General features: G+C 38.4%; 56 protein-coding genes and 1 rRNA gene (1 of these 57 running past the window's edge). 31 read left to right on the forward strand and 26 right to left on the reverse strand.

All coding sequences use genetic code 11. The features are described from left to right. Nucleotides 1–136: 136 nt before the first annotated feature. Both rrf and J536_RS15080 read left to right on the forward strand, forming a co-directional pair. A 5S ribosomal RNA gene (gene rrf, locus J536_RS15075) occupies nt 137–251 on the forward strand. Between the two features lie 151 nt (nt 252–402). Further along, a complete protein-coding gene (locus tag J536_RS15080) occupies nt 403–714 on the forward strand; it encodes an ankyrin repeat domain-containing protein (RefSeq protein ID WP_032057283.1) in 312 nt (103 codons plus the stop codon). A gap of 43 nt (nt 715–757) precedes the next feature. Here the strand turns inward: J536_RS15080 and J536_RS15085 are convergent, their stop codons facing one another. From J536_RS15085 to ribF, 5 genes are all read right to left on the reverse strand, one after another. After that, a complete protein-coding gene (locus J536_RS15085; protein ID WP_009387643.1) occupies nt 758–1,300 on the reverse strand; it encodes an NADPH-dependent FMN reductase in 543 nt (180 codons plus the stop codon). A gap of 136 nt (nt 1,301–1,436) precedes the next feature. Then, on the reverse strand, nt 1,437–1,919 hold the full coding sequence (locus J536_RS15090) for an FKBP-type peptidyl-prolyl cis-trans isomerase (protein WP_014208021.1): 483 nt from the start codon (nt 1,917–1,919) through the stop codon (nt 1,437–1,439). Between the two features lies 1 nt (nt 1,920). Next, nucleotides 1,921–2,451, reverse strand: coding sequence for a signal peptidase II (lspA, locus tag J536_RS15095; protein ID WP_005804840.1), 531 nt, complete (start codon nt 2,449–2,451; stop codon nt 1,921–1,923). Then, nucleotides 2,444–5,281, reverse strand: coding sequence for an isoleucine--tRNA ligase (gene ileS / locus J536_RS15100; protein WP_014208022.1), 2,838 nt, complete (start codon nt 5,279–5,281; stop codon nt 2,444–2,446). Before ileS ends, lspA begins: the two co-directional genes overlap by 8 nt. Before the next feature lie 61 nt (nt 5,282–5,342). Then, a complete protein-coding gene (gene ribF, locus J536_RS15105) occupies nt 5,343–6,344 on the reverse strand; it encodes a bifunctional riboflavin kinase/FAD synthetase (protein ID WP_032012561.1) in 1,002 nt (333 codons plus the stop codon). A gap of 207 nt (nt 6,345–6,551) precedes the next feature. Here ribF and J536_RS15110 point away from each other — a divergent pair, with 207 nt between their 5' ends. Together J536_RS15110 and J536_RS15115 are read left to right on the forward strand one after the other, a co-directional pair. Continuing rightward, complete coding sequence (locus tag J536_RS15110) at nt 6,552–7,685, forward strand: TDT family transporter (protein ID WP_032012562.1); 1,134 nt, start codon at nt 6,552–6,554, stop codon at nt 7,683–7,685. An 80-nt stretch (nt 7,686–7,765) separates the two neighbouring features. Continuing rightward, nucleotides 7,766–8,332, forward strand: a complete 567-nt coding sequence (locus J536_RS15115; protein ID WP_002120771.1) for a 5'-methylthioadenosine/S-adenosylhomocysteine nucleosidase — start codon at nt 7,766–7,768, stop codon at nt 8,330–8,332. A 34-nt stretch (nt 8,333–8,366) separates the two neighbouring features. Here J536_RS15115 and J536_RS15120 read toward each other — a convergent pair whose 3' ends face one another. The 12 genes from J536_RS15120 to ubiG form a co-directional block, all read right to left on the reverse strand. Beyond that, nucleotides 8,367–8,987 carry a TetR/AcrR family transcriptional regulator gene (locus J536_RS15120; RefSeq protein ID WP_005071782.1) on the reverse strand — a complete coding sequence of 207 codons (621 nt, stop codon included), beginning with the start codon at nt 8,985–8,987 and terminating at the stop codon, nt 8,367–8,369. 259 nt (nt 8,988–9,246) lie between these two features. Continuing rightward, nucleotides 9,247–10,047 carry an ABC transporter ATP-binding protein gene (locus J536_RS15125; protein WP_032012563.1) on the reverse strand — a complete coding sequence of 267 codons (801 nt, stop codon included), beginning with the start codon at nt 10,045–10,047 and terminating at the stop codon, nt 9,247–9,249. Nucleotides 10,048–10,060: 13 nt separating this feature from the next. Continuing rightward, the gene (gene ssuC / locus J536_RS15130; RefSeq protein WP_002120785.1) at nt 10,061–10,858 is read right to left on the reverse strand and encodes an aliphatic sulfonate ABC transporter permease SsuC; all 798 of its coding nucleotides are present in this window, start codon (nt 10,856–10,858) and stop codon (nt 10,061–10,063) included. Further along, nucleotides 10,855–12,030, reverse strand: coding sequence for an FMNH2-dependent alkanesulfonate monooxygenase (gene ssuD, locus J536_RS15135; protein WP_014208027.1), 1,176 nt, complete (start codon nt 12,028–12,030; stop codon nt 10,855–10,857). The genes ssuC and ssuD overlap by 4 nt, the downstream gene beginning before the upstream one ends. Before the next feature lie 26 nt (nt 12,031–12,056). Further along, a complete protein-coding gene (locus J536_RS15140) occupies nt 12,057–13,040 on the reverse strand; it encodes a sulfonate ABC transporter substrate-binding protein (RefSeq protein ID WP_032012564.1) in 984 nt (327 codons plus the stop codon). Nucleotides 13,041–13,112: 72 nt separating this feature from the next. Further along, on the reverse strand, nt 13,113–14,081 hold the full coding sequence (locus J536_RS15145) for a sulfonate ABC transporter substrate-binding protein (protein ID WP_032063257.1): 969 nt from the start codon (nt 14,079–14,081) through the stop codon (nt 13,113–13,115). Between the two features lie 335 nt (nt 14,082–14,416). After that, nucleotides 14,417–15,772, reverse strand: coding sequence for an amino-acid N-acetyltransferase (gene argA / locus J536_RS15150; protein ID WP_016802669.1), 1,356 nt, complete (start codon nt 15,770–15,772; stop codon nt 14,417–14,419). Between the two features lie 120 nt (nt 15,773–15,892). Further along, entirely contained in the window at nt 15,893–16,222 is a 330-nt protein-coding gene (locus tag J536_RS15155) for an RcnB family protein (RefSeq protein ID WP_002120775.1), read from the reverse strand. A gap of 212 nt (nt 16,223–16,434) precedes the next feature. Continuing rightward, nucleotides 16,435–16,848: an RcnB family protein gene (locus J536_RS15160; protein WP_005071792.1), complete on the reverse strand. Its 414-nt coding sequence runs from the start codon at nt 16,846–16,848 to the stop codon at nt 16,435–16,437. Between the two features lie 216 nt (nt 16,849–17,064). Continuing rightward, on the reverse strand, nt 17,065–17,811 hold the full coding sequence (locus J536_RS15165) for a YciK family oxidoreductase (RefSeq protein WP_002120710.1): 747 nt from the start codon (nt 17,809–17,811) through the stop codon (nt 17,065–17,067). Nucleotides 17,812–17,879: 68 nt separating this feature from the next. Continuing rightward, nucleotides 17,880–18,581, reverse strand: coding sequence for an HAD family hydrolase (locus tag J536_RS15170; RefSeq protein WP_080777078.1), 702 nt, complete (start codon nt 18,579–18,581; stop codon nt 17,880–17,882). Continuing rightward, nucleotides 18,578–19,291, reverse strand: coding sequence for a bifunctional 2-polyprenyl-6-hydroxyphenol methylase/3-demethylubiquinol 3-O-methyltransferase UbiG (ubiG, locus tag J536_RS15175; RefSeq protein ID WP_005804826.1), 714 nt, complete (start codon nt 19,289–19,291; stop codon nt 18,578–18,580). The genes J536_RS15170 and ubiG overlap by 4 nt, the downstream gene beginning before the upstream one ends. Before the next feature lie 180 nt (nt 19,292–19,471). Between ubiG and J536_RS15180 the strand changes: the two genes are divergently transcribed. Continuing rightward, entirely contained in the window at nt 19,472–20,089 is a 618-nt protein-coding gene (locus J536_RS15180; RefSeq protein WP_005804825.1) for a thiol:disulfide interchange protein DsbA/DsbL, read from the forward strand. A 91-nt stretch (nt 20,090–20,180) separates the two neighbouring features. On the opposite strand, the gene J536_RS15185 is transcribed toward J536_RS15180, so the two are convergent. Together J536_RS15185 and J536_RS15190 are read right to left on the reverse strand one after the other, a co-directional pair. Then, nucleotides 20,181–20,828, reverse strand: a complete 648-nt coding sequence (locus tag J536_RS15185; RefSeq protein ID WP_032012571.1) for a TetR/AcrR family transcriptional regulator — start codon at nt 20,826–20,828, stop codon at nt 20,181–20,183. A 137-nt stretch (nt 20,829–20,965) separates the two neighbouring features. Then, nucleotides 20,966–21,604 carry a TetR family transcriptional regulator gene (locus J536_RS15190; RefSeq protein WP_032012572.1) on the reverse strand — a complete coding sequence of 213 codons (639 nt, stop codon included), beginning with the start codon at nt 21,602–21,604 and terminating at the stop codon, nt 20,966–20,968. A 173-nt stretch (nt 21,605–21,777) separates the two neighbouring features. Here J536_RS15190 and J536_RS15195 point away from each other — a divergent pair, with 173 nt between their 5' ends. The 6 genes from J536_RS15195 (at nt 21,778) to J536_RS25220 (ending at nt 27,939) form a co-directional block, all read left to right on the forward strand. Further along, on the forward strand, nt 21,778–22,803 hold the full coding sequence (locus J536_RS15195) for a ferredoxin reductase (protein WP_032012574.1): 1,026 nt from the start codon (nt 21,778–21,780) through the stop codon (nt 22,801–22,803). 30 nt (nt 22,804–22,833) lie between these two features. Then, the gene (locus J536_RS15200; RefSeq protein ID WP_080683667.1) at nt 22,834–23,976 is read left to right on the forward strand and encodes a fatty acid desaturase family protein; all 1,143 of its coding nucleotides are present in this window, start codon (nt 22,834–22,836) and stop codon (nt 23,974–23,976) included. Nucleotides 23,977–24,135: 159 nt separating this feature from the next. Beyond that, the gene (gene rph / locus J536_RS15205; protein ID WP_002120794.1) at nt 24,136–24,852 is read left to right on the forward strand and encodes a ribonuclease PH; all 717 of its coding nucleotides are present in this window, start codon (nt 24,136–24,138) and stop codon (nt 24,850–24,852) included. A gap of 133 nt (nt 24,853–24,985) precedes the next feature. Next, nucleotides 24,986–25,120 (forward strand): hypothetical protein, encoded by a 135-nt coding sequence (locus J536_RS26425; RefSeq protein ID WP_265596801.1) that lies wholly within the window; start codon nt 24,986–24,988, stop codon nt 25,118–25,120. Nucleotides 25,121–25,140: 20 nt separating this feature from the next. Beyond that, nucleotides 25,141–27,309, forward strand: a complete 2,169-nt coding sequence (locus tag J536_RS15210) for a phosphocholine-specific phospholipase C (RefSeq protein WP_032012575.1) — start codon at nt 25,141–25,143, stop codon at nt 27,307–27,309. 462 nt (nt 27,310–27,771) lie between these two features. Further along, nucleotides 27,772–27,939: a hypothetical protein gene (locus J536_RS25220; RefSeq protein ID WP_000938938.1), complete on the forward strand. Its 168-nt coding sequence runs from the start codon at nt 27,772–27,774 to the stop codon at nt 27,937–27,939. Here J536_RS25220 and nadC read toward each other — a convergent pair. Beyond that, nucleotides 27,936–28,781, reverse strand: coding sequence for a carboxylating nicotinate-nucleotide diphosphorylase (gene nadC, locus J536_RS15220; protein WP_032005758.1), 846 nt, complete (start codon nt 28,779–28,781; stop codon nt 27,936–27,938). The genes J536_RS25220 and nadC overlap by 4 nt on opposite strands. Before the next feature lie 171 nt (nt 28,782–28,952). Between nadC and ampD the strand changes: the two genes are divergently transcribed. Together ampD and murJ are read left to right on the forward strand one after the other, a co-directional pair. After that, a complete protein-coding gene (ampD, locus tag J536_RS15225; RefSeq protein WP_016802679.1) occupies nt 28,953–29,522 on the forward strand; it encodes a 1,6-anhydro-N-acetylmuramyl-L-alanine amidase AmpD in 570 nt (189 codons plus the stop codon). Between the two features lie 72 nt (nt 29,523–29,594). After that, entirely contained in the window at nt 29,595–31,145 is a 1,551-nt protein-coding gene (gene murJ, locus J536_RS15230; RefSeq protein ID WP_005804817.1) for a murein biosynthesis integral membrane protein MurJ, read from the forward strand. A gap of 48 nt (nt 31,146–31,193) precedes the next feature. Here murJ and J536_RS15235 read toward each other — a convergent pair whose 3' ends face one another. The 5 genes from J536_RS15235 to J536_RS15255 form a co-directional block, all read right to left on the reverse strand. Then, nucleotides 31,194–31,889: an FKBP-type peptidyl-prolyl cis-trans isomerase gene (locus J536_RS15235; protein ID WP_017400304.1), complete on the reverse strand. Its 696-nt coding sequence runs from the start codon at nt 31,887–31,889 to the stop codon at nt 31,194–31,196. 49 nt (nt 31,890–31,938) lie between these two features. Beyond that, nucleotides 31,939–32,664, reverse strand: a complete 726-nt coding sequence (locus tag J536_RS15240; RefSeq protein WP_009387700.1) for an FKBP-type peptidyl-prolyl cis-trans isomerase — start codon at nt 32,662–32,664, stop codon at nt 31,939–31,941. A 191-nt stretch (nt 32,665–32,855) separates the two neighbouring features. Beyond that, complete coding sequence (locus J536_RS15245; protein ID WP_032014915.1) at nt 32,856–35,042, reverse strand: polysaccharide biosynthesis tyrosine autokinase; 2,187 nt, start codon at nt 35,040–35,042, stop codon at nt 32,856–32,858. Nucleotides 35,043–35,061: 19 nt separating this feature from the next. Next, on the reverse strand, nt 35,062–35,490 hold the full coding sequence (locus J536_RS15250) for a low molecular weight protein-tyrosine-phosphatase (protein ID WP_032014912.1): 429 nt from the start codon (nt 35,488–35,490) through the stop codon (nt 35,062–35,064). 4 nt (nt 35,491–35,494) lie between these two features. Then, nucleotides 35,495–36,595 (reverse strand): polysaccharide biosynthesis/export family protein, encoded by a 1,101-nt coding sequence (locus J536_RS15255; protein WP_002120808.1) that lies wholly within the window; start codon nt 36,593–36,595, stop codon nt 35,495–35,497. Between the two features lie 354 nt (nt 36,596–36,949). Here J536_RS15255 and tviB point away from each other — a divergent pair, with 354 nt between their 5' ends. The 17 genes from tviB (at nt 36,950) to pgi (ending at nt 54,252) form a co-directional block, all read left to right on the forward strand. After that, complete coding sequence (tviB, locus tag J536_RS15260; protein ID WP_032014911.1) at nt 36,950–38,224, forward strand: Vi polysaccharide biosynthesis UDP-N-acetylglucosamine C-6 dehydrogenase TviB; 1,275 nt, start codon at nt 36,950–36,952, stop codon at nt 38,222–38,224. Nucleotides 38,225–38,253: 29 nt separating this feature from the next. After that, nucleotides 38,254–39,114, forward strand: a complete 861-nt coding sequence (locus J536_RS15265; protein ID WP_032014910.1) for a glycosyltransferase family 2 protein — start codon at nt 38,254–38,256, stop codon at nt 39,112–39,114. Between the two features lie 10 nt (nt 39,115–39,124). Next, complete coding sequence (locus tag J536_RS15270; RefSeq protein ID WP_032063258.1) at nt 39,125–40,060, forward strand: glycosyltransferase family 2 protein; 936 nt, start codon at nt 39,125–39,127, stop codon at nt 40,058–40,060. Next, the gene (locus J536_RS15275; protein ID WP_002120719.1) at nt 40,057–41,304 is read left to right on the forward strand and encodes an oligosaccharide flippase family protein; all 1,248 of its coding nucleotides are present in this window, start codon (nt 40,057–40,059) and stop codon (nt 41,302–41,304) included. Before J536_RS15270 ends, J536_RS15275 begins: the two co-directional genes overlap by 4 nt. A 16-nt stretch (nt 41,305–41,320) precedes the next feature. Continuing rightward, nucleotides 41,321–42,484 (forward strand): nucleotide sugar dehydrogenase, encoded by a 1,164-nt coding sequence (locus tag J536_RS15280; protein WP_016802684.1) that lies wholly within the window; start codon nt 41,321–41,323, stop codon nt 42,482–42,484. A gap of 18 nt (nt 42,485–42,502) precedes the next feature. Continuing rightward, nucleotides 42,503–43,570 carry a dTDP-glucose 4,6-dehydratase gene (gene rfbB, locus J536_RS15285; protein WP_016802685.1) on the forward strand — a complete coding sequence of 356 codons (1,068 nt, stop codon included), beginning with the start codon at nt 42,503–42,505 and terminating at the stop codon, nt 43,568–43,570. Between the two features lie 2 nt (nt 43,571–43,572). Beyond that, nucleotides 43,573–44,466, forward strand: a complete 894-nt coding sequence (rfbD, locus tag J536_RS15290) for a dTDP-4-dehydrorhamnose reductase (RefSeq protein WP_017400310.1) — start codon at nt 43,573–43,575, stop codon at nt 44,464–44,466. Beyond that, nucleotides 44,463–45,353, forward strand: coding sequence for a glucose-1-phosphate thymidylyltransferase RfbA (gene rfbA / locus J536_RS15295; protein ID WP_016802687.1), 891 nt, complete (start codon nt 44,463–44,465; stop codon nt 45,351–45,353). The genes rfbD and rfbA overlap by 4 nt, the downstream gene beginning before the upstream one ends. Further along, complete coding sequence (rfbC, locus tag J536_RS15300; protein ID WP_002120810.1) at nt 45,343–45,894, forward strand: dTDP-4-dehydrorhamnose 3,5-epimerase; 552 nt, start codon at nt 45,343–45,345, stop codon at nt 45,892–45,894. The genes rfbA and rfbC overlap by 11 nt, the downstream gene beginning before the upstream one ends. Before the next feature lie 7 nt (nt 45,895–45,901). Further along, nucleotides 45,902–46,984 (forward strand): glycosyltransferase, encoded by a 1,083-nt coding sequence (locus tag J536_RS15305; RefSeq protein WP_032063260.1) that lies wholly within the window; start codon nt 45,902–45,904, stop codon nt 46,982–46,984. Nucleotides 46,985–47,080: 96 nt separating this feature from the next. Next, a complete protein-coding gene (locus tag J536_RS15310) occupies nt 47,081–48,064 on the forward strand; it encodes an EpsG family protein (protein ID WP_002120745.1) in 984 nt (327 codons plus the stop codon). Next, on the forward strand, nt 48,057–48,959 hold the full coding sequence (locus J536_RS15315) for a glycosyltransferase family 2 protein (RefSeq protein ID WP_032063262.1): 903 nt from the start codon (nt 48,057–48,059) through the stop codon (nt 48,957–48,959). Before J536_RS15310 ends, J536_RS15315 begins: the two co-directional genes overlap by 8 nt. Continuing rightward, nucleotides 48,952–49,755, forward strand: a complete 804-nt coding sequence (locus J536_RS15320; protein WP_002120717.1) for a glycosyltransferase — start codon at nt 48,952–48,954, stop codon at nt 49,753–49,755. Before J536_RS15315 ends, J536_RS15320 begins: the two co-directional genes overlap by 8 nt. Nucleotides 49,756–49,791: 36 nt before the next feature. Beyond that, the gene (locus tag J536_RS15325) at nt 49,792–50,394 is read left to right on the forward strand and encodes a sugar transferase (protein WP_002120766.1); all 603 of its coding nucleotides are present in this window, start codon (nt 49,792–49,794) and stop codon (nt 50,392–50,394) included. Between the two features lie 29 nt (nt 50,395–50,423). After that, the gene (galU, locus tag J536_RS15330; protein ID WP_032063264.1) at nt 50,424–51,299 is read left to right on the forward strand and encodes a UTP--glucose-1-phosphate uridylyltransferase GalU; all 876 of its coding nucleotides are present in this window, start codon (nt 50,424–50,426) and stop codon (nt 51,297–51,299) included. Nucleotides 51,300–51,316: 17 nt separating this feature from the next. Continuing rightward, on the forward strand, nt 51,317–52,579 hold the full coding sequence (locus J536_RS15335) for a nucleotide sugar dehydrogenase (protein WP_002120822.1): 1,263 nt from the start codon (nt 51,317–51,319) through the stop codon (nt 52,577–52,579). Continuing rightward, nucleotides 52,576–54,252, forward strand: a complete 1,677-nt coding sequence (gene pgi / locus J536_RS15340; protein WP_005071823.1) for a glucose-6-phosphate isomerase — start codon at nt 52,576–52,578, stop codon at nt 54,250–54,252. Before J536_RS15335 ends, pgi begins: the two co-directional genes overlap by 4 nt. Before the next feature lie 243 nt (nt 54,253–54,495). Here pgi and J536_RS15345 read toward each other — a convergent pair whose 3' ends face one another. After that, nucleotides 54,496–55,866, reverse strand: coding sequence for a phosphomannomutase/phosphoglucomutase (locus J536_RS15345; RefSeq protein ID WP_032063265.1), 1,371 nt, complete (start codon nt 55,864–55,866; stop codon nt 54,496–54,498). Between the two features lie 374 nt (nt 55,867–56,240). On the opposite strand from J536_RS15345, the gene lldP reads away from it, so the two are divergent. Next, nucleotides 56,241–57,671, forward strand: the 5' portion of a protein-coding gene (lldP, locus tag J536_RS15350; RefSeq protein ID WP_170814181.1) for an L-lactate permease. 237 nt of this gene lie beyond the right edge of the window; 1,431 of the gene's 1,668 nt are visible here — the first part of the coding sequence; the start codon lies at nt 56,241–56,243; its stop codon lies beyond the right edge, outside the window.

The raw sequence follows: 57,671 nt of genomic DNA on the forward strand, positions 1-57,671 counted from the left end.
AAAGCAACTTGATTTAGTTATACTACTAGCTAAAATGAACAAATAAAGTAAGATTCAATCAGCCCATCTGTAAAGATTTGGAAAACGCAACGTATCACACAGTGAATAAAACGAAGCAAGTATCCATACCAGTTGTGCTGGCGACCATAGCAAGAGTGAACCACCTGATCCCTTCCCGAACTCAGAAGTGAAACCTCTTAGCGCTGATGGTAGTGTGGGGTTACCCATGTGAGAGTAAGTCATCGCCAGCTCATTATTCTAAACACCCCCGTTCTAATGAATGGGGGTGTTTTTTTATTGGGGGAATTTAATTTTTAATAAAAGATAGGTCCAAAATTAGATTTGTATTCTTGCTATATTCTATGAATATAATGATGAACTCTATTATTTTTGGGTACGTCCATGAAAATCAATTCTTTCTCTCCAATACCTGAAGATGATGAAGAGCTATCTTTACCTGTATTGATTTATTGGGCATCTCTAGGTGATATCGATCAAGTAAAAGAACTACTAATAGAGGGAGAAGATCCTAATCAGATAGATGATGAGGGATATAGTGCTCTACAAGCAGCTGCTGAAAATGATCATTTAGAGATAGTTCAACTCTTAATTGAAAAAGGTGCGCATGTCGCTTACAAAAGTGAATACACAGCATTAGAGCTTGCAGAAATGGCTGGTAATACTGATGTAGTGGAGTATTTAAAGAGTTTATAAAATTAAAGGCCTCTTTTGTTTAGAAAAGAGGCCTTTTGTTCAATTAAGACAAATGATATTTCTGTAGTTTCTCAACAATGGATTGAAGACCTTTTACTTCAAACTCATTAGCTTCGAATTTTTCATCTTTATTACGTTTAAATATATCTCTTATCTCTATTACAGCATTCGGGTCAATAATGCTTAAACTTGAGGTGACTTGACGTATTTGACTAATAGAACGAGAGCCATTTGTTGAACCATAGCCAATAAATGCAGCAGGTTTACCACCCCACTCCTTGCCGACATAATCAAGTGCATTTTTTAAAGCTGGGCTGTAACCATGGTTGTATTCTGGGCTAATAAAGATAAATGCGTCTGCTTGAGCAATTTTGTCTGCCCATTCTTGTTGTTTAGGTTGATCATAAATCCCGGTAGCAGGTGGGTGAGAGCCTGAAAATAACGGTAAATTCCACTCTTTTAAATCAATTACTTCTGTCTGAAAATCTTCTAGATTAAATGATGGAATTGTGGATTCTAGCCAATTGGCAACTTTAATTGCTGTACGTCCTTCACGAACACTTCCTACGATAATATAGACCAGCATGTATTTTTCCTAAGTATTTTTATCTTTATAACTTAATTCATTATATAGGTAGGAGAGAATATAGAATTTGTAAGGATTCTTATGTCACTAATAAAAATTGAATCATAAAAAAGCCCTCATTTAGAGGGCTTTTTATTTACATTAGCTTAATGCCTTGTTGGCCTTCAGGAGTAACCTTAAATATTTCTACTTCAAAGGTAATATTTTTCCCAGCTAATGGGTGATTAAAATCAATTTCTGTAATGTCATCATTAACTGATTTTACTACACCGAATAAGGTGGTTTTTGCCTTATCTTCAAATTCGATCATGTGACCAGGAATAGGGCGTTGTTCAAACTTAACTGTATCGAAAGTTTGAACATTTTCTGGATTCCACGGACCAAAAGCCTCTTCTGGTGGAAGGTGTACTGTACGGCGGTCACCTGCACGTAAACCGAATAATGCTTTTTCGAAACCTGGTAAAAGGTTTCCGTCACCAATAGTTAGACTAACTGGCTCTTCACGGCTACGTGTATTGTCAATTTCTACACCATTTTCGATAGCTACAGAAAAGTGTAGGTCGACTTTAGAGCCTTCTTGAATACGAATTTCTTCGTTAGGTTGAATAATTTCGGTCATATTATGCATCCGAATTTTGGTTACGTTGCTTCTCAAGGAAGAATGTATCAATGAGTAGCAAAATCGTACCTAGAGTGATGGCACTGTCCGCAATATTAAAAGCTGGAAAGTGATGATTTTGGTAATAAACATGAATGAAATCGACCACATAACCTAGGGTAATACGGTCAATTAAATTACCTAAAGCTCCACCTAAAATTAAAGCGATGGCTACAGGTAGCACCACCATTTTTTTAGGCATACGCATTAACCAAAATACAAAAAGTACTGAAACTAAGCCCGCCAGTGATGTGAAGAAATAGCGCTGCCATCCTCCTGCATCAGATAAAAAGCTAAAAGCTGCACCATAGTTATGCAATAGTGTCCAGTTTAAAAATGGAAGTACAGGTACAGGATCTGCGTAGTTCAGATGTGTACTTGCAATCCATTTTGTCCATTGATCCAATACAATGGCAAGGACAGAAAGTCCAAGCCAAATCAGATTATGTGGATAAAACTGGAATAAGCCTTTTTTAGCTTGTGAATTAGGCATATTTTCTCACTTCGCCACGACCAGTGACGTTCACAATACAACGACCACATAAACCAGGATGATCGGCATGTGTATTTACATCTGGAAGGACGTGCCAGCAACGTGCACATTTTTCACCTTCAGCTGCAGATATTTGTACACGTAAGCCTTCCATTTCAGTTGCTTCACCTTGCTCAGCAAATGGATGTACTACTACTTGCGAAGTAATAAGAACAAAACGGAGTTCATCAGCCAGTTGGTTTAAAACTGTTTGTAATGATTCACTTGCCCAAAGTTCAACTTTGGCTGAAAGATTACTGCCGACAAGTTTAGCGTTACGCGCTGCTTCAATCTGTTTATTTACTGCAGATTTTACGCTAATCAATGTTTGCCAATCTTCTTCAGAAAGCAAGTTTGCTTTTGATGAAACAGGCAAGTCATACCATTCTGAAGTAAATACATACTTTTCGGTTTGTTCTGGAATCAATGGCCAAGCTTCTTGAGCGGTAAAGCTTAGGATTGGGCTCATCCACCGGATAAATGCTTGAACAATATGATAAAGCGCTGTTTGTGCAGAACGACGTGCCTGAGAATCTGCTTTAGTGGTGTATTGACGGTCTTTGATAATATCTAGGTAGAAACCACCTAAGTCATTAATACAGAAGCTTGTTAACGCACTACATACCACATGGAAGTTCATTTCTTCATAGGCAGTGATAATGGTTTGTTGTACTTCATTCGCACGTTGTAAGATGTATTGATCTAGAGCGATAAGGTCATCTACGTCCAGAGCATCAGTACTTGGTTTGAAACCATTTAGGTTCGCAAGCAAGAAGCGTAGAGTATTACGAATACGGCGATAGCTATCACTTACACGGCTAAAGATTTCTTTCGATGCTGCGATTTCATAACGGTAGTCGCTAGACGCTACATATAGTCGTAAACCATCTGCACCAAGCTGTTTGATGATTTCTTCAAGCGGGATATAGTTGCCTAAAGATTTCGACAATTTACGACCGTTTTCGTCCACTGTAAAACCATGAGTTAACAAGGCTTTATATGGCGCACGATTGTGAATTGCCATAGATGTTAATAAAGAAGATTGGAACCAGCCACGGTGTTGGTCTGAACCCTCTAAATATAAGTCAGCAGGGCTTTCTAATTCATCACGTTGCTCAAGTACAGCGTAATGCGTTGTACCAGAGTCGAACCATACATCGAGTGTATCGCGAACAGCGTTATATTGTTCAGCATCTTCACCGATGAAGTCTTTTGCTTCACGTTTGAACCATGCTTCGATGCCTTCTTCTTCGATCAGTTGAGCAACTTCTTCGATGAGTTCAGGTGTACGCGGGTGTAATTCGTTCGTATCTTTATGAACGAAGAATGGAATTGGAACACCCCAAGTACGTTGACGTGAAATACACCAGTCCGGACGACCTTCGATCATTGATTCAATACGGTTCTTACCCCAGTTCGGTACAAACTCGATATCATTTTCAATGGCATTAAGCGCACCTTCACGTAACCCTTTTTGATCCATGCTAATGAACCATTGTGGTGTAGCACGGAAAATAATAGGAGTCTTATGGCGCCAGCAGTGTGGGTAGCTGTGTTTAATTGGTTGATGAGCCCATAAACGGCCTACAGCGCCCAAAGCTTCAATAATCTTTGGATTGGCTTTATAGATGTGCTCACCAGCATAGATTGGAGCAGTTGGGAGATAAACACCGTTACCACCCACTGGGTTATCTACTTTAAGGTTGTATTGAAGACCTACTTTATAGTCGTCCGCACCGTGGCCAGGCGCTGTATGTACGGCACCTGTACCGCTTGTTGCGATAACATGTTCACCTAAAATAACCGGAACTTGACGATCAGTAAGTAGAGGATGCTGTAGGGTAAGGTTTTCAAGAGCCGAACCAGTAAAATCAGCTAAAACAACTGGGTTTTCAAGCTTGTAACGCTCAATCGCTGAAGCAACTAGATCTTTAGCAAGAATAAAGTTTTGCTTACCACGCTCAGTTGTCACTTGCACCAATTGATATTCAATTTCGGCATGCAACGCAACGGCTTGGTTAGCTGGTAATGTCCATGGTGTAGTGGTCCAGATCACGATATCTGTTGGATCTTGAACTTCTACGTTTAAACGGGCACTTAAATCTTTGAGATCGACAACGCCAAAACCAACGTCAATTGCGTCTGATTTTTTATCTTCGTATTCAACTTCTGCTTCAGCAAGAGCTGAACCGCAGTCCATACACCAGTTCACTGGCTTTAAGCCTGGCTGGATATGGCCATTTTTCTGGATGAGACCTAGAGCACGAACGATATCGGCTTCTTGTTTGTAATTCATGGTGAGATAAGGATTATCCCAATCACCTAAAATACCAAGACGTTTAAAGTCAGTACGCTGTAAATCAATTTGTTTTAGCGCGTATTCACGGCAAAGTTTACGGAAAGTTGCTGCGTCAACTTTTTCGCCCACTTTACCTACTTTCTCTTCGACTTTTAGTTCGATTGGCAAGCCATGACAGTCCCAACCTGGAACATACGGTGCATCAAAACCTGAAAGCGTACGGCTTTTTACAATAACGTCTTTGAGTACTTTATTGACTGCGTGACCTAAGTGAATTGTACCGTTCGCATATGGAGGGCCATCATGCAAAATATATTTTTTCTTGCCAATACGCGATGCACGAATCTGCTGATAAATGTTGTCGGTATACCACTCTTCTAACCATTTCACTTCACGTACTGCCAAATTTGCTTTCATTGCAAATTGAGTATCCGGCAGGTTTAGCGTGGCTTTGTAGTCCACTGCATTCTCAGGAGTTTGCTTATCGCTCATGCAAGTTTTCTTCCAGTTTAATCAGCTTGGGAGCTGACATGTTTTACAATCAAAATTCGAATTAAAAAGGAAATTGTGTCGTGTCGTTACGGTATTGTCGTAACTGTTGCACGTCATTATCAATTCCAGCCTTAAGTGCTTCAAGCGAAGGGTAGTTCAATTCACCATGAAGATAGTGAAGAAAAGTCACCCGCATAAATAAGCCATACAGATTAGCAGAAACATCAGGGAAATGTACTTCTAATCTCCATTCTGGATGTTCTTGCTGAATGGCGGGACGTGTACCGACATGACCTGCGCCATAGAGGCTGTTTTCATGATATCCGGCAATTCCTGGTTTCTCTGGTGTTTCTTGGCGCACTTTTTCAGTGAGAGAAGTTGTTTCGCAAATGACTTCAACGCCATAAATACCGTTTAAACAAGGTTTGTGGCGGTTGAGACGAACATTAATGGTTGGAAAATCAAGAGTTCGTCCAATTTGGTCGCCATATTGGACACGTCCAGTAATACTGTACGGACGGCCTAATAATTTAGCTGCTAAAGCAAGATTACCCACTTGAAGTACTTGGCGAATACGGGTTGAACTGACGCGTTCACCTTCAAGTTCAATGGTATGTAAATTTGTGACTTGGAAGCCATAATCTTTTAAAAATTCACTGTTGCCTTGGCGGTCTTTACCGAAATGAAAGTCATCCCCTAAAACTAATGATTGGGCATTTAATTTATTTTTTAATAAATCTGCGAAGGCAGATGCGCTCATGCTACGAAAATGTTCATCAAATTTAGCAACCGCAATATAGTCAACGCCAAGCTCGGCTAGGTATTCAACTTTTTCCCGTAGTGAATTAATACGAGGAGGGGCATCGTAGCCTTTAAAGAACTCAAGAGGTTGTGGCTCAAAAATCATAACCAATGTTTTTAAGCCTTGTGCTGCAGCAATTTTTTTGAGTTGAGCAATCATCGCTTGGTGACCTAAATGGACACCATCAAAATTACCAATAGTTACCGCTGTTTGAGGTAACTGAAAATTGGGCGATAACGCATTAAGACGAAGCAGTTTCATGAACTTAAAATATGGCTATTTTTGCAAGGGCTATATATTGCCATAATCTCACAGATTCGTCTTGTTGTTGTGTTTTTACTCAGTTATTTTTCAACATGAATATTTGTATATTTAAAATACTGATGAATTAAATAAAAATAAATCAATTTTTCTTATTAATGGTTTGCTCTACTATATCTTTATCCACTCTTTGATTAGAGAACTAAGATGAAAAAACCCTTTTACCAATTAAATCATAGCAAAGATGTTATACGGCATTTTACTCCAAATTGGTTTACAGCGACTATGGGTACTGGCGTGGTGAGTATGATTTTAATCCAGCTGCCATTTGCTCAATCTTTTTTATTCACGTTAGCAACTTGGTTATGGCAATTTAATATTGTCTTATTCAGCGTTTTTTCAGTTCTTTATTTATTGCGGTGGTTTCTTTTCCCTCATGAGGCGAAGCAAATTTTTAATCATCCAAATATGAGCTTGTTTTTAGGCGCTATTCCGATGGGGCTCGCTACCATACTAAATGGCTTTTTAAGCTTTGGTATCGGGCTTTACGGTGAAGTCGCAATCCATATCGCCCAAGCTTTATGGTACATCGATGTCTTTTTAGCGCTAGCAATTGCGTGGATTGTACCATTTTGCATGTTTAGCCGTCAGAACCATCAGCTACATACGATGACTGCAATCTGGCTTTTACCTGTGGTTGCTTGTGAAGTAGCGGCAAGTTCTGCCGGCATGTTGGTTGCACATTTACCAGCAGATGTACACAGCTTTCATTTATTAATGGCTGGCTATGTACTTTGGGGAATCTCTGTTTTACCAGCATTCGCTATTCTGACAATTTTAATGCTGCGTATGGCTTTGCATCAGCTACCTGAAAAAGAAGTCGCCATTTCTAGCTGGCTCTCTTTAGGCCCGATTGGTACAGGTGCATTAGGTTTATTGTTACTAGGGCAGCAGGCACAAAGAGTGGCGCCAAATGTAGGATTTGAACAATTTGCTAATGTCTTTCAAGCTTTAGGAGTTGTAGGTAGTCTCGTGCTTTTAGGTTTTGGGTTATGGTGGCTTGGTCTTGCGATTTTAACAACGCTCCGTCACGCAAAGACAGGTATTCCATTTAACTTGGGCTGGTGGGGCTTAACCTTTCCATTAGGTGTATTTATTCTAGCACTATTTAATTTAGGACATCAGGTTGAAATTGTATTCTTACAATACGTTGCTGTCGCATTGAGTATTCTGTTATTGACGATGTGGGGCGTTGTAATGAAGAAAACGCTAGCAGGAGCATATAGTGGTCAACTGTTTTTTTCTCCATGCTTAATCGCTTTACAACAAAAAGTGCAGTAATGATGAAAAGGTGCAAAAAGCTTTTGCACCTGATTTATACTTATTTTCTAACTTATTTAATTTTGATTTGAGCTTTTTGAATGAACACTGATATTGCTTTAATTATGGCGCTTCCTAATGAATCTAAGGGTTTATTTGAACAAGCAGGTGTTGAAGTCCATTACAGTGGTATTGGTAAGATTAATGCTGCCTTTAAAGCATTTGAAGTTATTCAAAAAACAGGCTGTAAAACTCTAATTAACTTAGGTACAGCGGGAAGCTCTGCATTTAATCGACATGATTTAGTCGAAGTAAAAACTTTTGTACAACGGGATATGGATGTTTCACCCCTAGGTTTTGAAGTAGGTGTAACGCCGTTAGATGATCATTTGGCGGCAGAGATTCATCTTCAACCACATTTTATTGATTTGCCAAAAGCAGTATGTGGAACAGGTGATTCATTTGAAACAGGTCAGCCAAAAGTAGCTTGTGATGTGGTTGATATGGAAGGCTATGCTTTAGCTAAAGTGTGCCATAAGTTAGGTGTACGATTAATCTCGGTGAAGTATATTACTGATGGGGCAGATGACACTGCGCATCTGGATTGGGAAGAAAATTTATTGTTAGGGGCCCAGAAACTCCTAGCACTTTATCAAAATCATTTCTAAAAAAAGATCGGCAAATTTGCCGATCTTTTTTATTTTAGCGAGGTAATACGCCGTATAGCATCATATGTACCGTATGCTCAATCGAACGCTGGAACATACTGCGGTTACGAAGCGTTTTACCAGTCACCATTTCCATTTGAGTTGCAAAATCTGCATAGTTTTGCGTAAGGCCCCAAATATTTAAGATTAATAATTCTGGGTCGATATCTGGGGAAATCTTTCCTTCTTCTTGCCAAGTCTGAATGACTTTAGCTTTGCGTTTAAATAGCTTTTTCAAAGGCCCTTTCAGTATAGGCAAAATATGTGGAGCGCCTTGAATAATTTCTAGTGCAAACAATCTAGATGCTTTCGGTTGGCTACGAGACAGTTCGATTTTTTGAATTAAATAGTGAGATAAGGCTTCGGCTGGTTCTAATTCAGCTTCTAAAGTTTGTAAGGGGGCCAACCATTTTTGTAAAACGGTTGTGAGCACTTCTACATATAAAGACTCTTTATTTTCATAGTAATAGAAAATATTCGACTTATGCATGTCGGCGAGTTGGGCAATTTCATCCAGACTTGCGCCACTAAACCCATAGACTGAAAATACGTCAAGGGCGGCAGCAAGAAGCTGATTGCGCTTTTGGGTACTCTTTTTTTGTTCCATCTGCTGCATAATTAAAAAAATAATATTCCCATTGTAAGGGAAATTGTTTGATTTGTGCACAGGTGTCTTGCTTTTTTAATCAAAAAACGGCTACTTATTTGTGTAATAGATATACTATTGTGCAAAAAATAGAGAGATTCACTAGTTTATTGTTATTCTTAAAAATATTTTTTTATTTTCGCCCTAAAAAAGAGCAATAAAACAGCAGTTTTATTGCTCGTAAATTGGGCAATTTTCGGTTGAACAGTTCTCATTACTCATCACAACCTTAAGTTGCCAAAACCGCATCGAGTACTTGTTGCTCAAGTTGAGCAAAAGTAATACTTTTTTTACGCGGGCGCGGCAAATTAACTTGGAAACTGTGAGCAATCTGGCCCTTATCTAATAAGATAATACGGTCAGCTAATTGCACTGCTTCACTTACATCGTGTGTGACCAAAATTGCAGTAAAGCCTTGCTCCTTCCACAAGCGCTCAATCAAGCTTTGCATCTCAAGCCGAGTTAGAGCATCTAATGCACCCAAAGGTTCGTCTAGCAACAATATGCGTGGAGTATGTGATAGTGCACGGGCTAGAGCAGTGCGCTGACGTTGACCACCTGAGAGCTGGGAAGGCCATTGTCCCGCTTTTTCTTTTAAACCTACTTTTTCTAATAATTCTTCTGCCAAAGCATGTTGTGATTTTGGTAGCCCAAGTTGAACATTTTGAAGAATATTTCTCCAAGGAAGTAAACGAGGATCTTGGAACATTACTCGAATATCATCGTTCGTAATGCCTTCACGTAAATGTCGGGCAGATTTAAATTTGATTTCCCCAAAGCTGGCTTTTTCAAGTTGAGCAATTAAACGGAGTAACGTACTTTTGCCACAACCACTTCGGCCAACAATTGCTAAAAACTCACCCGGCTGGATGTGTAGGTCAAGATCTTCGAGGACCTTTACCTCACCATAAAATTTATAAAGTTGCTCAATCAGAATCTCTGCTCCTAATACAGGTTCTTGAGATTCTGTTGGTTCTTCCGGAATGAGCTGCACTTCATTCTGATTAATATTTAAATTCAGATTTGTCATGTTCTAAGCTCCCTTATTTCTGATATCCAGAGTGCCAACGTAGTAAATAGCGTTCCAAAAGCTGTGCTAAAACATCTGCCAGTTTGCCTAGTAAGGCGTACAGAAGAATACCGACCAGAACTACATCCGTTTGTAAAAACTCACGTGCATTCATGGTCATATAACCAATACCTGCTTGAGCTGAAATGGTTTCAGCAACAATAAGCAATACCCAAACCAAACCTAAAGCAAAGCGTAAACCCACTAAAATAGAAGGCATCGCACCCGGCAAAATAATTTCTTTGTAAAGCTGCCAACGTGAAAGTCCGTAGCTTTTACCCATCTCAATCAATTGAGGGTCAACTGACCGAATACCGTGATAGGTGTTGATATAGATAGGGAAGAAAACACCTACGGCGACTAAAAATAATTTCGCTGTTTCATCAATCCCGAACCACAAGATGACAAGTGGGATAAGTGCTAAGGCTGGGATGTTACGAATCATTTGTAAGGTCGTGTCGAGCAGGGTAGAGGCGAAACGCGAAGACCCGTTGAGTAGACCTAATAACAAACCTAAACCGCCGCCTATCAGAAGGCCAAGCAGTGCACGACCAGCACTGACTTTAACGTGCTGCCAGAGTTCGCCACTCACCAGTAGATGCCAAAAAGCGGAAACTACAGCAGTAGGTGCGGGTAAAATACGGCTTTCTAAAAGACCCGAACTTGAGGCAATTTGCCAAACAACCAATAGAAGAATAGGGAAAATCCAAGGCAGCAAACGCTGCCCGATTTGTTTTGTTCCACGTGAAACAACACTTTCAGCTTTGCTCATGCAGGCTCCTTGACGGAACTATTTAGCTTCTTCTCGTCTGGAACATAATTGTTGGCAATAATTTCACCGAATGGACCGGTTAAATTTGGCTGAGCAAGTTTAGCGCGAGTTTCAATTGGTAATAACGGGAATACTAACTCTGCAAAACGAATTGATTCTTCAAGGTGTGGATAGCCTGAGAAAATGAAAGTATCAATACCTAAATCAGCATATTCCTGAATACGGGCAGCAACGGTTTCAGGATCGCCTACAAGTGCTGTACCTGCACCACCACGAACTAAACCAATACCAGCCCAAAGGTTTGGAGATACTTCTAGTTTGTCTCGATTACCGCCGTGGAGAGCCGCCATACGTTGTTGGCCTACAGAGTCCATTTGTGCAAATTTTTTCTGTGCGGCAGCAATAGTCGCATCATCAAGATATTGGATAAGCTCGTTCGCTGCTGCCCAAGCTTGTTCGTTGGTTTCACGAACAATCACATGTAAGCGAATGCCATAAGTTAATTTGCGGCCTTTAGCCTCAGCTTTAGCACGAACATGTTCGATCTTTTGTTTAACTGCCTCTGGTGGTTCACCCCACGTAAGGTAAGTATCGACTTGCTCAGCTGCAAGATCGACAGCGACGTCTGAAGAACCACCAAACCAAAGTGGTGGATAAGGCTTTTGAACAGGTGGGTAAAGTAGTTTTGCATCATCCACTTGTAAACGTTCACCGTGGAATGTAAAAGCTTCACCCGTATGTGAGCGTGTCAAAATCTCACGCCAGATTTTTACGTATTCATTGGCAGTTTGATAACGTGTTGAGTGATCTTCATATAAACCATCTCCGCGTAATTCAGCCTCATCACCACCAGTCACTAAGTTGAGTAATACACGACCATTCGACAAACGGTCAAACGTTGCAGCCATACGAGCAGCTAAAGCTGGTGTGGTTACCCCTGGTCGTAATGCAACTAAAAATTTAAGGTGTTGAGTTGCATCAATTAGGCTAGCCGCCGTAATCCAAGGATCTTCACATGAACGACCTGTTGGAATAAGTACACCTTCGTAACCTAAATTATCTACTGCCACAGCAATTTGCTTCATATAGGCATGGTCAACCTGACGAGCGCCTTTACTTGTACCTAAATAGCGACTATCACCATGGGTAGGAATAAACCAGAAAATTTTCATGTGCATTACCTATATATCTATTGAAATTACTTGGCGCCCCAAACAGCTTGTTTAATGCTGATTGGTTTAGGGATGATGCCTTGTTGAGTAAAGATGTCTGCGAGTTGCTGTTGCTCAGCAATCACTTTGCTGCTGAGTGGAGCTGCTGATGAAGGACGAGGACGGCGTTTAATAAATAAGTCACTGGTTGCAGGCTTAAGCCCTGTGCTTTGGCCAATCGCACCAGCCGTTTCTGCTTGATGACTTTGAACCCATTTGTCAGCTTGATTGATTTGTTTGATGAGCCCGGAAACAGCTTTAGGATGTTGTTTAACAAAATTTGGAGCTGCTAAATAAAATGTATAGTTCGGACTTAAGCCTTTACCTGATGCAAGAACACGAGCTTGATCTTCTAGTTGTGCTGAAGCGAAGTAAGGATCCCAAATTGCCCATGCATCAACGGCACCTTTTTGAAATGCTGCGCGAGCATCGGCAGGGGTAAGCCAGATGGGGGTAATATCGCTCCAGTTTAGGCCTGCTTTACGTACAGCTTGCACAAGTAAGTAATGTGAGCTCGAACCTTTTTGCAGTGCAATGCGTTTACCTTTAAGGTCTTTCAGCTGTTTGAGCTGTGAGTTTTTTGGAACTAAAATTGCCGATGCCAAGGGCTTAGCCGCTTCATAAGCAATATAATATAAAGGCTTGCCAGCCGCTTGAGCATAGACAGGAGGTGTATCTCCAGTAACGCCTACATCAAGCGAACCGACAGCTAAAGCTTCTAAAATTTGTGGACCAGCAGGGAACTCATTCCAAGTAATTTTTGCATTTGGGAATTCTTGCTCAAATAGCTTTTGCTGTTTGGCAATTGCAAAGTTAATCGAGCTTTTTTGAAAACCAATACGAAGTTCTTTTACAGTAGGGTCTATTGCCCAAGCTGGCGCTGCGATTGTTAAGCCTAATACAGTGACTGCACTGAGGCGCTTAATTAATTGTGTCCACTGACTCTTAATAAATAATGACTGATGTTGCATATTGATATCCTTGTTCCCCTTGAGGTCAGGCACAGCATTTATATGATTATTTAAGCCGTGCCCAAGCTGGGTTTATTTCAGTTTTAAAATGGCGTCTTGAATGGTGAGTTTGTTTGGAATGAGCTTTTGCGCATAAAAAGCATCAGCCACATATTGTTGTTCTTGTGCCACCTTGTCAGAGATTGGCTGAACTCCAAAACCCATACGTGAAATGGAAGTTTTGAGTACATCAAACTCAAGTGCGGTAGGTTTTTCGAGTAATTTTGCAGCTTCATCCTGATGTGAACTTACCCACTCAGTGGTCTGGTTAAGTGTCTGTACAACAGTGTTGAGTACTTTCGGATTATTTTCTGCAAATTTACGGTCAGCTAAATAAAACTGATGATTACTCACCAAGTTTTCACCTGTTGCTAAAACTCGGGCCTGAATTTGATGTTCAGCCGCTGCAAAGAAAGGGTCCCAAATCACCCATGCATCTACAGCACCTTTTTCAAAGGCAGCACGAGCGTCTGATGGCGGTAAATAAACTGGTTGAATATCACTTAAGCTTAAGTTGTTGGCTTCTAAAACTTTTAACAATAGGTAATGAACATTCGAGCCTTTGTTAAGAGCAACACGTTTGCCTTTTAAATCTTTAATAGATTGGATTGGAGAGTCTTTTTGTACCAATAGTGCTTCAGCTTTTGGCGCAGCAGGTTGGTTTGCGACATAGACTAAATTTGGATTGGCAGCCTGAGCAAAGATCGGTGGTGCTTCACCTGCTTCACCGAGTGAAACACTTCCTACGTTTAAGCCTTCAAGCAATTGAGGGCCAGCAGGGAACTCAACCCATTTCACTTGCACGCCTTGTTCTTTTAATGCTTTTTCTAAGTCACCACGAGCCTTTAGAATAGGAAGAATCCCATATTTTTGATAGCCGATATTTAAGGTTGTGGTGGCTTGTTCCTCTTTTTTGGCACAACCACTTAACATCATCACTCCTGCAAGGCTGGCCGCGATGACTGAATATTTTGCCCATGAAGTGGTGTTGAAAAGTGCCATGAGATTTCGTACTCCCCGAAAGAGAAAAAGAAAAAAAATAATTGGATGAGCAGATACCCTAAATTGATTTTTATTTCAGAAAAAATAAGTATTCGGTCTTTATTTATGCAAAAAAAAGCTAAACACAATAGGCTATAAACTTATGCGAAAAAATGATTTATCTAATAGAAATATATTTAATGCATTGTTATTAAGTTAATGTAAATAAAATAAAAAATATTAAAACCTTAAAAAATTTAGATTTAAAAAAGTACAACCATAAATTAATCGTGTTTACGGTTGTACTTTTTGAACTAAGCTTATCTGAAATAAGAATATCTTAAAATTAGCAAAGGCTAAGGAAGCAGTTTCTTAAAGACTAAAGAATTCCTTTGATAGTTATAGAGTGCCTGACGAGCATTTGGTAAGTCATCAACACTCACCTGATGGAAACCGTGTTCTAAGAACCAGTGAGCGGTTCGAGTCGTTAAAACAAATAATTGACGAATACCTTGTTCTTTTGCCTTTTCTTCAAGGAATTGCAAAATCTGGCTGCCACGGTTCGATTTACGATAACTTGGGTGTACTGCGACGCAGGCAATTTCTGCTGAACGTGTTTCATTAAATTCGGTTGGAATTGGATAAAGTGCAGCACACGCTAGAATCGTACCATCGCGCTCAATAACAGCGAACTGGCTAATCTCTTGCTCTAAACGTTCACGCGAACGATAAACTAAGATACCTTCTTCTTCTAATGGACGTAATAAATTCATTAAACCGCCCACATCTTGAATGTTGGCCATGCGAACTTCTTCATAATGCGCATCGGTAATCATGGTACCGATACCATCTCGAGTAAATAACTCTTCGAGAAGGGCGCCATCATAGGCATAAGAAATAAGATGAACGCGGTGTACGCCTGATAAAGATGCTTTTTTTGCCTGTTGCAAATGCAAGGTGAGTGTTGGGCTAATGGTTTGGTATTGTTGAATATAGTAGTCCAGTTGATGTGGGCTTAATTCACGTAATATTTGCTCATCTTCATTCAGCAATCCTTGTTGCTCACCTAGAAAAATGAGTTTATCTGCTTTTAAGTAAGTTGCTGTTTTAGTTGCAACTTCTTCAGCTCTTAAGTTAAAAACCTCACCTGTAGTGGAGTAACCCGTTGGCCCTAGCAGTACAATATTATGATTATCGAGGTGTCGATCAATCGCATCTGTATCGATAGAGCGAACTTCACCTGTAAGCTGGAAATCCATGCCATCACGAATGCCATAAGGTTTAGCAGTCACAAAATTACCTGATACCACATCTATGCGAGCGCCGTACATTGGCGAGTTTGCTAAGCCCATAGAAAGCAATGCTTCGATTTCTAGGCGGATAGAACCTACAGCACTCATGACACAGCTTAAAGATTCGCGTGTGGTAATACGGCTGTTGTCATAAAAAGGAGTTTCGATTCCTTTTTCTTTAAGGTTTTGATTAATTTGCGGACGTGCTCCGTACACGAGAATTAAGCGAATACCAAGAGAGTGCAATAAAGCAATGTCGTGAATAATATGTTCAAAATTAGGATGACGGACTGCTTCACCACCAAACATCAATACAAATGTTTTATCGCGGTGAGCATTAATGTAGGGCGCTGAGTGTCGAAACCAGTGTACATAATGCTGGGTGTTATTATGTGACTTACTTACAGGCTTACTTGACATACCGATCTCGAATCAACAGCAAAAAGATATAAAGATGATTCTAAACAAAAAAGATTAAAGCCGCATGTTTTAGATAAAAAAACACCCAAATTGAAATTTGGGTGCTTAAAAAGTTTTAAATTAGTAAACCACTCTAATGATTTTATGACTTTGTTCATTCACCAGTACATAATTACCATTCACTTTATACCATTTTTGGTAACGACCTGGTTTCGTTAATTTTTGATGTTGACGATAGTCGATCACGTAACGTGAATGTCGATACTCATGCGGTACCACCTGACCTACTCGCCACGCATTGCGATGATCATCTTTTTTAATCACTTTAACTGTTTTTACTTCATGGTTTTGGTAATTGCCATGATGATTATGATCGTTTGGTGCTGCCATGGCTGTTGTTGCAACTAAACCACTAAGAGAAAGAACAATCGCTGTTGTTAATTTTTTCATTGTAAACCTCGAATGATGAGCTGAATTTCAATAACTAAAGATTAGTGAACAATTGCAGATAAATCGTGGAGGCCAAGAAGAATAAATGTGAAAACTCTCTATGAAATAAGAAGAAATTAAGAAAATTCATCATTTAAGAATATAAAAAATAAAAAAGGATAAAACCGAGAGGCTTTATCCTTTTTATTCAGCGATAGCGAGGGTCTATCGCCTTAAAAACCACGAATACTCACAATGCTATTAGAATCTGTGTCGACTAAAATATAGTCATTGTTGATTTTATACCACTGCTGATTACGGCCTGGTTTTGGCAAGTTACTGTCTTTATAGTCGACTTTATAGCCATTACCACGATAGTGCTGTGGCATAACATAGCCAGGCTGCCAGCGATGTTGTTTTAAGCGTTCAAAGCCACGCTCTTCGCGCATACGGCGTTCGTCACGGATACGATCATCATCATGATCACGTCCAAATCCTGGCCCACGATCATTCCACTCACCACGTGGACCTCCACCTTTAGGACCTTTGGGGCCATGGCCTCGGTCAAAAGGAGGATCAGCAAAGCTCGCCATACTGGTGGTTAGTACGGTTATGCAAAGGGCTAAGATGGTGAACAACTTTTTCATGATGCATCCTCGTTTACATCTGATGTCTCTCATGTTGAATACTCTACGCGCAAAATGCAGAGAAACTGTGAAGATCATTTAATGGTTCAATTAAAATTACGGATAGATCAAGGGTTTTTATCAATAATAAAAAAGGCTTGTATATCTTTTCAGGTATAGGCAAGCCAGATTTGATGATTGGCCGTAATTTAATTTAGCTTTTTCATCTTTAACTTTTTAATCCTGCGCATCAATACTTTGACCATTGAGTGCCAAGCTGTCTTCACCCATTAAATAGAGGTAGGCAGGCAAGATCGACTCTGGTGTAGGTAGCGTTTTCGGATCTTCTTGTGGGTAAGCTTTCGCACGCATTGCGGTACGTGTTGCGCCTGGATTAATGCAGTTAAAGCGGATATTTGGATAAGTATTTTCCGCTGCAAAAATTTTACTCACTGCTTCAATTGCAATTTTGGAGACAGAATATGCGCCCCATAAAGCACGCGCTTCTCGGCCTACACCTGAACTGGTAAATACAACAGAGGCGTTTTCTGACTTTTGCAAAAGTGGTAATAAGGCTTGAGTGAGGGCAAACGGAGCACGTAGGTTAACTGCCATCACATCATCCCATACTTCTGTAGGATAATGTGCTAGCTCTACACGTTCACCTAAAATACCCGCATTATGCAAAATACCGTCTAGACGTCCAAACTGCTTTTCGAGCGTATCGACTAAAAAGTCATAATCACGGTCAGAGGCACTTGAAAGCTGTAGCGGTAAAATCGCGGGTTGAGGTGCACCTAGACTCTCAATTTCATCATAAATAACTTCAAGTTTATTTAAGGTTCTACCATGTAGGACAACGGTTGCACCATGTAGGGCATAACTTAGAGCCGCAGCTCGCCCAATTCCATCACCAGCACCGGTAATTAAAATAATTCGATCTTTGAGTAGATCCGGACGAGGTTGGTATTCTGAATATTTCATTGGTAAACCTCCTTCTTTTTATATTGATAAAACGATTAACCGTTAAAAAAGTCTATAAAACTCTGATGTTAACTTATCATACGCTGATTTTCCTGTAGAGCAGGAAGCTTTTGACGTAACATATCGTGTAATTCTGTCACTGTATTTACAATCGAATCGGCCTGCCAAGCGGTTAAATCATCACGGTGTTCGATAGGTAAATAGCCATAAGCTGCCAAGATGGTATACATATCGGCATTGCGACCAGCATCAATATCACGTGGGTGGTCGCCCACATAAATAATTTCATCTGCTTGGATGTTTAACTGTTTAGCAGCCAAATACATTGGTTCAGGGTCTGGTTTGGTTTTACTGACATCTTCAGGACATACCAAAACCGCACAGCGTTCTGTCAGATTTAACTTTTCTAAAAGAGATTCACTTAAACCACGTGGTTTATTGGTCACAATACCCCACGGGATTTGCGCAGCTTCTAACTCTTCTAGAAGTGGATACATGCCTTCAAACAGATCTGTATCAACCACAATATTATTGCCGTACAGATCTAAAAAGTTTTGACGATGTGCCAAGAATATTGGATTGGCCACATCTAGCTCTGGATAGACCAATTTCACCATCGCACGTGCACCTTCAGACACCTGAGTGCGAATAAGATCGGCTTCTACAACAGGGCGTCTTGCATCACGGCACATTTGCTGAATAATACGAATGAAATCCGCAGCTGTATCGATAAGCGTACCGTCTAAATCAAATAAAACAGCTTTCATCATGCACCTGTATTAATCGTATGAACCATATAGTTAACGTCAACATTTGGCGCTAACCAGTAATGCTTGGTCAGTGGGTTGTAATGTAGGCCAGTCATTTCTTTTAACGTAAGACCTGCATTACGAATATCATGTGCCATTTCAGATGGTCGAATAAATTTATGATAATCATGCGTACCTTTTGGTAACATGCGTAGGACGTACTCTGCACCGATAATGGCAAATAAATAAGATTTTGGGTTACGGTTAATGGTCGAGAAGAACACATGGCCGCCCGGTTTAACCAGAGCCTGACAAGCTTTTACAATAGATGCCGGATCTGGAACGTGTTCCATCATTTCCATACAAGTCACCACGTCATATTGACCTGCTTGTTCTTGTGCTAATTCTTCTACAGGAATTTGGCGATATTCAATATTTTGAACATTTTCTTGCTGAGCATGTAAACGGCCGACAGCTAGAGGTGCTTCACCCATATCAATGCCTAATACATCTGCACCACGACGTGCCATACTTTCGGCCAAGATGCCGCCACCACAGCCGACATCAAGTACTTTTTTACCAGCAAGACCGCCTGCACGTTCATCAATCCAGTTTAGACGTAGTGGATTGATCTGGTGAAGTGGGCGAAATTCAGAATGTTGATCCCACCATTTGGCAGCAAGTGCTTCAAACTTTGCGATTTCTTGTAAATCAACATTCAATTGCGACATGGTGCTACCTCTAAACTTGAGTTATCTTTTTGGATGTAGTTCGCCGTTAGTGTAGCGATTATTGGGAAAAAAGCGATAAACCCAATAAAAAACTTCACAGAAGCAAAACGAATTTAGCATATTTGTTTTATATTTAGGGCATAAGCTAATGCATAACAACTTAGAGGAAAAGCTGTAGCAATGAAAAAATTGGTTTTGGGTGGTTTGAGTGCAGCAATTATGGCCGTATCGGGTGGTGCAATGGCAGCAGATTTTGTTGCTGGTAAAGACTACACCGTGATTGCCAATCCAGGCAAAGTGGAAGTTCCGGGGAAAATCGAAGTTCGAGAGTTCTTTTGGTATGGATGCCCACACTGTTTTAAACTTGAACCGCATATGCAAACGTGGTTAAAACAGATTCCTAAAGATGTACGTTTTGTACGTACACCTGCTGCAATGAATAAAATGTGGGAACAAGGGGCGCGTACCTATTATACATCTGAGGCATTAGGTGTACGTAAACGCACGCATTTACCACTATTCCATGCGATTCAGGTGAACGGTCAACAAATTTTTGATCAGGCTTCTGCTGCGAAATTCTTTACTCGTTATGGCGTACCTGAGCAGAAATTTAATAGTACTTACAACTCATTTGCTGTGACTGCGAAAGTTGCCGAGTCAAATAAACTTGCTCAACAGTACCAATTAACAGGCGTACCTGCAGTTGTCGTGAATGGTAAATATGTTGTGCAGGGTGAAGATGGTAAAGTCACTCAAGTTCTTAATTATTTAATTGAGAAAGAACGTAAAGCAAAATAAGTTGTTTAGGCTTTACTTCAAAAAAAAATGGGCTTCATGTGAAGCCCATTTTTATATTTAATTTATCGTTAATTATCACGAAATAATTCAATTAATTTTGCTGATTTTCATCTTCAATCTGAAAATTTAAAACATCAAAATTAGTTGTTTGAGTCGGCAGTGATAATGCCTGATTAATATATAAATTAATTAATTTTTGGCGAGAACCAATCGAACGCTGGTAATAAGTAGAATTTAAAAGCAGTGATGCACCATAAGTCAGTGACCAGATATAAGACAAATAGTCACGAATCGACATATCATAATTCAATGATTTTAAATAATTTTCGGTAATATCTTTAATTGCTAAAATACGCTGTTGGCGAATTTCATAAAGCTCTTCGAAAAGATGCTTCAACTTAGACTCTGTCATCGTCAGATTTTCTTCAAGTTGATGCAATAGAATCGTTTTACCTGGTGCAAGCAAATGGTGAAGCATGTAATGAGGAGCATACTCTTTGAAATCTGTATTATATTTTTTAGAAATTTCTAAAATTTGCTTTTCATTTTGAATAATGAGCTCAAGTAGAAGCTCATTTTTACTTCTAAAATGCTTATAAAGTGTGCCTTTAGCAATATCTAGCTCGGCCACTAACTCATCTAGAGTAATTTCCTGATTGTTTTCTAATAACAACTTTTCTGCCACGCTCAGAATTTTTTCTTTACGCATCAAAAACTGTGTATGACGATCAAGATTCATAGGTATTCCCACACCAGTTTGGCCTAACTAATAGTTTACTTCCTGTAAAAAGAAAAAGACTTTTCTCGAAATTTTTAGCCTTTTTCTTTCTCTCTTTACGTATTACCACATAACCTGTTTTTTGTCATTTGCCGCTTCTATCGTTCCCAGTTTGCAATTCCTCTAAAGAGTAAACGGACTTGTGTAGAAGCATTTTCAATAAAGGCAGTTTGTTGCAGCTTGAGCTGTTCACCTTGATATTGTTTCGATAGGTTGAGCCACGTCATTGCCCATGTAAATGACATATTAGTCAAAATGGTAGATAAGACATTTAGGTCTTGAGGATTTTGAATATGTTTAAAATTTTCGAGTTTAGTAAGATCAGTTGTGAGATCTTCAATCAGAAATTCAATTTCTCTGGCAATTGCTGCACGGACTGTTTCTGAACCTCCCCAACGTTCAGCAATCATAAATTGCCATTGCTTAGGGCTATGATTCACCGCCTGCACAAATAGCTCAATACTGGTTTGGGTTTTACCAGATTTATGTTGTAAATAACTTTGTCCAAGTTGATGTAAAACGCTTTTTAAATGTAAGGCAACTTGATCGACCAATTCCTTGCCGAGCTCATCCATGTCCTGAAAATGGCGGTAGAACGCTGTCGGTACTAAACCTACTTCACGTGCAACTTCACGCAAACTGATACTACTGAACGAACGCCCAGACGTGCTTAGATGCAAGGCTGCATCGAGAAGTGCCTGACGACTTTGCTGTTTTCGTTCATCCCGTATCGACATTAAAAGAACCTATTTAAACCGTGAGCCAAAGTCTAACAAAAAAGAGCAAACTTTCATAAAAAAAATAGTGAACAAGTGTTGACTGAGTGAACAGTTATAAATATAGTGTACATATGTTCACTATACGAACATGTGTTCACTCAAATAAATAGCCAGAAACAAAAGAGGAACGTATGAACGCAACACTTAGCTATCAGCCACATTGGGTTCGAGAAGATTTCGTTGATTTTGTCTTGCAGAAAATTAACGTGACTTGGGCGTGGAAAAGGGTACTTGCAGAAGTTACTGCAGTTCAGCCACTTCATACCGATATGGTGCTCATTAGACTTAAACCGAATCGTAATTTTAATTTCGATCAGGTTCGAGCGGGTCAAAGTATTTTGCTGACTTTGCTTATCGATGGCGTTTACCAACAACGTAGTTACTCGATTATTGAAGTGACAAAGCAAGGTGAAATTGCTTTAGGCATTAAAGTACAAGGTTTGGTGTCTCGTGCAGCTCAACTGTTACATGTTGGAGAGTGCATTGAGATTTCACAGCCACAAGGTGATTTTATTTTGCATCACGGCCAGCAGCCTGCCATCTTAATTGCGTCAGGAAGTGGCATTACTGCAATTTATTCACTCTTGCAGCAAGCTTTGAAACAGCAGCTTGAACAAATTCATGTCATTTATTTTAATCGTGCTGAAATTTTTCATACTGAATTAAAAGCTTTGGCAGAGCAGTACCCACAGCTTCAATATCATTTTTTTAATACTACCGAGCAAAAGCAGCATTTAACTGAAAGCCTACTACAAAAGCTTGTTCCTGACTTTGAGCAAACAGCAACTTATGTTTGTGGTCATCATGGCATGATGCAGCAAGCCAATGAAATTTATGCACAAAAAGGTGCTCAGTCGCAGCTTCATCAAGAGTATTTTCAGCCACTTCAAGCGACTGGTACACATACAGCACAGCCTGTTATTTTCCGCCGTGCTCAACACGAGTTTTTAGCTGAAACAAATTTACTGAGCAGTGCAGAGCAAGCTGGTTTACGCCCACAACATGGTTGCCGTATGGGTGTCTGCAATAAATGCAGCTGTACCAAGGTAAGCGGAGTTACTCAAAACCTGTTAACTGGTGAAATTGAAGATCAACCGAATCGCCCAATTAAACTATGCGTGAGCCAGGCATTAAGCCCAGTCACAATTGATCTATAAAAAGAATTAAAGAGGATTAACCCTATGAATATGGCATTAGAATTTTCTACTGTTTCTAAATCTGCTCATTTAACACCTGAACAGACTGAAGAGTTTGGTCGCCGTGTTGAGCAGATTCGTCAAGACGTGATGCAGAGCCTTGGTGAAAAAGACGCAAAATATATCTACAAAGTTCGTAATTTTGTTCGATATACCGAAATCGCATCGCGTGGCATGTTGATGTTTGGTGGTTGGATTCCGCCAGTCTGGCTACTAGGCACAGGCTTATTAGGTATTTCTAAAATTGTAGAAAACATGGAACTTGGTCATAACGTCATGCACGGTCAGTTTGACTGGTTAAATGAACCAAGTCTGAACGGTAATACTTACGATTGGGATACCATTGCATCGGGTGATGACTGGCGTGAAACACATAACTATGTGCATCACACCTATACCAATATTGTCGGTAAAGACCACGATGTTGGTTATGGTATTTTGCGAGTAAGTGATCAACAGAAGTGGGAACCTCGTCACCTGTTTAATATTCCTCTAGGTCTACAGTTAATGTTTTTCTTTGAGTGGTATGTCGGTGTACAAAACTTACATCTTGAAGATGCATTAGTTTATAAAACCAAGAGTTGGAAACAAGTTTGGAAAGATTCGGCTAAAGTCCGTAAAAAGGCCACGCGCCAAGTCTTAAAAGACTATGTGTTTTTCCCTGTGATCTCTGGCCCTATGTTTTTACCAGTTTTTGCAGGAAATATAGTTGCGAATATTATTCGTAACTTGTGGTCATCTGCTGTGATCTTTAATGGTCACTTTACTGAAGATGCAGAAACGTTTGAGCCTGATAATACCGACACTGAAACTAAGGCAGAGTGGTATTTACGTCAGATTCGTGGTTCAAGTAATTTTAGTGGTACTGAATGGCTTCATTTTATGAGTGGTAATTTAAGCCATCAGATTGAGCATCATTTATTTCCAGATATGCCAGCTAATCGTTATAAAGAAGTAGCCCCGAAAATTAAGGCACTTTGCGCTGAATATGGTATTAACTATAACGAAGCGAACTTTATGCGTCAGTTCTGGAGTGTATGGGTACGTTTAGCGAAATGTTCACTGCCAAACCATACCACTGGAAAAGTGATGCAGACATTGGAAAAGTTAAAGGCAAAATTTAAATTTGCATAATCTCAGTTAATCCAAAATAGCTCCTTTTTAGGGGCTATTTTTATTTTTGAGTTATGAAACTTGCAGACTTACATTTGAAAGTAGGGAATAAACTCAACCTGTCAAAATCCTTTGCTATACTATGCCCAAGTTTGTATTTAAGAGAAATTAGGAAGGATTATGCGTATTGACCAACGTGCATTAGACCAATTACGTGAAGTGAAAATTACACGAAACTACACCCGTTATGCTGAAGGTTCTGTGCTGGTCGAATTTGGTCACACCAAAGTCCTCTGTACTGCAAGCATTGATAACTCAGTGCCACGCTTTTTAAAAGGCCAAGGCCAAGGCTGGGTAACGGCAGAATATGGCATGTTACCGCGTTCAACCCATTCACGTTGTGACCGTGAAGCGGCTCGTGGCAAACAAACTGGTCGTACTCAAGAAATCCAACGTTTGATTGGTCGTAGCTTACGTGCGATGGTTGATTTGAAAAAGCTTGGTGAAAACACGATTACCATCGACTGTGACGTGATTCAGGCTGATGGTGGTACGCGTACTGCTTCAATCACTGGTGCTGCTGTAGCATTAGTTGATGCGATGAATGTTTTATTGTCTCAAAAGAAAATTAAGCATGATCCGCTTAAAGGGTTAGTTGCTGCGATTTCTGTCGGTATGTATCAAGACGAAGTGTTGCTTGATCTTTGCTATGAAGAAGACTCGAACTGTCAAACTGATTTAAATGTAGTAATGACACAAGCTGGCGAGTTTATCGAAATTCAAGGTACTGCCGAAGACAAACCGTTTACCCGCGCTCAAAGCAATGCCATGTTAGAAATGGCTGAAAAAGGGATTGCCGAGCTCATTAAAAAGCAACAAGAAGCTTTAGGCTGGTAATTTTACGCTTTGTGAAAAACGCATCTTCGGATGCGTTTTTTTATGCCTTCATCAAATCGACATAAAAACATCACTTGCTTGTCACTTTTACGCTTTATTAGTAGTTCGCATTTAAACCGTTTGGAAAAAACCAATGCGAAAACTTTCAATTTTATTAATTACCTCTTTAGCACTCATGCTCAGTGCTTGTAACGATGATAACGACTCAGATAATTCATCGCCAACAACACCGCCCACCACTAATTGCAAAATGCACTGTGCACCATAATAAGAACTAGGATAGAACTAATGAATCGTCGCGAATTTCTTTTAAACTCTACAAAAACCATGTTTGGGACAGCTGCTTTAGCGAGTTTCCCGCTGAGTATTCAAAAAGCCTTAGCTATTGATGCCAAAGTTGAAAGTGGAACTATTCAAGATGTTAAACACATCGTGATTTTGACTCAGGAAAACCGTTCTTTTGATAATTATTTCGGAACATTAAAAGGTGTACGTGGTTTTGGTGATCGTTTTACCATTCCAATGACGGAAAGCCGAAAGGTTTGGGAACAATATGATGCGAATAAAAAGAAAGTATTGCCTTACCATTTAGATAGTCGTTTAGGAAATGCTCAGCGTGTTTCAGGTACACCTCACTCATGGTCTGATGGCCAAGCAGCTTGGGACAATGGCCGTATGAGTGATTGGGTCGCTTATAAAAAACCACAGTCGATGGGCTACTATAAAAAACAAGAAGTCGAATATCAGTTTGCTTTAGCGAATGCTTTTACCATTTGTGATGCTTACCACTGTGCTATGCATGCTGGAACCAACCCAAACCGTAAGTTTATTTGGACTGGAACGAATGGTCCTACAGGTGCAGGTGTTGCGAGTGTTGTAAATGAATTTGATGGGATTGGGGCATCAACAGAAGGTTATGAGTGGACGACGTATCCTGAGCGCTTACAGCAGGCTGGCGTAACATGGAAAGTCTATCAAAATATGCCAGATAACTTTACCGATAACCCGTTAGCTGGTTTCAAACAGTATCGCCGTGCAAATGAGCAATCTGGTCAACCTGTCAGTAACGACACACTAACGTGTCCAGCATATGATGAAAAGATTGATGCGACTCAACCACTTTACAAAGGTATTGCCAATACCATGCCGGACGGTGGTTTTTTAGGAACTTTTAAAGCTGATATTGCACAAGGTAAATTACCGCAGGTGAGCTGGTTGGTCGCACCTGCTACTTATAGTGAACATCCGGGGCCATCTAGTCCTGTACAAGGTGCTTGGTATATTCAGGAAGTATTAAATGCATTAACTGAAAACCCTGAGCTGTGGAGCCAAACCGTTTTATTGGTGAACTTCGATGAAAATGACGGTTTCTTTGACCATGTCCCTTCACCAAGTGCACCGTCTAAAGATGTAAACGGTGTTGTATATGGAAAAACGACTTTAAACGATCAGCAAGTGTCTTATGAGTACTTTAACCATCCAGCAGTAGCGACTTCAAAATCTCAACCTAAGCCAGATGGTCGAGTGTATGGACCAGGCGTACGCGTTCCCATGTATGTGATTTCGCCGTGGAGCCGTGGAGGATGGGTAAATTCTCAAGTCTTTGACCATACCTCTATTTTACAGTTCTTGGAAAAACGCTTTGGTGTGCAAGAACCTAACATTAGCCCATACCGCCGTGCTGTATGTGGTGATTTAACGACGGCATTTAATTTTAAAACACCGAACCTTCTGCCTGTTGCTGAACTAGATGGGAAGAAAACCAAAGCCGAAGCCGATGCGATTCGTGTTGCTCAAGCTTTATTGCCACAAGTTCCTGTTCCGAGCCAGCAGCAATTTCCTCAGCAGGAAATGGGAATTAGGCCATCACGTGCTTTGCCATATATTTTACACACCAGTGCCAAAGTCGATATTACTCAAAAAACGGTTAAGCTGATGTTCTCTAATACAGGTAAACAGGCAGCCGTTTTCCATGTCTATAACCGATTTGATCTTACGGCAATTCCACGTCGTTATATGGTTGAGGCAGGTAAACAGCTCGATGATGTATGGAATGCTACAAATGGGCAGTACGATTTGTGGGTGCTTGGACCAAATGGGTTCCATCGCGCGTTTAAAGGCGATTTGAGTCAAGTTAACCAAACTCAAGCATTACCGGAAATTAGAGTGTGTGTGGAAGAGTGTGATGCGAATTTGTATTTAAAAGTGCGTCATGATGGTAATAAGTCAGTCAAGCTAAACGTCAAAGCAAATGCTTATCTGCCAAACAAGACATGGGCGATTGAAACCAATAGTTCTGAAAAAGAACTGGTTTGGGATATGTCTGAATTTGGTGGTTGGTATGACTTCACTCTGACTTTAGCTGATGATACTACTTTCAGTCGTCGTTTCGCAGGACGTATAGAAACTCAAGAAGATTCAATTTCTGATCCATATATGGGTTATTTAGAGTCTTAAGCTGGTAAGTTTTTCCCTTAATGAGGGTATTGGAATTTATTCCTCATTTGCTGGTGCTAAAAGTCATCTGCAACCTGTCTATAATCTATAAGGATCTTATTTTTGCAACAAAATAGGATAGAGGATAAAAATGGGCAGGTTTTGCAGATGACAATGCCTTTGGTCTTACGTGGCTTTAGCCGCCACTCAGGGCAAAACCAAAGTAATAGAATGAGCTGTTGGCAAAAAAATTATAAGCGGTAAGACTCTGCCGCGTAGGCCGAATAGAGAAACGAGATATCCACATCACGATAGTAAATAAAGGGAATAGGGTGTTTATATAAAATACTATGTGGGAAGATGCTGTCGTATAGATGAATAATAAAAATAAAGGCTTACCTTTTGTAACAGAATCTCCTAAGCCTGGTCATATTTATCTTTTACTTTGGAACCCTAAATTTTTAAAAGTGATGGGGAAAATTTATGCTACAAGGTTTTATTGTATTATTAGCAGTAGTGACATTTGTTTTAATGGCTGCTGACCCACGTGATGGTGGGGCACAAGCGACTCAGTCAGCGTGGCAAAAAACACAAGCTGCAGACATGACCAAGTCGCAAAAAAATACCAATAATGACGCAGATTTTATCTAAGCATTAAAACGCATAGATAAATCAACAGCTCTAACATCTTTAGTCAGAACGCCCATAGAAATATAGTCAACGCCAGTGGTGGCAACTTCACGCAAGTTTTCAATAGTGATATTGCCAGAGGCTTCGAGTTTACAGCGACCTGCTACATGTTTTACGGCATCAATCATTTGCTGTTGACTGAAGTTATCGAGCATGACAATGTCCGCCCCAGCTTCAAGTGCTTGGTTTAATTCATCCCAAGTTTCAACTTCGACTTCAACAGGTTTGCCCGGTGCAATTTGATGTGCTTTGGTGATTGCTTGAGCAATACCACCCGCTGCCATAATATGGTTTTCTTTAATTAAGAACGCATCAAATAAGCCAAGACGATGGTTTTGTCCGCCCCCGATAGCAACCGCATATTTTTGTGCAATACGTAAGCCTGGTAGAGTTTTACGTGTATCGAGAAGTTTTGTATTTAAACCTTCAAGATGTTGAACATATTCAGCAGTTTTTGTTGCAACAGCAGACAAAGTTTGAATAAAGTTTAAAGCAGGGCGCTCTACAGTCAGTAAGCTACGTGCAGAACCAGCAAGCTTTAAAAAGGCTTCGTTTGCAGCAACACGTTCACCTTCTTGTTTTAGCCAAGTCACCTGAACAGTATTGTCATAAGCTGAGATGAGCGCATTAACCCACGGTTGTCCAGCTAAGACCATATCTTCGCGGCTAATAATGGTTGCGGTAGCCTGTTCATCTTCTGGGGTGAGCATGGCGGTAATGTCACCGTCCCCAATATCTTCTTGTAATGCTTGTTGAATATTGATTTGAATTGATTGTTCAAGCAAAGACTGAGGTATGCTCATACGGTTTCCATTTTGTCGATGACCCTAAAACTTGCGATATATTAGCATCGTCGACCTGAAAAATAAGCTGTTTTATGAGATTAATCGCGATAAACAATCGCATTTACTACTTTGAAAAGCACATAACTGTTTTAAACTAAAACAATTGGCAAGCAATTTATTGGCGTCTCAATGAAGCAAATCACACCGTATGAAGTTATAGATGGACAATTAAAAGGGGCGAGACAAATCCCTTCTCCAAATTTTAACCAGCGTCCGACTGGCACCGAAATTCAAATGATTGTGGTTCATAATATTAGCTTGCCGCCGTCTCAATTTGGAGGGGGATATATTGAGCAGTTTTTTCAAAACAAGTTAGATTGGTCAGTTCATCCTTATTTTCAGACTATTGAAGGTATGCAAGTCTCTACACACCTGTTAATTTTACGAACAGGTGAAGTCCTACAGTTTGTTAACTTTAACGACAGAGCATGGCATGCAGGGCGTTCAAGCTACTTAGCCAAAGTTGAATGCAATGATTATTCAATTGGTATTGAGCTTGAAGGAAGCGATGATTTACCTTTTGAAGATGTACAATATGAAGTATTAACTGACGTTGTTACCGCTATCCGTCAGGCTTATCCTGAAATTAAAAACCATATTGCAGGGCATTCGGATGTTGCACCAGGCCGAAAAACCGATCCGGGGCCTTATTTTAAATGGCAACACTTTAGACAACTGTTAGCACAGAAAAAAACTTGAGTTCATTCATCATTTCACAACGAAAAGATTTTCTAGTTTCATTACAATAGCGTCTTTCGAATATAGCTGTAGGTGAGTGCGATGGCATTGTGGCGATCGACTTTTATTGTCAGTGCAATGACGATGTTGTCACGAGTGTTAGGGCTCGTGCGTGACGTCGTATTGCTCAACGTGTTTGGTGCAGGTAAAGATTTTGATACCTTCGTCGTCGCTTTTCGTATTCCCAACTTCTTTCGACGACTATTTGCCGAAGGCGCCTTTTCTCAGGCCTTTATCCCAGTCTTAACTGAATATAAAACGGGTCGAGCACACGCTGAAGTACAGATTTTAATTAGTCGGGTATTTGGCTGTTTGCTAACAGTTATGACCTTACTCACTTTTGTGGCTATGGTTTTAGCACCTGCAATCATCTATATGTACGCACCGGGCTTCCACAGTGATCCAGAAAAGTTCGATTTAGCCGTCAGCATGTTCCGTTTGACTATTCCATATCTAATGTTTATGTCGCTCACGGCTTTTGCTAGCAGCATCTTAAATAGTTATGGTTCGTTTGCCTCACCAGCTTTTTCACCAGTTTTGTTAAATGTAGCGATGATCGCAGGAGCGTGGTGGCTTACGCCGTATATGGCTGAGCCAATCAAAGCATTAGGCTGGTCAGTTGTTGCGGCTGGGGTATTACAGTTAGCGATACAAATTCCTGAATTGTGGCGTAAAAACCTACTGATTCCACCTAAAGTTGATTTTAAACATGAGGGTGTAGAGCGTATTTTAAAATTAATGCTTCCAGCATTATTTGGTGTATCGGTGACTCAGATTAACCTATTGCTAAATACGATTTGGGCATCTTTCATGCAAGATGGTTCAGTGTCTTGGCTCTACAGTGCTGAACGCATGACTGAGCTACCTTTAGGTTTAATTGGGGTTGCGATTGGTACAGTAATTTTGCCTTCGCTTTCTGCCCGTCATGCAGAGCAGGATCAAGCAAAGTTCCGCGGTATGATCGACTGGGCTGCAAAAGTCATTGTATTGGTAGGATTACCGGCAAGTATTGCTTTATTTATGCTTTCAACACCGATTATTCAAGCATTATTCCAGCGTGGTGAGTTTGATTTACGTGATACACAAATGACAGCTCTAGCATTGCAATGTATGAGTGCTGGTGTAATTTCTTTCATGCTCATTAAAGTATTCGCCCCAGGTTTCTATGCACAACAAGACACAAAAACACCAGTGCGCGTAGGCTTAATGTCGGTCGCAGCTAATGCAATTTTAAACGTTGTATTTATTGGTTTCTTTAAGCTTATTGATTGGCATGCAGAACATATGGCACTTGCACTAGCATCTTCAGGTTCAGCGTTAGTAAATGCTGGTTTACTCTACTTCTATTTGCATAAGCGTAATATTTTCCGATTTGGTCCGCATTGGAAGAAATTAGGACTTCAATATGGTTTAGCAAACCTCGCTATGATTGCAGCGCTTTGGTTTGGGCTCAATTGGTATAACGGAGAGCTTTCACAGTGGTTACGTGTTGCCGAAGTCGTAGGGCTATGTGTAGTTGGGATAATTGCTTACCTGATCGGTTTAATCCTTACGGGTTTTCGACCTAGAGATTTAAAACACTAAAAATAAAAAAAGCGATCTTAAATGATCGCTTTTTTTATACTAATACATTTATTTTGGCAAAACTTGTAGCAATTCGATATCGAAAATTAAAGTGCTATTTGGACCAATCGTGTCACCTGCACCGACTTCACCGTAAGCGAGATTTGCAGGGATAAAGAAACGAGTTTTACCGCCTTCTTTCATGGTTTGTAGACCTTCAGTCCAGCCTGCAATCACTTGGCTAAGCTGAAATTCAACTGGATGATTACGTGCGATTGAGCTGTCAAATACAGTTCCGTCGAGTAAACGACCTTCATAATTCACTTTAACACGTGATACAGCTTTCGGTTTTTTACCTGTACCTTCTTTTAATACTTGGTATTGGAGGCCTGATTTAGTCGTGATTACGCCCGATTTTTTTGCATTATCAGCAAGAAATGCAGCACCTGCTTGAGCATTTTGTTGTCCTATTTTTTGAAATTCAACAAGCTGCTTAGCTTCTAAAGTTTTTTTATAATCATTAATCGCTTTCGCCATTTCTTCGTCAGTTAAGCGTGCGGTTTTGTTCTGAGCACCTTCTTGTAAACCCTGATAAAAAATATCAAGATTTAGATCTGTTAAAGCATCAGTATTATTACGGCCCATTAAATAGCCATAGCTATAGCTAAATTGTTCTTTCGCCGGGCTTTTATTTGTAATAGGTGCAGCAGCAAAAACAGATAAACTTATCGTTGATGTTGCAATAATTAAACCAATTTTTTTCATGCCGTTTTCCAAAAAAAAGGAGAGTACTGTTTTACTCTCCTGAATGTTTTTATTTCACTGAAATGAGTTCTACATCAAAAATCAGCGTACTGTTTGCTGGAATACCAGGAAGTTCCTGAGGACCATAAGCAAGATTAGATGGAATGAAGAACGTCGCTTTACCACCTTCTTTCATGAGCTGAAGTCCTTCAGTCCAGCCTGGAATAACCTGATTGAGAGGAAACTCAACAGGCTCACCGCGCTTATACGAACTATCAAATACTTGACCATTAATTAATCGGCCTTCGTAATGTACTTTAACCATAGACTGCGCAGTTGGTTGTTTACCTGTGCCTTCTTTAGTAATGATGTATTGCAAACCAGACGCTGTAGTTTTTACACCAGCTTTTGTTTTATTTTCTGCAAGGAATTGAACATCTGCAGATTCAGACGCTGCACCAGCGGCTTGCTGTGGTTTATCTTGTTGTTGCATTTTTTGCTGCAATTCTTTTTCATAAGCAGCAACAGCAGCTTTTAACTCTTCTTGAGTATAAGCACTTGGTTGCTTATTACGAGCATCATGAATCCCTTTCACAAATGATTTTGTGTCAAGTTCAGGTGGAGTTTGCTGAGCAACTTCGTACCCAAGAACATAACTGATTTTTTCAATTGGAGAGGCATTTTTATTTGCTTTGCTTCCGACTTCTGTGGTCGGATGTTGGCTTGCATAATAAACTGGTACAAGTGCAGCACCGCCTAAAACTACAGCGACAGCAATGGGTAAGGCTTTACTCATAAAAGGTTCCAAAAATAATCATTTGAGTCTAAAAAAGCTGCTTTTGATCTTAGCATGCTTAAGCATAGAATGTTTAAGAAAAAAAACGAGTGGTTTTTTATATATTTTAGTTAGTTTTAGTTGGAATAAACTTAAAAAATCTTAAATAAAAAAACCGGATCATTTGATCCGGTTCTCTTATCACTTTTCGGTTAATCTTCTTTTTGTGCTTTATAAGCATAGGCATAGTTATAGCCATAACCATAACCCGCGCTCGCACGTTGAATATCGTTAAGGATAAAGCCGTTGACTTTAACACCTGCTTGTTCAAAGCGATTAAGCGTTAATTCAAGTTCTTTCATTTGCGACTTAGCATAACGCGCAACAATTAAGTTCACACCAGTATATTGCGAAATAATAATACCATCGGTTACTGCAAGTACTGGTGGAGTATCGATAATGATGTGGTCATACTGACTTTGTAGTTGTTCAAGTAGTTCTTTAAATTGGTTAGAGCTTAAAATCTCTGAAGGATTTGTTGGACTCTTACCGCGAGTAATCACATCAAGGTTAGCAACTTGAGTTTTATGCAAAACTTTTTGTAGATCAGCTTGTCCACTCAATAACTCAGAAAGACCTGGCTTAACATCTACATCGAAGTATTTATGCATATAACCACGGCGCATATCGGCATCAATGAGTAATACACGCTTGTCGCTTTGAGCAAAAATAGTTGCAAGGTTGGTTGAAATAAACGATTTACCAACTTCTGGTGAAGGGCCAGCAATCATAATGATATTGTTTTTTGCATTTGCTAATGCAAAGTGAATCGCGGTGCGGATACTACGTAAGCTTTCAATTGCAATATCATCACTATTTTTAACTGCAAGAATAGGAATACTCTTCTTTTTCTTTAAAATCTTGATACGACTTTCTTGAATTGGAGAACGTGGTACGGTTGCATAGACTGGTAAATCCAACTCATTTTCAATTTGCCCAGAATCTTTAATGCCTGTACGTAACATATTACGTAGTAGGGCGACTAGTGTTCCAATAAAACCGCCCACAAATAAAGATAAAATAAGAACTAACAGTTTTCTTGGTTTAATTGGCTTAACTGGCTCGACTGCAGTGTCAACAATACGTACGTTGCCTATTTCACCTGCTTTGGCGATACGAAGTTGTTGGTACGAGTTGAGAAGCGCTGTGTAGAGCTGTGTTTTTACCTCTACCTCACGATATAATTGTAAATATTGACGTTGCACATCAGGTAGTTGTTTTAAGGTGCTATTTAACTCACCAATTTGTTTATTAATAGCAGCGAGCTGTCCATTAATTTCACGCATTGCAGGGTGTTCAGCAGTATATTTTGCCGCCATCTCAGCTTGCTTTTGCTCAAGCTCAGCCTTTTTGGTCTCTAAAGTAATACTTTGAGTTAAGTACAACTCAGACTCTTTAGTGACATCAACTGTGTTGTATTGTTGACGGAACTTATTAAATTGACGCTCTGCATCGTCTAATTGCTTTTTAAGATCTGGAAGTTGTTCATCTAAGAACTTTAAAGTTTGAGCAGACTCAGCCGAACGACGTTCAATATTTTGTGCACTATAAGTTGCCAGAATTGCATTTAAAACTTTAGTAATATGTTCTTTATCTTGACCTTGATAATTTAGACCTAAAACACCTGTAAGTTTGCCACGTTCTGCGACAGAATAATTTACGCTAAGTGAATTTACAGCAGCAGGTAAGGACAAATTAGTAATATTATAGGTCGCATCAAGTTGATCTTTGGCAAAAATTGCAACCTTCCAGAGTCCATGTGGCCCAGTAACATGGTTAGTCTGATTCAACGGAACTGTTAATATTACCTCTTCAGTTTCTGGGTCAGTTAAAGTTAAAGATTGTTTATCAAAATTAAGAAGTAAGTTTTTGTCTAGATAATAATTCGGAACTTCAAATTCACGCACTTCAAAACTTTTAAGGTTATCTTGAAATAAAACCGATTTTTTTGTGTACTCGGTTTTATATTCTGTGTCGCTTAATAGTCGGTGAGTAAGCGTATCTTCTGTACTGGAAATTTGTATATTTAGATGTAACTCTTTAATGACAGAGCCTAGAACCAAGCGAGATTTTAAAATTTCAATTTCAGCTTGCGCTGGTGATTTTTGCTCAATCATTTGCGACAAATCACCTAAAAGTGCAGCAGAAGCCCCTTTACTGTCTTCAACTTGGACCAAAGCATCAACCGAATAGGTATCTGGCGTTACGCGTAAATAGAGTAGAGCAAATACAACGCTTAAAATAACGCATAGAGCAATAAGCTTCCACTGAGCGATCAGCGAAAAAAACAGTTCTTTTAAGTCAATTGTATCTTCGGTATTAGTATTCTGTTGGTTCATATGCTTAAAAATCTATACGTTAAATATAAGGTTTCCAATCAGCCACACACTGCTGAATGAGTTGGCAAGTTTCATCAAAAACAACTTGATCGTGCTGGTAGGGATCAGGCACGTTTTTGTTTTGCCAGTGGCCCAGGCGATAGGTTTTACCTTTTGCAAAGGGCCAAGTCTGCTCAATATGCTTTTGCTGATTGTGACTCATGACCAAAATAAGGTCAGCTTTTTTAATATGCGAAGCATTAAGTTTACGGGCAATATGTGGTTGCATATCGATGCCTAAGCGTTGCATACAAAGTTGTGCTTTACTGTCTGCTTGATGACCTACAAGTCCAGAAATACCAGCAGATTCAATATTTAGTTGGGGGTATTGCTGTTTTAACAAATACTCTGTCATAGGACTACGACAGATATTTCCAATACAGACGACTAAAATATTTTTAATTTGCATAATATTATTGTCCCAAACGGTCTATGTTATATAAAGCATTTGAGAAAGGAATAATCTGGTTAATTACACGTTGCCAACGTGTTAAACCAGTCGCATCAACGTAGACAATATCATTACTACGTAGTTTGAATTGATTCGCTAGACCAAAATCACCAATACTTAAAAGATTTAAGTGATAAATTTCAGTGGTATAATCATTTGGATTAGTACGCACTACATAGATCTTACTTGCACTACCAGAAGCTGGATTAATACCTAAACTTTCCCCGAGAGCATCACTTAAAGTCATACCCTGATCGCGCATTGGTAAAGCTTGACTTTTTCCAGCTTCACCCATGACATAAATTTTTTGGTTCTCACGTGTGCTGACATAAATGGTGTCATTGGGTTGAACGAGTAGCTTATGAAGTGAATAGCCAGCTTTTTCTAAATCAATTGTGTTTAGATTATAGGTCCGACCATTTCGAACGAGTTGAATATAAGTGTTATCACCCGTAGTGGTGACTCCACCTGCCATACCTAATGCAGTATATATACTTACAGGCTGGTCACTTAAATAAAATTGCCCACCTTTTGTGACGCTACCTTGAACAGAAAAGCGCTGTCCTTCATAAGATACTACACGAACTATAACATCCGGATTTTTTAAGAATCGGGCAAGTTGACCACGTAATTCACGGTTTACTTGAGCAAGCGTTTTACCAGCAGCTTTGTAGCGGCCAACTAAAGGAAATTGAATATAACCGGTTTGATCGATTGGATAACCATTTGATTGAGTTGACTGTTCATTATTAATGTTATTGAGCGGAGGGGTAATTTCTGGATAAGCCCAGAGCTGAATAGAAAGAACGTCACCTGAGCTTAAACGATAAATAGGTTGTTGAGTTTTAAATAAGGATGCGTAGTCATGTTGATAGTTAATTTGAGCAGGCTGAATGACCGGTAGCGTTTCTTGAGAAATTTTAACTACATTTACGGTAGTTCCGAGGTCAGTTTTATAAACACCTTCACTTGGAAGATCATAAGTTTGTAAACCGGAAGTAACCGCACAGCTAGCGGCACTCAAACTCAAGGCAAGAACAGAAAAAAACTGGCAATACTTCACACGCAACCCTTTGTGTATTTATCTTTAATTGATATTGGCTACTGCTTAGTGACAAGTGTCTATTAAACGCAGGCTGAACTGATTCTAGCTGAAAAGTAATGAAAAAACACCGAAAAATCGCAAGGCTTTGTATGTTTAGTTTAACTGGGGAGGGCTTTTAAACAGTATTCACAGTGTAGAAATATTAAAAATGTATAGTTTGGGCTAAGTGGAGAAAGATTGATTATAAATGTTGTAAACACATTTATACAATTGGCATACGGCGGTAATTAAAAATCTGATATAGTACGCTGCACAGTTAATGCCAAAAGCATGATTTATTAGATATAAACTCTAAGGAAAAGGCTCGTTTGTATGCAAATTGCCAATTTAAAAATAGCAATTATTGGGTTGGGCTATGTTGGCCTGCCGTTGGCAGTTGAGTTTGGTAAAAAAGTACCTGTTGTCGGTTTTGATATTTATCAAAAACGTATAGATGAGCTTAAGAGTGGTCAAGATCATACCTTAGAAGTCTCTTCAGAGGAGCTGAAGCAAGCAGTTCAATTGACTTATAGTGCTGACCTTAATGATTTAAAAGGTTGTAACTTTTTTATTGTGACTGTTCCAACACCAATTGATGACTTTAAACAACCAGATTTAACACCTTTAATTAAAGCATCGACCAGCATTGGTCAAGTGCTCAAAAAGGGTGACATAGTTGTATATGAATCTACTGTGTATCCGGGTGCAACAGAAGAAGTGTGTATTCCTGTTTTAGAAAAAGTTTCAGGTTTAAAATTTAACCAAGACTTTTTTTCAGGTTATAGCCCCGAGCGTATCAATCCTGGTGACAAACAGCACCGTGTCACTAATATTTTAAAAATCACCTCAGGTTCAACCCCTGAAGTGGCGGATTATGTTGATGACGTTTATAACTTGATTATTGAAGCGGGGACACATAAAGCACCTAGTATTAAGGTAGCAGAAGCAGCTAAGGTCATTGAAAACACGCAGCGTGATGTGAATATTGCTCTGATTAATGAATTAGCGCTTATTTTTAATAAATTAAATATCGATACGGAAGATGTGCTCAAGGCGGCAGGTACGAAGTGGAACTTTTTACCTTATCGTCCAGGATTGGTCGGTGGGCACTGTATTGGTGTAGATCCATATTATCTGACCCATAAAGCTCAATCGATTGGGTTACATCCAGAAATTATTTTGGCTGCCCGTCGTTTAAATGATCGTATGGGTGAATATGTGGCAACACAGCTCATTAAAGAAATGGTGAAGCAGCGAATACAAGTTGTTGGGGCACGTATTTTGGTGATGGGGCTTAGCTTTAAAGAAAACTGTCCAGATATTCGTAATACAAAAATTGTCGACTTTATTAAAGCCCTTAAAGAATACGATTTAGACTTAGACATCTATGACCCGTGGGTAGATGATACAGAAGTACAACACGAATATGGTTTAGCACCAATTAAAGAACTGCAACAAGGCTTGTATGATGCGATCGTTATTGCTGTAGCACATAACCAATTTAAATCTATGAGTGTTGACGAGTTCCATGCTTTAGGTAAAGAAAAGCATGTGCTTTATGATTTGAAATATATTTTGGATAAAGAAGAGTCAAATCTCAGATTGTAATCACGAGTTCATAGGTCATCTTATTTGATATGAATAATAATAAAATTGCGTTGGTAGTCATTGTGTATGGTAAAGCATTAGAAGATGCTTTGACTATACAAAGCTTGCTAGGTTTTGAGCGAAAATTGGATTATTTACTTATTGTAAATAATGGTCCTACAGTAATAGATGAAAATAGTGCAGTGTTGTCTGCATTGGTACAAAAACACCACCATGTTGTTTTAGAAAATCAGGTGCAAAATAAGCCTTTGAGTTGGATTTATAACGATTTTATCCAGCAATATGACGCTGATTATTATGTCTTATTTGATGATGATACGGAAATTAATATTGAGTATCAGAACATACTATTTACAGCACAGGATATTGATATTGAGTTGCCGAAAATCATTTCTATGAGCGATAACGTGCAATATTACCCCTTGGTAAATGGGGCGATAGAGCAAAAAGATGGGATCATTTCTAATGCAAAAGAAATATTCTCTATAGGTTCAGGTTTGGTAATTTCTAAAGGTGTAAAACTATATTTTATAGAAAACAAAATGGAGTTGTTCGATTCACACTTTGCTCTCTATGGTGTGGATTTTAGTTTTTTTAGAAAGATTAATTGTATCGAGCAAAAAAGTAAGGTTTTTAATATATCTTCTCGTAGCTATATCAATCATTCTTTATCACGTGCTGAAAAAGAAATAAGTGAATGGCGTGAGAAAGAAAGGTTATATGATTTAGTACTGACTCTGAAATATTATTACTCTTATGCTGAATTACGAATTTTAAAGTTATTTTTCAAAAAAATATTGGGTGGAAAAATGAATGATGCATTACTTGTTTTACGTACTGCATTTAATGGCGCCCATCCACGCTGTATAAGTAAAGTATTGCATGATTGAGGTCTCCAAAATGTTAGAAGATAGGATTGATATTGCATTAGCTACATACAATGGAGAAAAATATATTACAGAGCTATTGGATTCTCTTGATCAACAGACTTATCAAAATTTTATTGTGCATGTTTGCGATGACGGTTCAAAAGATCAAACAATAGCTATTTGTGAAGCACATTCTTTATTTAAAAAAGGCAAACTAGAAATTCATGAAAAAACTGGGGGTAATGGGGCCTCAAGGAATTTTATTCGGACACTTTCTTACTGTCAAAATTCATATATTGCGTTGTGTGATCAGGATGATTTTTGGATTCCTACCAAACTTGAGAAAATGTTAGGTAAGCTACAATTTGAAGAGGGAGTGGAAAAAAGACCAACATTAGTTTTTTCAGATTTACAAATTGTTGATGAAAAACTACACATACTTTCACCTTCTTATTTTGCGGTTTCATCAAAAAGTCATTTATGTTCTACGCCATTTGATTTTTTGTTGAGCAATCATGTGCCTGGTTGTGCCATGATGTTTAATCGCTCATTAAAGCAAATATTTGAACCTATCCCTCAAGAATTCAGGATGCATGATTGGTGGATTATTCTAATTGCAGCTTTTGAGGGAAGAATTGTTTATTTAGATGAAAGCTTAATTCAATATCGCCAACATGGGAATAATACTGTAGGTGTTGTAGGCATGGAAAAGCCTACTTTAATACATAAGATCCGTATGGCAAGTTTATATAAAACAATATTGTTAAAAGTAGATATGATAAGAAGAAGTTTCTTACCATATATTCAACAAAGAGAGATGCAGAGAATGGAGCTTTCGTTGGATCAAAAAGCTTTTGTTGATCTATTGCAAGGTCATCTTTCATTTTCGAATAGACTCCAAATCTTTAGCAAGACTGTAACAGGCGAAGATCGGTTACTTAGTTTTGTGGTTTGGTGTCTGTTATGAGTAAGACAATAAATAAAGAAGTTTTTTATTTATATATTATTCAAATTGCCAATATGGTTATTCCATTGGTGTCATTTTCCTATCTAGCGAATATTCTAGGACTAGTAGGATTTGGACAAGTTAGCTTTTATCAAACGGTAAGTTTTCTCGCTGCTTTTTTTATTGACTTTGGTTTCAATATGTCAGCAGCGCAGAAAATGAGTATCAGTCTTGATAATAAATCAAAAATGGATGAACTTTATAGTAATGTACAAAGTGCAAAGTTTTTGATTTTTTTAATTGTATCTGTATTGGGCGGGATAGGGGTGTTACTGTTACCTTTGTCTCATATGGATGCAACCTTATTATTTGTAGGTATTCTTTCAGCTTTTAGCACAATTTTACTTTCTGGATGGGTTTTTCAAGGACTTGGGCGTAACTCAGTTTTAGCTTTCTTTTCTGTTATTGGCCGGGTTGTCTCAGTTGGGTTAATTTTTTGGTTAATTCATCAAAAAAGTGATGTGTTGCTTGCAGTGATAATTCAAGTTGCAATTAGTTTTTCAATTGGTTTGGCAGCAATTATCTATTTTTATCGAAAAAATATAGTAACTTTTCGGTTTAAATCTCTTTCTATCTATAAAATGAAACAACTGTCAGAGGACAGCTATCACAACTTTACTGCATCACTTTTTACTTTGGGATTTACCTATTTAAATCCTATAGTCGTGAAATTCTGTTTTGGTGATGCTTTTTTAGGGTTGTATGCTATGGCTGATAAGTTGGCGGTAGTTATTAAACAGCTTTTTACTCCGGTTACACAGGCTTATTATAGTCGAATGTGTATTTTGAGCCATGAAAAAAAATATCAAGAGTTAATTCAAAATGCAAAGAAAGTTGCTATCTTTTTTGCAGGCATTAGTATTGTGGCCTTTGTCGGCAATCTATTGATTGGTAAATATATTTATAGTTTTTTATTTGGACCAGAATATAAAATCACAAGTTTATTAAGTATTATGATTATGACGCAATTTGTTGTGTCTATGGCGATGGTACTTGTTAATTTAATTATTATTCCAACAGAAAATAGCAGAATTTTAAAAAAATATTACCTGTTAGGATTATTTTTTCACTTCAGTTATTTCTATTTCTTTGTCAAATATTTGCATGTTTATGGAGTTGCCAGTGCTATTTTGCTGACAGAAACAATTCTTACACTGTCATTTTTCATATATGTAAGAAAATATTTTTCAAAAATTTTAACGTAAATGTAAAGGTTATTTTATGAAAATAACAGTAGTTGGTACAGGTTACGTGGGCTTATCGAATGCGATGCTGTTTTCTAAACAACATGAAGTAACTGCCCTCGATATTGATGCCACAAAAATTGATAAACTTAATCAAGGCATATCTCCTATTCATGATGACCTTATTCAAGAATATTTGATTGATAATTCAAACTTTAAAGCAACATTAGATAAAAATTCTGCATATGTAGATGCGGAAGTCATTATTATTGCCACACCAACCAATTACGATGAAGCAAGCAATTATTTCGATACGAGTTCGATTGAATCTGTGCTTGAAGATTTAAACCAATTAAAAAGCGATGCGATTATTGTGGTGAAGTCTACAATTCCTGTCGGTTTTACTGAGCGTATGAAGGAGACTTTTCCGGTCTTAAAAATTGTTTTTTCTCCGGAATTTTTGCGTGAAGGCAAGGCATTGTACGACAACTTGCATCCCTCACGGATTGTGGTAGGTAATACCTCAGAGGTTGGTGCATTAGTTGGAAAATTATTTAAAAATGCTAGTTTAAGGCCTGACGTAGATGTACTACAAATGGATGCAACGGAAGCAGAAGCTGTAAAGCTTTTCTCAAATACTTATTTGGCAATGCGTGTTGCTTATTTTAATGAGTTAGACTCATATTGTGCATCACGTGGACTAAACTCAAAAGATATTATTCAGGCTGTAGGTTTAGATCCACGTATTGGAGCGCACTATAACAATCCGTCATTTGGTTATGGTGGATACTGTTTACCAAAAGACACAAAGCAATTGCTAGCCAATTATCAAGATGTCCCGCAAAATTTGATCGGAGCAATTATCCAGTCAAATACAACACGAAAAGATTTTATTGCCGAGCAAATTCTGGCAAGAAAACCCAAAGTGGTTGGTGTGTATCGTTTAGTAATGAAACAAGGTTCAGATAACTTTAGACAATCTGCAATTCAAGGTGTGATGAAGCGCCTGAAAGCCAAAGGTGTTGAAGTCGTCGTGTTTGAGCCAAGTTTAAATGAGTCAACATTTTTTAACTCACGTGTTTTGACCAATTTTGACAGTTTTAAACAAGAGTCGGATGTGATTATTGCAAACCGTATGGTGAGTGAGCTCGAAGACGTCATTGACAAAGTTTATACTCGTGATTTATTTGGTGAAAATTAATTATACTTAGGTAGTTGTATGAAAATTTTAATTACTGGTGGCGCTGGTTTTATTGGTTCAGCGGTTGTTCGTCATATTATCCAAAATACAGAAAATGAAGTATTAAATGTTGATAAACTGACTTATGCAGGAAATTTAGAATCTTTAATTTCTGTGGCAGATAATCCACGTTATCAGTTTTCTCAAACAGACATTTGTGATCGAGCTGCTTTAGATAAGTTATTTAAGACATTCCAGCCAGATGCAGTTATGCATCTTGCGGCAGAGTCACATGTAGACCGTTCTATTACCGGTCCTTATGCGTTTATTGAAACCAATGTGATTGGTACTTATCAAATATTAGAAGCTAGCCGTGCTTATTGGTTAGGTCTAAGTGATGAAAAGAAAGCAGCTTTCCGTTTTCACCATATTTCAACTGATGAAGTTTATGGTGACCTAGAAGGCACAACGGATTTATTTACCGAAACTACATCGTATTCACCAAGCTCACCATATTCAGCAAGTAAAGCAAGTTCAGACCATTTGGTACGTGCATGGAATCGTACTTATGGTTTACCTGTATTAGTGACTAACTGCTCAAATAATTATGGCCCATTTCATTTTCCTGAAAAGCTTATTCCACTAATGATCTTAAATGCGTTACAAGCAAAACCATTACCAGTTTATGGAAATGGTCAGCAAATTCGTGACTGGTTATTTGTAGAAGACCATGCGCGTGCGCTTTATACGGTAGTGAGTCAAGGTGTGGTAGGTGAAACATACAACATTGGTGGGCATAACGAAAAAGCTAACCTTGATGTTGTATATGCAATTTGTGATCTACTTGAAGAGCTTGCACCAAACAAACCGGAAGGTGTAGCACAGTATAAAGATCTGATTACGTATGTAAAAGACCGTCCAGGCCATGACGTGCGTTATGCAATTGATGCAACCAAAATCAAAGACGAACTCAACTGGGTACCGGAAGAGTCATTTGAAACTGGTTTACGTAAAACAGTTGAATGGTATTTAAATAACAAAGAGTGGGTTGAGCACGTACAAAGTGGTGAATACCAGTCTTGGTTAAACAAGCAATATCAAGGATAACTATGAAAATCTTATTGCTTGGCAAAAATGGACAAGTGGGGTGGGAGCTGCAACGCGCTCTTGCACCTTTAGGAGATATCATTGCTTTAGACCGCCATGGTTTAGATGGCTTGTCTGGTGATATGACCCAACCACAGGCGATTTATGACACGATTTTGGCAGTACAACCAGATGTGGTAGTCAATGCTTCTGCTTATACGGCTGTCGATTTGGCGGAAACTGAGCAAGAACAAGCTGATATCGTCAATCATCAAACTGTAAAAGCTGCAGCTGAAGCCTGTTTGAAAACGAATGCTTTATTGGTGCATTACTCAACAGACTATGTTTTTGAAGGTATGGGAACAACAGCCTTTGTGGAAACTGATGCAATTGCACCATTAAATATTTATGGGAAAACCAAGGCTTTGGGTGAGCAAGCGATTGTTGATAGTGGCTGTCGCTATTTAATATTCAGAACTTCGTGGGTATATGCTTCAAGAGCGAAAAACTTCTTGAAAACTATGTTGAGCCTAGCTCAACAACGCGAAGAATTGTCAATTATTGATGATCAGATTGGTGCACCAACTTCAGCTGAATTGATTGCTGACATCACTGCGCAGGCTATTCCACAAACTGTGGCAGACGCAAACAAAGTTGGTATTTATCACTTAGTAGCAAGTGGTGAGACTTCTTGGTTTGGCTACGCAAACTATGCATTTGCACAAGCCCGTACTTTGGGGCAAGAGTTGGCGATACAAAAGGTTAACCCGATCCCAACAAGTGCTTACCCAACGCCTGCAACACGACCACACAATTCACGATTAGATAATCAGAAAATACAACGCACTTTTGGATTGACTCTACCAGTCTGGCAAGAAGGTGTTAAACGCGCATTAATGGAGCTTTTAAACAAATGAGCTTAAAACGTAAAGGTATTATTTTAGCGGGCGGTTCAGGTACACGCTTGCACCCAATTACTAAAGGTGTGTCAAAACAGCTTTTGCCGATTTATGATAAACCAATGATTTACTATCCGCTTTCAGTATTAATGCTTGCGGGTATTCGTGAAGTATTGATTATTTCAACTCCGGAAGACTTACCAAACTTTGAAAAACTTTTGGGTGATGGTTCGCAATTTGGTATTGAACTCAGCTATAAAGTGCAACCTTCTCCAGATGGTTTGGCTCAAGCTTTCTTAATTGGTGAAGAGTTTATTGGTCAAGACAATGTTTGCTTGATCTTGGGAGATAATATTTACCATGGTCAGCACTTTAGTCATCAATTAGAGGCTGCTTCTGCACGTGAGCATGGAGCAACGGTATTTGGTTATCATGTGACAGATCCTGAGCGTTTTGGTGTTGTTGAGTTTGATAAGGCTGGCAAAGTGCTAAGTATAGAAGAAAAGCCAACCCAACCAAAATCGCCTTATGCAGTAACAGGCTTATATTTCTACGATAACCGTGTCGTTGAGTTTGCAAAACAGGTGAAACCTTCTGCACGTGGTGAGCTGGAAATTACTGACATTAACAACGCTTACTTACAAGACGGCTCACTTAACGTTGAATTACTTGGTCGTGGTTTTGCATGGTTAGATACAGGCACACATGAATCTTTGCTTGAAGCTGGCCATTTCATTTATACCATTGAAAAGCGTCAGTCCTTCAAAGTGGCATGTTTGGAAGAAATTGGCTTCCACCAAGGCTGGATTAGTAAAGAACAGCTTTTAGATAGTGCAGAAGCATTGAAAAAAACCGAATATGGTCAATATTTGAAAAAAGTTTGGGAAGAATCAAATGAAGGTTGAAACGACTAAAATTGAAGGGCTTTTGATTCTTCACCCAAGTGTTTTTGGTGATGACCGTGGTTGGTTTATGGAAAGTTTTAATCAACAACGTTTTGCTCAAGCACTTGAAGATTTAAATTTACCAGTTCCAACTTTTGTACAAGATAACCATTCATTGTCACAAAAAGGTGTGTTGCGTGGTTTACACTATCAAAATGCACCCTATGGACAAGGAAAACTGGTGCGTGTTGTACAAGGTCGCGTTTGGGATGTGGCTGTAGATATTCGCCCAGACTCAAAAACCTATGGCGAATGGGTTGGGGTAGAACTCAGTGCAGAAAACAAAACTATGTTTTGGATTCCTGAAGGATTTGCCCATGGTTTTATCTCTTTAGAAGACAATACCCAGTTCTTGTATAAAACCACAAACTACTACAATAAAGAAAGTGAAGGGGCCATTATTTGGAATGACCCAACACTTGCAATTGAATGGCCTTTGGCGGAAGTTGATGAAGTATTGGTGAGTGATAAAGATCAAGTCGCATCTTTGTTTATAAAATAAGGCAAGAATGAAGAAATTATTTTTCTTAACTAATACTGTTGACTTGGCTAATCCTAGTGATGGATTGGCCAAGAAAATTAATGCCCAAGTGAAAGCTTTTGAGCAAAATGGTTATGTTACAGAGTTAGCTGGATGTTCTAATACAGAATATACAATTCATGCGCAAAAATTCTTTCTTACAGAAGAAGGAGTTTTTAAAAGAACTAAAGAAATACTTCAAAGTGTTGAGAGATATCTATCTACTCAACCTGAATATGAAATACTTTATATTAGGAAGTTCTATTTCACTCCATATTTTTTATCTTTTCTCAAGAAAATCCGTCCAAAATTTAAATATATTATCTTGGAATTACCAACTTATCCATATTATGGTGAATTATTAACTTCAAGGGCAAAGGTAGGGTTTTGGATAGAAAACTTACTGGTAACAAAAAGTTTAAGAAAATATATAGATAAAATAGTTACATTTTCGAGTGATAAAAAAATATATGGTATTGATTGTATAAAAATATCTAATGGTATTGATGCTTCAGAGCAAATATATTTTGAAGAACCAAGTAGAGATGTAATTCATTTTATTAGTGTATCTTCGATTAGCTTTTGGCATGGGATAGACCGTTTTATCCTCGCATTAAAAAATTATAATGGAACTAATCTGCATTTCCATATCGTGGGAGGAGAAAATGAAGTTTCATCATCTCTTCAGAATATGGTGGATGAATATGGCTTAAAAGATAAAGTAACTTTTCATGGGCATAAAAGTGGGGAGGAGTTAAAAGCTATATATGCTATGAGCCATATTGGTGTAGGAAGTTTAGGGCGCCATAGAAGTAATATTTATTATTTGAATTCCTTGAAGAATAGAGAATATATTGCGAAAGGTCTGCCAGTTATTTTTTCAGAAATTGATGATGACCTTGAGGAAAGTGCATTCGTTTATAAGGTTCCAGCAAGTGAAGATATAATTGATATTCCTGAAATTATACAATGGCTTGGTGAAAGTGATTTTAACCGTCAAAATATAGTTAAATTCTCTGACAGATTTCTATGGAAGAGCCAAATAGGAATTTTATTGTCTAAGCTTAAGTAAATTTTTTGTTTTTTTAAGATATATTTTTTCCTGATTATATTGGTTAGAGAAAATATAATGATATGAAGAAATGAAATATTAATATTGGTGTGAGTTATGAATGGTCTTATTCTAAAGAAAAGAAATTTCTTTTTCTTTTTTATTGCAATAGGTATTTTATTGCTTTCAATTGTGGTTGCAAATAGAGGGCCAAATGTTGATAGTGATTATTATACATATCTAGATTATTATTCATATGGGCATCAAAATGTTGAACCTGTTTTTAAAATAGCTTCAAATATATTTCATTATATTAATAATGGCTTTATTTGGATGCTTGGTTTTTTTGCTTTTTTTGGTCTATTACTAAAAATTAGAGCATTTTATGATTTTTTTTATAAGAAATCATTTTTGTCATTTTTATATATGCTTTTTATGTATCTAGTTGTCTTCTTTCCAATTTGGGAAATGACTCAAATACGTATGGGATTAGCTATATCTTTATTAGTATATGCCTTTATTATTGTTGATAAGTTATGGATTAAGGCTCTGTTCTGTTTAATGGCCTTATTATGTCATTATGGGACATCAATTGTTATAGTTTTATATTTTATATTTTATTTTTTTTCTAATAGAAAGATATTGGCCTTTTCATTGTCTAGTTTGGTGGTCTATATATTTAGTCAATTAATTGTTCGATCTAACTACGAAGTTTATAATGTAGATAGTTATAGTGAAGTTTTTAATCCATATTCTTTTAAAAATTTATATATTTTTTTAAGTAGTCTTTTCGTTATTTTTATTTGTTATATTGATAAGAAGTATAATAATATTAATATTATAATGGCATTTATTTCTTTAATGTTATTAGTTTTATATTTTATAGTCGGATCTACATATCCTAGTATTGCGATCCGATATGCAGATATTTCATTATTTTTCTGTTTGTTGGCTTTAGGTTTGATTTATAATTCTCCTTATGCCTCAATATATAAATTAGTTTCATTTTTTGTATTGATTCCATATTTCTTTAATACATATTTCCTATCTTCACCACCTGTTGTGAATATTAATTTTATTAGAGTATTATTTAATGTCTAGCTTATCTAACGTTTGGGCGATAATTGTTACATTTAACCCGTCTTTGGAGAATGTAAAAAAATTAGTTAAGCAGTTGTCAATTCAGTCTGTGATTCCTTGTATTGTAGATAACTGTTCTACAAATGTAGACTCAGCCCAACTCAAAAATATTCATGAAGCTAAAAGTATATTTCTTGAAAAAAACTATGGTATTGCTACAGCACAAAATAAAGGTATTGAATTTGCAATAGAAAATGGTGCTGATTATATTTTATTCTTTGATCAAGACAGCTCTATTCCCGATGGCTATGTCCAGGCCTTATATTCAGACTATCAATACTTGCAGGGGCAAGGTGAGAAAGTTAGTGCAATTGGTCCACGGTTTATTGATGACCGTTATAATTTCTACTATAAAACTATTAGTGTGACTAAAAGTGGTTTTAGAGAAAAACATGATGTATCTCAAATTACGAAGCCCTTGCATTCTACCTTACTCATTTCATCTGGTTCTTTAATTTCAGTAGAAACGCTCAAAGTTGTTGGCTTAATGCGTGATTATTACTTTATTGATTATGTTGATACAGAGTGGTGTTTGCGGGCTGAGTATTTAGGCTACAAGAACTTTGTTTCTGCCCAGGCTGTTATGCGCCATACAATTGGAGATAATGTATTAAATCTAAAATTTTTTAATGTTCCTGTTCATTCTGCATTTAGACGATATTTTCGGGTGCGAAATGCTTTTTTTATGATGCGTGAACCACATGTGCCGTCTATGTTAGTAGTTCGAGAAATGCTCTTTAATGGTGTACATCAGATTATTCTAATCTGTTTTGAAAAAAACAAATGGCAATATATTAAATCATATTTTAGAGGGTTAAAGGACGGGTTGGTTATGGGACAAAATAAAGATGTCTAAAGTCATTGCTTCGATAGTTTTATATAAACATAGCTATGCTGAGTTAAAAGCAACACTCGACAGTTTATTTGCCACTCCAAGCATTGAAAAAGTTATTTTGGTAGATAACCATTCAAGTAACTGGGCTGCAACATTTCAACATCCTAAAGTTGTTTATGAAAAATCAGAGGGTAACTTTGGTTTTGGTTATGGGCATAATGTCGCCATTCGTAAATATGCGCCAAAAAGCGATTATTTTCTCATTTGTAACCCAGATATTTACTTTGATGCTGAGCAATTTGCCCAATTGCTAGACTTTGCTCAAAGCCGACCTGAAGGTTTGTTTTTACCAAAAATTGTCTATGATACTGGTGAAGACCAACATGGTGCGCGGTTAATACCTACGCCCTTGAACCTGTTTGCCCGTCGTTTTTCCCCATCTTTTGCCAAAAAGCTTGATCAACAATATTTGTTAAAAGATTATTCACTTAATCAGCCATATTTTGTGCCTTATCTTTCAGGCTGCTTTATGTTATTTGATGCGGCAAAACTTTTAGCAATTAATGGTTTTGATGAACGTTTCTTTATGTATATGGAAGATGTGGATTTATCTCGTCGTTGTGCTGACCAATTTGGTACAGTGTACTATCCATTAGCACAAGTAGTGCATGTTCACGAACAAGCATCATATAAAAACAAACAATTACTTAAAGCACACTTAAAAAGCGCGATACAATACTTCAATAAATGGGGATGGATTTATGATATGGGGCGTAGTAGGCTTAACGCCAAATGTTTAAATCAATTTTCTAAATAATGAAGCATTTAAAATGAAATTTGTAGGTATATTCAGATGTTAAAAAGGCTTGTAGATATCATTATTGCCCTATCTGCCTTAATTCTTCTAATGCCTGTTTTTTTGATTGTAATTTATAAAGTTAGGAAAAACTTAGGTTCCCCTGTCTTTTTCTTACAAGAACGTCCGGGCAAAGATGGTAAATTATTTAAAATGATTAAATTTCGCTCTATGAAGGATGCGGTTGATCAAGAAGGTAATATTTTACCAGATGAAGAGCGGATTACCCCTTTTGGGCAAAAGTTACGTTCTACTACACTCGATGAAATGCCTCAGCTGATTAATGTGCTTAAAGGCGATATGAGCATTGTAGGACCACGTCCCCAGTTGCCAGATTTTTTGGAATATTACACACCAGAGCAGATGCGTCGTCATGAAGTTCGACCGGGTATGACTGGTCTAGCACAGGTAAGTGGACGTAATAATTTGAGTTGGGAAGAAAAGTTCGATCTAGATGTGCAGTATGTGAATACACAAAATCTTTGGCTCGATTTTAAAATTATGTTTAAAACAGCAGAAGTCATGCTGAAAAAAGAAGGAATTAACGCACCGGATCAAGCAGTGGGCGCAAGTCGTTTCACTGGTTCCCGAGATAATTAAGTTTTTAAATAATAGTTGGTAACAGTTCAATGATTAAAAAAGCAGTTTTGCCAGTTGCGGGTTTAGGTACCCGTTTTTTACCAGCGAGTAAATCGATTCCCAAAGAAATGGTTACAGTTGTTGACCGCCCTGCCATTGAGTATGTGGTACGTGAGGCAGTTGAAGCAGGTATAAAGCAAATTATTTTTGTGACTCATTCTGCGAAGGTTGCCATTGAAGATTATTTTGACCATGACTTTGAATTGGAAACAACATTAGAACAAAAACAAAAATATGATTTGCTTAAAGAAATTACTGATATTTTACCTAAAGATGTCAGTATTGTGAGTGTTCGCCAACCAAAGCCTTTAGGCTTGGGGCATGCGGTACTCTGTGCTAAGAGTATAGTAGGTGATAATGATTTTGCTGTACTTTTACCTGATGTGTTGGTTAAAAATAAATCTGAAAAAAATGATTTGGCTCGTATGATAGAGCGTTATGAAACAGTTCATGCTGCCCAAATTATGGTTGAAGCTGTGCCAGAACATTTGGTTGATCAGTATGGTATCGTCGATGTGCCACATTCACCTGCTGCTGGTGAAAGTATCGCCATGCAAGGCATTGTAGAAAAGCCTGCTATAGGCACTGCACCGTCAAATTTGTCAGTAGTTGGGCGCTATATTTTACCCGCAAAAATTATGCAACTTTTAGAACAAACCCCTAAAGGTGCTGGCAATGAAATTCAATTGACTGATGCGATTGCCTTATTACAGCAAACAGACCATGTAGAAGCTTATTGTATGCAAGGTCAAACTTTTGACTGTGGTAGTAAGTTGGGCTATTTAAAGGCTGTGTTGCATTATGGTGTTGAACACCCGCAATTAGGACAAGCATTTAAAACGATGATTGCTGAGTTAGAACAATAAGAGATTGTAGGTATAAAATGAAAATTGCGGTTTTTGGTGCAACTTTACATGCCGGAGTAATGGCAGCATTGTTGGCTGAGTATGGTAATCAGGTATTTTGGTGTACCAGCCCTGCCTGTGAGGAACAAGCTTGTATCTTGACGTTTCAAGATAAAGAAGTAAATTCCTATTTAGATAAACAACGCCAAGCTGGTTTTTTAGAAGAATGTTCTTTTTCAGCAATTCCGTTAGACGCTGAAGTTTATTTATTCTGTTATAGTCCAACGCAATTGCAGCTTGCTTTAAATACAGTAGAAAAACTTAGCCAGCGTCCAATTATTCATCCTCGTTTAATGATTAATGGTTCAACTTTTGGCTTACAAGGAACCCAAAAACTTAAACAGTATTTACCAAAAGATGAGTGGGTGTATTTTCCTGATGTAATCCAGGAAGGCAATGCTATCAATAGTGTCCTTAATGTAAAACATGTAATCGTTGGCGCAGAAACTGAATATGCATGCGATATTATGCGCGAATTATTACGACCGTTTTTCCGTTTTAGTTATCAATATCTTTTTATGCCAATACTAGACGCGGAGTTTACCAAGCTGAGCATTTCGGGCATGTTGGCAACGCGCGTTAGTTATATGAATGACTTGGCTGTAGTTGCGGAAAAATTGGGTATTGATATTGCCAATGTTAAACATGGTATTGCAGCAGATACACGTATTGGTGCAGCGTATTTATCCGCTGGTGCGGGGTTTGGTGGCGAAAACTTTTCTCATGATATTCTGACTTTATCGAGTACTGTATCAAAAACTGGGATAAAAAGTCGATTGTTAGAACAGGTTTGGGAAATTAATGAGCAACAAAAAGAAATTTTATTCCGTAAATTATGGAATTATTATCATTGTGATTTAAATGGAAAAACCGTTGCAATTTGGGGGGCGGCCTTTAAGGAAAATACCTCAAGTACACATAATTCGCCAATTCATGTCTTGTTAACGGCATTGTGGGCGCAGGGGGTAAGAGTGCGTTTACATGACCCACTAGCGTTAAATGAAATTGAAAAAAAATATGGCAAACGTGATGATTTAATATTATGCGCTGATCAATATGATGCAGTTAATGGCGCTCATGCGCTTTGTTTAGTGACGGCATGGAAGCAATATTGGGGGCCAGATTTTAAACGGTTACAACAAAACATGAAACATCCACTCATTTTGGATGGGCGTAATATTTATGACCCTGCATATGTCAAGGCCCGAGGTTTTGCATATGAAGGAGTAGGTCGTTTATGAGTAAAAATATAGAGCAATTCCCAAAAGAAAAGCTGCCAAGCTCAATGCTGATGTCACAGTTAAAGTTATTAGGGAAACAGTATGAACATCTTCACTTAAATGAGTTGTTTGCTGCGGAGCCAGAACGTTTTCAGAAGTATTCCGTTCATTTTGATCAACTTCTTTTTGATTATAGTAAACATCGTGTAAATCAAACTGTTTTAGATCAGTTGGTGACTTTGGCTAATGCCAAGCAATTAAAACCATGGATTGAACGTTTATTTTCACAAGAAAAAGTAAACTGTACAGAGCAACGTGCAGCGATGCATTGGGCATTACGTTTACCAGAGGGACATGCACAGTTTCCTGAACTGACCAAACAAGTTCATTTGCAGCTTGAACGAATGTATGCATTGGTTGAAAAAATCCATGCTGGACAATATCGTGGTGCCACTGGTGAAGTTATTCAGGATGTAGTAAATATTGGAGTAGGTGGGTCTGACTTGGGACCACTTATGGTAACTCATGCATTGTCTGACTTTAAAGTACAAACAGAAAAGCCTTTAAATGTACATTTTGTTTCAACAATGGATGGTAGCCAGCTTTCTGAAAAGCTACATAGACTACGCCCAGAAACAACATTATTTATTATTTCCTCTAAGTCATTTGGTACGATTGACACGTTATCAAATGCACATACAGCTCGTCAGTGGTTGGAAAAAGCATTAGGGGAATGTACTCGTGTATTGAAGAGTCATTTTATTGGAGTATCGACCAAAGCTAATAAAATGACCGAATGGGGAATTGCTCCTGAAAACCAGTTATTGCTGTGGGACTGGGTAGGAGGGCGTTACTCACTATGGTCTTGTATTGGGTTACCAATTGCTTTATTGATCGGTGTAGATGGTTTTAAACAGCTTTTAGCTGGTGCTCACGCTGTTGATGAACATTTCCAACAAGCACCATTTGAGCGGAATATACCAGTTCTAATGGCATTGTTGGGGATCTGGAATAATAATTTCTTAAATATGCAAACTCATGCAGTTTTACCTTACGATGGCCGTTTGAAATATTTTGCTGCTTATTTGCAGCAGCTTGAAATGGAGTCTAACGGTAAATCAGTACAACGTGATGGTCAAAAAGTTGAATTAGATACATGTCCTATTGTTTGGGGTGAAGTTGGTCCAAATGCACAGCACGCATTTTACCAGTTATTACACCAAGGATCATTCTCGGTAACTTGTGATTTTATTGCTCCAATCCACCGATATAATGCAGACCATTTTACATATGCTGATAGTGCTGAAGCATTGGTTGAGCAGCATCATTTAGCTTTATCCAACTGTTTGGCTCAGTCGAGATTACTTGCATTTGGTAATCAGGCGCTGAATACTGCTGAGTTAGAAACTTTGCCAATTTACAAACAGTATGAAGGTAATCAGCCAAGCTCAACATTGTTACTTCAAGAGCTTAACCCTTATAGCTTAGGTATGCTCATTGCTCTGTATGAACATAAAGTATTTGTTCAGTCAGTGATATGGAACATTAACCCATTCGATCAATGGGGAGTTGAAAAAGGGAAGCAAATTGCTGATCAGCTTTTACCAATTTTAAATCGTAAGCAAAGCGATTTATCAGCATTTGATGCCTCGACACGTGGTTTGTTGAAAATTTTGTTAGGGAAAAGTGAATAAATAATAAAGATGAATATTGGATTATTATGATAAATGATATATCAATATTCTAACCTATTTAAAAAGGCTTCTCATAATATGACGAGAAGCCTTTTTTGTGGCTGTATTGTGGTTGATCAAAAATAGTATAAGCACCTGAATCATGATGTATTGGATGGCACTAATCTTACTTATGGGATGTTTTAGAAGTGATAAAAAATAGGAGGACTATAGTGTCCTCCTATTCTATTTGTATGACTTAAACTAAGATTGAATTAACCCAGTCAACTCATTTACATAATGTTGCATAGGTTGAGCTTGGCGGTCTGCACGGCTTTCAATATTGAGACGTAATAACGGTTCAGTATTTGAAGCACGGACGTTAAAACGCCATGCGCCAAAGTCGAGGCTTACACCATCGGTACGGTCAATTTGTGGATTTTGATCGGCATAGAAATCAAAAATCTTTTGAATAGTAATCTGTGTATCAGCTACTTTAAAGTTGATTTCACCGCTACAAGGAAACTTGTTAATCATATTTTCAACGAGTGTTGAAAGTGATTGTCCTGTTTCAGAAAGCAGGGCAACCGTAAGTAGCCACGGAATCATACCGCTGTCACAGTAAGCAAAGTCACGGAAATAGTGATGGGCACTCATTTCACCACCATATACGGCATTGTGTTCACGCATCACATCTTTAATGAACGCATGACCAGATTTTGACTGTACAGCGACACCTTTGTATTCATCTACGATATCAAATGTGTTCCACACTAAACGCGGGTCATGCACAATTTTCTCGCCTGATTGCTTAATCAAGAAAGCTTGAGCCAATAGACCAACAATATAGTAGCCTTCAATGAACTGACCTTTTTCATCAAATAAGAAGCAGCGGTCAAAGTCGCCGTCCCAGGCAATTCCCATATCTGCTTTATGCTCAATTACAGCATTACGGGTACTGTCACGGTTTTCAATTAAAATTGGGTTGGGAATCCCATTTGGGAAAGTACCATCTGCTTCATGGTGAATTTTAATAAATTCAATAGGTACGTTAAGCGTTTTAAATTTTTCTTCAATGGCATCAATGACATGACCCGCAGCCCCATTACCTGCGTTTACCACCAATTTAAGGGGGCGGATTTTTGCAGGTTCAATGTAGGTGATTAAGTGATCAACGAACTCAGGTAAAATGTTATAACTTTGCGTTGTACCTTTTTGACTAACTTCTTCAAAGTTATTGGTTTCTGCTAAAGCCTGAATTTCTTTTAAACCGGTATCAGCACTAATTGGACGAGCATTTTCTCGAACCAATTTCATACCGTTATAGTCCATTGGGTTATGACTCGCAGTTACTTCAATACCACCTTGTACATCTAAATGGAAAGCGGCGAAATAGACTTCTTCAGTTCCTGTCATGCCTAAATCAAGCACATTCACACCCGCATCATTTAAACCGCGGATGGTCGCTTGTTTTAAAGATTCACTGCTTAGACGAACATCACAACCTACAACCACGGTCTTTGGTTTATAGATTTGTCCATATGCGCGGCCAATTTTATAGGCGATTTCTTCATTCAATTCGGTGCCGAGTTTACCTCGGATATCATAAGCTTTAAAACACGTTAAAGTAGTCATTATTCAATTCAATACAAGTGGTTTGAGTTGTGTGCACATTATACATAGATCATCAAATAGGTATGTTTATAGTTTTTATATTCAAATTTTTCACTTCATTTCTGTAAGTCATATTTAAGTTTATAAGAAAGTATTTTTAAGACTTTAGTCTAATAAGAAAATTTCTAAATTAGAAAGAGCTTGATTTTACTTAGTACTATTGGTCTTACCAATTATGGTGACTATTTAATGATTGATCTTGCTAATATCTGCATTTATGATGTCTCCTGTGGTTTAAGGAACAACATTTGCACTTAATTTTTAATTGGTCATACCAATTGTGTTGAATGTTTAAGAATTTAAGGTACAAAAATTCGCCCCGGCATTTCAAGGAGATGACAATGCTCAATATGTGGCAACAACTTTATGACCCTTTAAATAATATTTGGCTGTCCAGTGCGGTTGCATTAATCCCGATTATTTTCTTCTTTTTAGCATTAGCAGTTTTTCGTTTAAAAGGCAGTATCGCGGGTACGGGCACAGTCATTATTGCATTATTGATTGCGCTCTTTTTCTATCAAATGCCGGGCCAAATGGCCTTTGCGTCAATCATTTACGGTTTCTTCTACGGTCTATGGCCAATTTCATGGATCATTATTGGGGCAGTTTTTCTATACAAAATTTCGGTAAAAACAGGCCAGTTTGAAGTTATTCGTTCAAGTATTTTGTCAATTACCGAAGACCAACGTCTACAAATGTTATTGGTTGGTTTTGCATTTGGTACTTTCCTTGAAGGAGCAGCGGGTTTTGGTGCTCCTGTAGCAATTACCGCTGCACTCCTTGTAGGTTTAGGCTTTAAGCCACTTTACGCTGCTGGTTTATGCTTGATTGTAAATACAGCGCCAGTGGCTTTTGGTGCAATGGGTATTCCAATTATTGTGGCGGGGCAGGTGTCAGGCGTAGACACTATGGAAATTAGCCAGATGGTTGGTCGTCAGTTGCCATTTTTAGTCATTATTGTGCTGTTTTGGATTATGGCGATTATGGATGGCTGGCGTGGTGTTAAAGAAACTTGGCCTGCGGTGTTAGTCGGTGGTGGCGCTTTTGCGATTGCCCAGTATCTTACATCTAACTTCATTGGTCCTGAGTTACCAGACATTACCGCAGCAATTGCGTCTTTGGTCAGCCTGACTTTGTTATTCCGTGTTTGGAAACCAAAACATATTTTCCGTTTTGAACCTGAAGCTGGGCAAACTTTGACTCAGCAACCTACTACAGTTCAACGTTATAGCATTGGCAAAATTGTGAAGGCATGGTCTCCATTTGCAATCTTAACCGTGATGGTGACGATCTGGAGTGTTAAGCCATTTAAAGCATTATTTGCAAAAGATGGTGCTCTTGAACATTGGATTTTTAAACTTGAAGTACCATATTTGCATAAATTGGTCGAAAAAATGCCGCCAATTGTGGCAGAGATGAAACCATATGAAGCGATTTATAAGTTTGACTGGTTCTCTGCAACAGGTACTGCAATTTTTATTGCCGCAATCATCACTGCTATTTTCTTAAAAATGAAAGCAAGTGAGGCACTTACAACCTTTGGTGAAACACTCAATGAGTTGAAAACACCGATTTACTCCATTGGTATGGTCTTAGCGTTTGCTTTTATTGCGAACTATTCAGGTTTATCTGCAACTTTGGCTTTGGCTCTATCGCATACGGGTCATGCGTTTACTTTCTTCTCGCCATTTTTGGGCTGGCTTGGTGTATTCCTTACGGGTTCAGATACCTCTTCAAACGCTTTGTTCTCGGCATTACAGGCAACT

Origin of the sequence: Acinetobacter sp. 809848 (assembly GCF_000581275.1) — a bacterium.
GTDB lineage: Bacteria > Pseudomonadota > Gammaproteobacteria > Pseudomonadales > Moraxellaceae > Acinetobacter > Acinetobacter pittii.

Coding starts and splice junctions, on each gene's coding strand:
- ampD (WP_016802679.1), top strand. CDS start 28,953: ATGAAGCAAATCACACCGTATGAAGTTATAGATGGACAATTAAAAGGG.
- J536_RS15310 (WP_002120745.1), top strand. CDS start 47,081: ATGAATGGTCTTATTCTAAAGAAAAGAAATTTCTTTTTCTTTTTTATT.
- J536_RS15195 (WP_032012574.1), top strand. CDS start 21,778: ATGAACGCAACACTTAGCTATCAGCCACATTGGGTTCGAGAAGATTTC.
- rfbA (WP_016802687.1), top strand. CDS start 44,463: ATGAGCTTAAAACGTAAAGGTATTATTTTAGCGGGCGGTTCAGGTACA.
- rph (WP_002120794.1), top strand. CDS start 24,136: ATGCGTATTGACCAACGTGCATTAGACCAATTACGTGAAGTGAAAATT.
- lspA (WP_005804840.1), bottom strand. CDS start 2,451: ATGCCTAATTCACAAGCTAAAAAAGGCTTATTCCAGTTTTATCCACAT.
- J536_RS15305 (WP_032063260.1), top strand. CDS start 45,902: ATGAAGAAATTATTTTTCTTAACTAATACTGTTGACTTGGCTAATCCT.
- J536_RS15315 (WP_032063262.1), top strand. CDS start 48,057: ATGTCTAGCTTATCTAACGTTTGGGCGATAATTGTTACATTTAACCCG.
- J536_RS15125 (WP_032012563.1), bottom strand. CDS start 10,047: ATGACAAATCTGAATTTAAATATTAATCAGAATGAAGTGCAGCTCATT.
- galU (WP_032063264.1), top strand. CDS start 50,424: ATGATTAAAAAAGCAGTTTTGCCAGTTGCGGGTTTAGGTACCCGTTTT.
- J536_RS15120 (WP_005071782.1), bottom strand. CDS start 8,987: ATGCAGCAGATGGAACAAAAAAAGAGTACCCAAAAGCGCAATCAGCTT.
- J536_RS15275 (WP_002120719.1), top strand. CDS start 40,057: ATGAGTAAGACAATAAATAAAGAAGTTTTTTATTTATATATTATTCAA.
- argA (WP_016802669.1), bottom strand. CDS start 15,772: ATGTCAAGTAAGCCTGTAAGTAAGTCACATAATAACACCCAGCATTAT.
- J536_RS15190 (WP_032012572.1), bottom strand. CDS start 21,604: ATGTCGATACGGGATGAACGAAAACAGCAAAGTCGTCAGGCACTTCTC.
- J536_RS15270 (WP_032063258.1), top strand. CDS start 39,125: ATGTTAGAAGATAGGATTGATATTGCATTAGCTACATACAATGGAGAA.
- rfbD (WP_017400310.1), top strand. CDS start 43,573: ATGAAAATCTTATTGCTTGGCAAAAATGGACAAGTGGGGTGGGAGCTG.
- J536_RS15235 (WP_017400304.1), bottom strand. CDS start 31,889: ATGAAAAAAATTGGTTTAATTATTGCAACATCAACGATAAGTTTATCT.
- J536_RS15085 (WP_009387643.1), bottom strand. CDS start 1,300: ATGCTGGTCTATATTATCGTAGGAAGTGTTCGTGAAGGACGTACAGCA.
- J536_RS15185 (WP_032012571.1), bottom strand. CDS start 20,828: ATGAATCTTGATCGTCATACACAGTTTTTGATGCGTAAAGAAAAAATT.
- J536_RS15090 (WP_014208021.1), bottom strand. CDS start 1,919: ATGACCGAAATTATTCAACCTAACGAAGAAATTCGTATTCAAGAAGGC.
- ubiG (WP_005804826.1), bottom strand. CDS start 19,291: ATGTCGCAATTGAATGTTGATTTACAAGAAATCGCAAAGTTTGAAGCA.
- rfbB (WP_016802685.1), top strand. CDS start 42,503: ATGAAAATTTTAATTACTGGTGGCGCTGGTTTTATTGGTTCAGCGGTT.
- J536_RS15080 (WP_032057283.1), top strand. CDS start 403: ATGAAAATCAATTCTTTCTCTCCAATACCTGAAGATGATGAAGAGCTA.
- J536_RS15155 (WP_002120775.1), bottom strand. CDS start 16,222: ATGAAAAAATTAACAACAGCGATTGTTCTTTCTCTTAGTGGTTTAGTT.
- J536_RS15160 (WP_005071792.1), bottom strand. CDS start 16,848: ATGAAAAAGTTGTTCACCATCTTAGCCCTTTGCATAACCGTACTAACC.
- J536_RS15250 (WP_032014912.1), bottom strand. CDS start 35,490: ATGCAAATTAAAAATATTTTAGTCGTCTGTATTGGAAATATCTGTCGT.
- ssuC (WP_002120785.1), bottom strand. CDS start 10,858: ATGAGCAAAGCTGAAAGTGTTGTTTCACGTGGAACAAAACAAATCGGG.
- J536_RS15240 (WP_009387700.1), bottom strand. CDS start 32,664: ATGAGTAAAGCCTTACCCATTGCTGTCGCTGTAGTTTTAGGCGGTGCT.
- tviB (WP_032014911.1), top strand. CDS start 36,950: ATGCAAATTGCCAATTTAAAAATAGCAATTATTGGGTTGGGCTATGTT.
- J536_RS15265 (WP_032014910.1), top strand. CDS start 38,254: ATGAATAATAATAAAATTGCGTTGGTAGTCATTGTGTATGGTAAAGCA.
- J536_RS15345 (WP_032063265.1), bottom strand. CDS start 55,866: ATGACTACTTTAACGTGTTTTAAAGCTTATGATATCCGAGGTAAACTC.
- nadC (WP_032005758.1), bottom strand. CDS start 28,781: ATGAGCATACCTCAGTCTTTGCTTGAACAATCAATTCAAATCAATATT.
- J536_RS15165 (WP_002120710.1), bottom strand. CDS start 17,811: ATGAAATATTCAGAATACCAACCTCGTCCGGATCTACTCAAAGATCGA.
- rfbC (WP_002120810.1), top strand. CDS start 45,343: ATGAAGGTTGAAACGACTAAAATTGAAGGGCTTTTGATTCTTCACCCA.
- J536_RS15320 (WP_002120717.1), top strand. CDS start 48,952: ATGTCTAAAGTCATTGCTTCGATAGTTTTATATAAACATAGCTATGCT.
- ribF (WP_032012561.1), bottom strand. CDS start 6,344: ATGAAACTGCTTCGTCTTAATGCGTTATCGCCCAATTTTCAGTTACCT.
- J536_RS15110 (WP_032012562.1), top strand. CDS start 6,552: ATGAAAAAACCCTTTTACCAATTAAATCATAGCAAAGATGTTATACGG.
- J536_RS15335 (WP_002120822.1), top strand. CDS start 51,317: ATGAAAATTGCGGTTTTTGGTGCAACTTTACATGCCGGAGTAATGGCA.
- ssuD (WP_014208027.1), bottom strand. CDS start 12,030: ATGAAAATTTTCTGGTTTATTCCTACCCATGGTGATAGTCGCTATTTA.
- J536_RS15145 (WP_032063257.1), bottom strand. CDS start 14,081: ATGGCACTTTTCAACACCACTTCATGGGCAAAATATTCAGTCATCGCG.
- J536_RS15280 (WP_016802684.1), top strand. CDS start 41,321: ATGAAAATAACAGTAGTTGGTACAGGTTACGTGGGCTTATCGAATGCG.
- ileS (WP_014208022.1), bottom strand. CDS start 5,281: ATGAGCGATAAGCAAACTCCTGAGAATGCAGTGGACTACAAAGCCACG.
- J536_RS15140 (WP_032012564.1), bottom strand. CDS start 13,040: ATGCAACATCAGTCATTATTTATTAAGAGTCAGTGGACACAATTAATT.
- pgi (WP_005071823.1), top strand. CDS start 52,576: ATGAGTAAAAATATAGAGCAATTCCCAAAAGAAAAGCTGCCAAGCTCA.
- J536_RS15245 (WP_032014915.1), bottom strand. CDS start 35,042: ATGAACCAACAGAATACTAATACCGAAGATACAATTGACTTAAAAGAA.
- J536_RS15200 (WP_080683667.1), top strand. CDS start 22,834: ATGGCATTAGAATTTTCTACTGTTTCTAAATCTGCTCATTTAACACCT.
- J536_RS25220 (WP_000938938.1), top strand. CDS start 27,772: ATGCTACAAGGTTTTATTGTATTATTAGCAGTAGTGACATTTGTTTTA.
- J536_RS15210 (WP_032012575.1), top strand. CDS start 25,141: ATGAATCGTCGCGAATTTCTTTTAAACTCTACAAAAACCATGTTTGGG.
- J536_RS15115 (WP_002120771.1), top strand. CDS start 7,766: ATGAACACTGATATTGCTTTAATTATGGCGCTTCCTAATGAATCTAAG.
- J536_RS15325 (WP_002120766.1), top strand. CDS start 49,792: ATGTTAAAAAGGCTTGTAGATATCATTATTGCCCTATCTGCCTTAATT.
- J536_RS15180 (WP_005804825.1), top strand. CDS start 19,472: ATGAAAAAATTGGTTTTGGGTGGTTTGAGTGCAGCAATTATGGCCGTA.
- J536_RS15170 (WP_080777078.1), bottom strand. CDS start 18,581: ATGATGAAAGCTGTTTTATTTGATTTAGACGGTACGCTTATCGATACA.
- J536_RS26425 (WP_265596801.1), top strand. CDS start 24,986: ATGCGAAAACTTTCAATTTTATTAATTACCTCTTTAGCACTCATGCTC.